Annotated in this window: 55 protein-coding genes (1 of these 55 only partly in view); 34 read left to right on the forward strand and 21 right to left on the reverse strand. The window is 73.6% G+C overall.

Annotated elements, in window-relative coordinates; genetic code table 11:
- Window positions 1-108 precede the first annotated feature (108 nt).
- The 3 genes from C5N14_RS23570 to C5N14_RS23580 form a co-directional block, all read right to left on the reverse strand.
- The gene (locus C5N14_RS23570; protein WP_117670742.1) at window positions 109-1,302 is read right to left on the reverse strand and encodes a helix-turn-helix transcriptional regulator; all 1,194 of its coding nucleotides are present in this window, start codon (window positions 1,300-1,302) and stop codon (window positions 109-111) included.
- A gap of 328 nt (window positions 1,303-1,630) precedes the next feature.
- On the reverse strand, window positions 1,631-2,587 hold the full coding sequence (locus C5N14_RS23575; protein ID WP_117670744.1) for a hypothetical protein: 957 nt from the start codon (window positions 2,585-2,587) through the stop codon (window positions 1,631-1,633).
- A gap of 11 nt (window positions 2,588-2,598) precedes the next feature.
- The gene (locus C5N14_RS23580; RefSeq protein WP_117670746.1) at window positions 2,599-3,282 is read right to left on the reverse strand and encodes a hypothetical protein; all 684 of its coding nucleotides are present in this window, start codon (window positions 3,280-3,282) and stop codon (window positions 2,599-2,601) included.
- Between the two features lie 339 nt (window positions 3,283-3,621).
- On the opposite strand from C5N14_RS23580, the gene C5N14_RS23585 reads away from it, so the two are divergent.
- From C5N14_RS23585 to C5N14_RS23620, 8 genes are all read left to right on the forward strand, one after another.
- The gene (locus C5N14_RS23585) at window positions 3,622-5,112 is read left to right on the forward strand and encodes a catalase (protein WP_117670748.1); all 1,491 of its coding nucleotides are present in this window, start codon (window positions 3,622-3,624) and stop codon (window positions 5,110-5,112) included.
- A 239-nt stretch (window positions 5,113-5,351) separates the two neighbouring features.
- Window positions 5,352-7,691, forward strand: a complete 2,340-nt coding sequence (locus C5N14_RS23590; RefSeq protein WP_117670750.1) for a nitrate- and nitrite sensing domain-containing protein — start codon at window positions 5,352-5,354, stop codon at window positions 7,689-7,691.
- Window positions 7,691-8,113 (forward strand): roadblock/LC7 domain-containing protein, encoded by a 423-nt coding sequence (locus C5N14_RS23595; RefSeq protein ID WP_117670752.1) that lies wholly within the window; start codon window positions 7,691-7,693, stop codon window positions 8,111-8,113. Before C5N14_RS23590 ends, C5N14_RS23595 begins: the two co-directional genes overlap by 1 nt.
- Window positions 8,103-8,489, forward strand: a complete 387-nt coding sequence (locus C5N14_RS23600) for a DUF742 domain-containing protein (protein ID WP_117670754.1) — start codon at window positions 8,103-8,105, stop codon at window positions 8,487-8,489. The genes C5N14_RS23595 and C5N14_RS23600 overlap by 11 nt, the downstream gene beginning before the upstream one ends.
- Window positions 8,470-9,072, forward strand: a complete 603-nt coding sequence (locus C5N14_RS23605; RefSeq protein WP_117670756.1) for an ATP/GTP-binding protein — start codon at window positions 8,470-8,472, stop codon at window positions 9,070-9,072. The genes C5N14_RS23600 and C5N14_RS23605 overlap by 20 nt, the downstream gene beginning before the upstream one ends.
- 168 nt (window positions 9,073-9,240) lie before the next feature.
- Complete coding sequence (locus C5N14_RS23610) at window positions 9,241-10,278, forward strand: lactonase family protein (RefSeq protein WP_117670758.1); 1,038 nt, start codon at window positions 9,241-9,243, stop codon at window positions 10,276-10,278.
- A gap of 188 nt (window positions 10,279-10,466) precedes the next feature.
- On the forward strand, window positions 10,467-12,212 hold the full coding sequence (locus C5N14_RS23615; protein WP_117670966.1) for a substrate-binding domain-containing protein: 1,746 nt from the start codon (window positions 10,467-10,469) through the stop codon (window positions 12,210-12,212).
- 219 nt (window positions 12,213-12,431) lie between these two features.
- On the forward strand, window positions 12,432-13,916 hold the full coding sequence (locus C5N14_RS23620; RefSeq protein ID WP_117670760.1) for a sugar transferase: 1,485 nt from the start codon (window positions 12,432-12,434) through the stop codon (window positions 13,914-13,916).
- Window positions 13,917-13,991: 75 nt separating this feature from the next.
- Here the strand turns inward: C5N14_RS23620 and C5N14_RS23625 are convergent, their stop codons facing one another.
- Window positions 13,992-15,122 carry a PP2C family protein-serine/threonine phosphatase gene (locus C5N14_RS23625; RefSeq protein ID WP_117670762.1) on the reverse strand — a complete coding sequence of 377 codons (1,131 nt, stop codon included), beginning with the start codon at window positions 15,120-15,122 and terminating at the stop codon, window positions 13,992-13,994.
- A 99-nt stretch (window positions 15,123-15,221) separates the two neighbouring features.
- Here C5N14_RS23625 and C5N14_RS23630 point away from each other — a divergent pair, with 99 nt between their 5' ends.
- Window positions 15,222-15,854 carry a MarR family winged helix-turn-helix transcriptional regulator gene (locus C5N14_RS23630; protein ID WP_117670763.1) on the forward strand — a complete coding sequence of 211 codons (633 nt, stop codon included), beginning with the start codon at window positions 15,222-15,224 and terminating at the stop codon, window positions 15,852-15,854.
- A gap of 42 nt (window positions 15,855-15,896) precedes the next feature.
- Here the strand turns inward: C5N14_RS23630 and C5N14_RS23635 are convergent, their stop codons facing one another.
- Window positions 15,897-17,135 carry an ROK family transcriptional regulator gene (locus C5N14_RS23635; RefSeq protein WP_243639977.1) on the reverse strand — a complete coding sequence of 413 codons (1,239 nt, stop codon included), beginning with the start codon at window positions 17,133-17,135 and terminating at the stop codon, window positions 15,897-15,899.
- A gap of 67 nt (window positions 17,136-17,202) precedes the next feature.
- Here C5N14_RS23635 and xylA point away from each other — a divergent pair, with 67 nt between their 5' ends.
- The 3 genes from xylA to C5N14_RS23650 all read left to right on the forward strand — a co-directional run bounded on the left by xylA (window position 17,203) and on the right by C5N14_RS23650 (window position 21,363).
- On the forward strand, window positions 17,203-18,390 hold the full coding sequence (xylA, locus tag C5N14_RS23640; RefSeq protein WP_117670767.1) for a xylose isomerase: 1,188 nt from the start codon (window positions 17,203-17,205) through the stop codon (window positions 18,388-18,390).
- A gap of 10 nt (window positions 18,391-18,400) precedes the next feature.
- Window positions 18,401-19,858, forward strand: coding sequence for a xylulokinase (gene xylB, locus C5N14_RS23645; protein ID WP_117670769.1), 1,458 nt, complete (start codon window positions 18,401-18,403; stop codon window positions 19,856-19,858).
- Between the two features lie 89 nt (window positions 19,859-19,947).
- Complete coding sequence (locus C5N14_RS23650; protein WP_165878207.1) at window positions 19,948-21,363, forward strand: MFS transporter; 1,416 nt, start codon at window positions 19,948-19,950, stop codon at window positions 21,361-21,363.
- Between the two features lie 252 nt (window positions 21,364-21,615).
- Here C5N14_RS23650 and C5N14_RS23655 read toward each other — a convergent pair whose 3' ends face one another.
- The 5 genes from C5N14_RS23655 to C5N14_RS23675 all read right to left on the reverse strand — a co-directional run bounded on the left by C5N14_RS23655 (window position 21,616) and on the right by C5N14_RS23675 (window position 27,959).
- Window positions 21,616-23,292 (reverse strand): glycoside hydrolase family 13 protein, encoded by a 1,677-nt coding sequence (locus C5N14_RS23655; protein WP_117670970.1) that lies wholly within the window; start codon window positions 23,290-23,292, stop codon window positions 21,616-21,618.
- A 96-nt stretch (window positions 23,293-23,388) separates the two neighbouring features.
- Window positions 23,389-24,462 (reverse strand): LacI family DNA-binding transcriptional regulator, encoded by a 1,074-nt coding sequence (locus tag C5N14_RS23660; RefSeq protein WP_117670771.1) that lies wholly within the window; start codon window positions 24,460-24,462, stop codon window positions 23,389-23,391.
- 63 nt (window positions 24,463-24,525) lie between these two features.
- Window positions 24,526-25,491, reverse strand: a complete 966-nt coding sequence (locus C5N14_RS23665; RefSeq protein WP_117670773.1) for a carbohydrate ABC transporter permease — start codon at window positions 25,489-25,491, stop codon at window positions 24,526-24,528.
- Window position 25,492: 1 nt separating this feature from the next.
- Complete coding sequence (locus C5N14_RS23670) at window positions 25,493-26,542, reverse strand: carbohydrate ABC transporter permease (RefSeq protein ID WP_117670774.1); 1,050 nt, start codon at window positions 26,540-26,542, stop codon at window positions 25,493-25,495.
- Window positions 26,543-26,612: 70 nt separating this feature from the next.
- Complete coding sequence (locus C5N14_RS23675) at window positions 26,613-27,959, reverse strand: ABC transporter substrate-binding protein (protein WP_117670776.1); 1,347 nt, start codon at window positions 27,957-27,959, stop codon at window positions 26,613-26,615.
- A 260-nt stretch (window positions 27,960-28,219) separates the two neighbouring features.
- Between C5N14_RS23675 and C5N14_RS23680 the strand changes: the two genes are divergently transcribed.
- Complete coding sequence (locus tag C5N14_RS23680) at window positions 28,220-28,993, forward strand: M23 family metallopeptidase (RefSeq protein ID WP_117670778.1); 774 nt, start codon at window positions 28,220-28,222, stop codon at window positions 28,991-28,993.
- Between the two features lie 168 nt (window positions 28,994-29,161).
- Here C5N14_RS23680 and C5N14_RS32355 read toward each other — a convergent pair whose 3' ends face one another.
- Genes C5N14_RS32355 through C5N14_RS23695 form a run of 4 tightly spaced genes read right to left on the reverse strand, consistent with a single transcriptional unit; the run spans window position 29,162 to window position 31,179 of the window.
- Window positions 29,162-29,305: a GPGG-motif small membrane protein gene (locus tag C5N14_RS32355; protein ID WP_018786997.1), complete on the reverse strand. Its 144-nt coding sequence runs from the start codon at window positions 29,303-29,305 to the stop codon at window positions 29,162-29,164.
- Window positions 29,296-30,069 (reverse strand): metallophosphoesterase, encoded by a 774-nt coding sequence (locus C5N14_RS23685; protein ID WP_117670780.1) that lies wholly within the window; start codon window positions 30,067-30,069, stop codon window positions 29,296-29,298. Before C5N14_RS23685 ends, C5N14_RS32355 begins: the two co-directional genes overlap by 10 nt.
- A gap of 13 nt (window positions 30,070-30,082) precedes the next feature.
- On the reverse strand, window positions 30,083-30,379 hold the full coding sequence (locus C5N14_RS23690; protein ID WP_117670782.1) for a hypothetical protein: 297 nt from the start codon (window positions 30,377-30,379) through the stop codon (window positions 30,083-30,085).
- Complete coding sequence (locus tag C5N14_RS23695; RefSeq protein WP_323136156.1) at window positions 30,376-31,179, reverse strand: nucleotidyltransferase family protein; 804 nt, start codon at window positions 31,177-31,179, stop codon at window positions 30,376-30,378. Before C5N14_RS23695 ends, C5N14_RS23690 begins: the two co-directional genes overlap by 4 nt.
- On the opposite strand from C5N14_RS23695, the gene C5N14_RS23700 reads away from it, so the two are divergent.
- The 4 genes from C5N14_RS23700 to C5N14_RS23715 all read left to right on the forward strand — a co-directional run bounded on the left by C5N14_RS23700 (window position 31,115) and on the right by C5N14_RS23715 (window position 35,438).
- The gene (locus tag C5N14_RS23700) at window positions 31,115-31,864 is read left to right on the forward strand and encodes a dTMP kinase (protein ID WP_243639978.1); all 750 of its coding nucleotides are present in this window, start codon (window positions 31,115-31,117) and stop codon (window positions 31,862-31,864) included. The genes C5N14_RS23695 and C5N14_RS23700 overlap by 65 nt on opposite strands.
- A gap of 268 nt (window positions 31,865-32,132) precedes the next feature.
- Complete coding sequence (locus tag C5N14_RS23705) at window positions 32,133-33,047, forward strand: MurR/RpiR family transcriptional regulator (protein WP_117670786.1); 915 nt, start codon at window positions 32,133-32,135, stop codon at window positions 33,045-33,047.
- Complete coding sequence (locus C5N14_RS23710) at window positions 33,044-33,997, forward strand: N-acetylmuramic acid 6-phosphate etherase (protein WP_117670788.1); 954 nt, start codon at window positions 33,044-33,046, stop codon at window positions 33,995-33,997. Before C5N14_RS23705 ends, C5N14_RS23710 begins: the two co-directional genes overlap by 4 nt.
- A gap of 451 nt (window positions 33,998-34,448) precedes the next feature.
- Window positions 34,449-35,438 carry an RNA polymerase sigma factor RpoD/SigA gene (locus C5N14_RS23715; protein WP_207892852.1) on the forward strand — a complete coding sequence of 330 codons (990 nt, stop codon included), beginning with the start codon at window positions 34,449-34,451 and terminating at the stop codon, window positions 35,436-35,438.
- 74 nt (window positions 35,439-35,512) lie between these two features.
- On the opposite strand, the gene C5N14_RS23720 is transcribed toward C5N14_RS23715, so the two are convergent.
- Window positions 35,513-36,502 carry a C40 family peptidase gene (locus C5N14_RS23720; RefSeq protein ID WP_117670792.1) on the reverse strand — a complete coding sequence of 330 codons (990 nt, stop codon included), beginning with the start codon at window positions 36,500-36,502 and terminating at the stop codon, window positions 35,513-35,515.
- 488 nt (window positions 36,503-36,990) lie between these two features.
- Between C5N14_RS23720 and C5N14_RS23725 the strand changes: the two genes are divergently transcribed.
- Window positions 36,991-37,521, forward strand: coding sequence for a DUF6232 family protein (locus C5N14_RS23725; RefSeq protein ID WP_117670794.1), 531 nt, complete (start codon window positions 36,991-36,993; stop codon window positions 37,519-37,521).
- Window positions 37,522-37,537: 16 nt separating this feature from the next.
- Here the strand turns inward: C5N14_RS23725 and C5N14_RS23730 are convergent, their stop codons facing one another.
- Window positions 37,538-37,864: a DUF3817 domain-containing protein gene (locus C5N14_RS23730; protein WP_117670796.1), complete on the reverse strand. Its 327-nt coding sequence runs from the start codon at window positions 37,862-37,864 to the stop codon at window positions 37,538-37,540.
- Window positions 37,865-37,914: 50 nt separating this feature from the next.
- Window positions 37,915-38,379: a hypothetical protein gene (locus C5N14_RS23735; protein ID WP_117670972.1), complete on the reverse strand. Its 465-nt coding sequence runs from the start codon at window positions 38,377-38,379 to the stop codon at window positions 37,915-37,917.
- A gap of 121 nt (window positions 38,380-38,500) precedes the next feature.
- Here C5N14_RS23735 and C5N14_RS23740 point away from each other — a divergent pair, with 121 nt between their 5' ends.
- The 3 genes from C5N14_RS23740 to C5N14_RS23750 are packed head-to-tail and all read left to right on the forward strand — an operon-like array spanning window position 38,501 to window position 39,741.
- Window positions 38,501-38,812: a DUF6158 family protein gene (locus C5N14_RS23740; protein ID WP_117670798.1), complete on the forward strand. Its 312-nt coding sequence runs from the start codon at window positions 38,501-38,503 to the stop codon at window positions 38,810-38,812.
- Window positions 38,812-39,147 carry a hypothetical protein gene (locus tag C5N14_RS23745; RefSeq protein ID WP_117670800.1) on the forward strand — a complete coding sequence of 112 codons (336 nt, stop codon included), beginning with the start codon at window positions 38,812-38,814 and terminating at the stop codon, window positions 39,145-39,147. The genes C5N14_RS23740 and C5N14_RS23745 overlap by 1 nt, the downstream gene beginning before the upstream one ends.
- Window positions 39,148-39,201: 54 nt before the next feature.
- Window positions 39,202-39,741 (forward strand): DUF1360 domain-containing protein, encoded by a 540-nt coding sequence (locus C5N14_RS23750; RefSeq protein WP_117670802.1) that lies wholly within the window; start codon window positions 39,202-39,204, stop codon window positions 39,739-39,741.
- 50 nt (window positions 39,742-39,791) lie between these two features.
- On the opposite strand, the gene C5N14_RS23755 is transcribed toward C5N14_RS23750, so the two are convergent.
- The 3 genes from C5N14_RS23755 to C5N14_RS23765 all read right to left on the reverse strand — a co-directional run bounded on the left by C5N14_RS23755 (window position 39,792) and on the right by C5N14_RS23765 (window position 41,811).
- Window positions 39,792-39,992 carry a hypothetical protein gene (locus C5N14_RS23755; RefSeq protein WP_117670804.1) on the reverse strand — a complete coding sequence of 67 codons (201 nt, stop codon included), beginning with the start codon at window positions 39,990-39,992 and terminating at the stop codon, window positions 39,792-39,794.
- Window positions 39,993-40,096: 104 nt separating this feature from the next.
- Window positions 40,097-40,393, reverse strand: a complete 297-nt coding sequence (locus C5N14_RS23760) for a hypothetical protein (RefSeq protein ID WP_371685895.1) — start codon at window positions 40,391-40,393, stop codon at window positions 40,097-40,099.
- A 323-nt stretch (window positions 40,394-40,716) separates the two neighbouring features.
- Window positions 40,717-41,811: a 3-deoxy-7-phosphoheptulonate synthase gene (locus C5N14_RS23765; protein ID WP_117670806.1), complete on the reverse strand. Its 1,095-nt coding sequence runs from the start codon at window positions 41,809-41,811 to the stop codon at window positions 40,717-40,719.
- A 314-nt stretch (window positions 41,812-42,125) separates the two neighbouring features.
- Here C5N14_RS23765 and C5N14_RS23770 point away from each other — a divergent pair, with 314 nt between their 5' ends.
- The 12 genes from C5N14_RS23770 (at window position 42,126) to C5N14_RS23830 (ending at window position 54,327) form a co-directional block, all read left to right on the forward strand.
- Entirely contained in the window at window positions 42,126-43,280 is a 1,155-nt protein-coding gene (locus tag C5N14_RS23770; protein ID WP_117670808.1) for an alkaline phosphatase PhoX, read from the forward strand.
- A gap of 26 nt (window positions 43,281-43,306) precedes the next feature.
- Window positions 43,307-43,522, forward strand: a complete 216-nt coding sequence (locus tag C5N14_RS23775) for a hypothetical protein (protein ID WP_117670810.1) — start codon at window positions 43,307-43,309, stop codon at window positions 43,520-43,522.
- A 120-nt stretch (window positions 43,523-43,642) separates the two neighbouring features.
- Entirely contained in the window at window positions 43,643-44,935 is a 1,293-nt protein-coding gene (locus C5N14_RS23780; protein ID WP_117670811.1) for a pitrilysin family protein, read from the forward strand.
- A gap of 85 nt (window positions 44,936-45,020) precedes the next feature.
- Window positions 45,021-46,367, forward strand: coding sequence for a pitrilysin family protein (locus tag C5N14_RS23785; RefSeq protein WP_117670813.1), 1,347 nt, complete (start codon window positions 45,021-45,023; stop codon window positions 46,365-46,367).
- 279 nt (window positions 46,368-46,646) lie between these two features.
- Window positions 46,647-47,672 (forward strand): aspartate-semialdehyde dehydrogenase, encoded by a 1,026-nt coding sequence (locus C5N14_RS23790; protein ID WP_117670815.1) that lies wholly within the window; start codon window positions 46,647-46,649, stop codon window positions 47,670-47,672.
- A gap of 92 nt (window positions 47,673-47,764) precedes the next feature.
- Complete coding sequence (locus C5N14_RS23795) at window positions 47,765-48,205, forward strand: PPOX class F420-dependent oxidoreductase (RefSeq protein WP_117670817.1); 441 nt, start codon at window positions 47,765-47,767, stop codon at window positions 48,203-48,205.
- Window positions 48,206-48,633: 428 nt separating this feature from the next.
- Complete coding sequence (locus tag C5N14_RS23805; protein ID WP_117670821.1) at window positions 48,634-49,050, forward strand: CBS domain-containing protein; 417 nt, start codon at window positions 48,634-48,636, stop codon at window positions 49,048-49,050.
- Window positions 49,051-49,213: 163 nt separating this feature from the next.
- Window positions 49,214-49,585: an SCP2 sterol-binding domain-containing protein gene (locus C5N14_RS23810; protein ID WP_117670823.1), complete on the forward strand. Its 372-nt coding sequence runs from the start codon at window positions 49,214-49,216 to the stop codon at window positions 49,583-49,585.
- Window positions 49,585-51,645 carry a glycogen debranching N-terminal domain-containing protein gene (locus C5N14_RS23815; RefSeq protein ID WP_117670825.1) on the forward strand — a complete coding sequence of 687 codons (2,061 nt, stop codon included), beginning with the start codon at window positions 49,585-49,587 and terminating at the stop codon, window positions 51,643-51,645. Before C5N14_RS23810 ends, C5N14_RS23815 begins: the two co-directional genes overlap by 1 nt.
- A 267-nt stretch (window positions 51,646-51,912) precedes the next feature.
- Complete coding sequence (locus tag C5N14_RS23820) at window positions 51,913-52,662, forward strand: 1-acyl-sn-glycerol-3-phosphate acyltransferase (RefSeq protein ID WP_117670827.1); 750 nt, start codon at window positions 51,913-51,915, stop codon at window positions 52,660-52,662.
- A gap of 85 nt (window positions 52,663-52,747) precedes the next feature.
- Entirely contained in the window at window positions 52,748-53,380 is a 633-nt protein-coding gene (locus C5N14_RS23825) for a cysteine hydrolase family protein (protein ID WP_117670829.1), read from the forward strand.
- Between the two features lie 5 nt (window positions 53,381-53,385).
- Window positions 53,386-54,327, forward strand: coding sequence for a GlxA family transcriptional regulator (locus C5N14_RS23830; protein ID WP_117670831.1), 942 nt, complete (start codon window positions 53,386-53,388; stop codon window positions 54,325-54,327).
- 126 nt (window positions 54,328-54,453) lie between these two features.
- Here the strand turns inward: C5N14_RS23830 and C5N14_RS23835 are convergent, their stop codons facing one another.
- Window positions 54,454-54,786, reverse strand: a complete 333-nt coding sequence (locus tag C5N14_RS23835) for a hypothetical protein (protein ID WP_128763650.1) — start codon at window positions 54,784-54,786, stop codon at window positions 54,454-54,456.
- Window positions 54,787-54,878: 92 nt separating this feature from the next.
- Here C5N14_RS23835 and C5N14_RS23840 point away from each other — a divergent pair, with 92 nt between their 5' ends.
- Window positions 54,879-55,707, forward strand: the 5' portion of a protein-coding gene (locus tag C5N14_RS23840) for a hypothetical protein (RefSeq protein WP_128763651.1). Its footprint extends 290 nt past the window's final position; only the first 829 of its 1,119 coding nucleotides appear in the window; it begins with the start codon at window positions 54,879-54,881; its stop codon lies off the right edge, out of view.

Raw genomic sequence — 55,707 nt, forward strand, 5'->3', positions numbered from 1 at the left:
TTCGTGGCAGAACCGGTACTGACAGCTACCTGCCGATCACGCCCGTAACCGCACGTTACGAGCGTTGAGCAGGCATGACGGTGATGGTTTGTACCTCTGCGACTACTATCAGTTGATACCCATTGCGAGCGCCAGCTCTCGGGCGTCCTCACCGGTCGTACCGCGCCGGCCCGCCAGTTCCAGCGTGGCTGCTCGCGCGAAGGGGTTGTACTGGACGGTGTCCACGCTCTCGCGGAGGCCTCGCCCGAGCAGGTGCACGGCGGCGATCTCCTCGCGACGCGCCAGATGTGCCCGGGCCGCATCGATCAGAGCCGCAGCGCGACGGGTCCGGGATGGCAGCGCCGGGTAGTCGATTGTGGCCGCACGGCGGATGGCCTCGCCCGGCCGGCACAGGTCCGACTCCATCGTTGCTGCGGAAACCGCGCATACGGTCTCTCCGAACATCAACCAGGGATGTACGTAGCCACTGCCGAGTCGCCTGGTGGCCCCCTCGGCGAGGTCCCAAGCCCGCCACGCCTGTCCAGCCCGGCCGGCTTTGCTGTGCCCGAGTGCCACTCCCAGGTGCAGTTGCCCCCAGCGGGCAAGCGGGTCAACGCCAGCGTCGGAGTCGAGGACGGCCAGCGCCTCCATCAGTACCTGCTCCGCCTCCTCGATCATGTTCGACGAGCGGTATACGTGTGCGTAGTACCAAGCGGCAGCGGCGATGGCGCCCGGGTCGTCAGCTTCCTGCGCGGCGGCCATGGCACGGTCGGCTGCCAGCCACACCAACTCGGGGTGCGGCTGGTGGGCAAGGTACAACTGGGCAAGGTGGTAGGCGCGGGCCAACTCGACCAGGGCGTGTCGCCGCTCGACACCCTCCAGTCGCCAGGCGCTACGGCGCGCATCGTTGAGCAGGCCGGGTAGCACCCCGGCAATGGCGGTCCGCTCCGTGGAGGATCCATGCCAGATGCGCCACGCCTGGTCAACCAGGCTGGTCAACGTCTCTACCGGGGTCGGAACGCCGGCCGGGACGGCGGAGCGCTGCATGACAACAGCGATCCGACTGATGTCAGGGTGCCCGGCCTTCGTGACCGAAGCGACCGGAAGAGACTGTTCGCCGGTCAGATCGGCCAGGTCGGAGATACCGAGCACTTCGGCGAGACGAAGCAGCATCGGCAGCCGAGGGACGAGCAGACGGCCCGCTTCCAGTGCCTTCACCCACTCGCCGCTGCGCCCGACGAGTCCGCCGAGGACTGCTCTCGTCTTGCCGGCTCGCTCGCGGTGGGCACGTAGACGTGCGCCAAACGTCTCGGCATCGCTCATGGCGTCGCTCCCCAGGTGGCGGGCTCGGTGGCGGCACCGCCGGCTGTACCGGGTGGGCCACCACTTCGGACGGTACACCGACCGGGTACGTCGCGGTTACGTAGAGCGTTCGCAAAAGACCTTCTGGTACGGCTGCTGTCGGCGTCGCCACCGATCGCACGGTCAACCGGCTCACATCACGCGGCAGGGTGAGTGGCGCATCCCACTCGGCCCGGCAGTCTCCGCAGCCGTCATCGTGATCGAAACCTGGACGGCGGTTCCCGGGATGTGCCGCACGCCCCGGCCGTCAGTGGCCGGGGCGTGCGGATAGCTAGCGTCGGAAGGGCGGTCAGCGGCCGAGCACCCGGTCCAGGAAGTCGCGGTACCGGCGTACCGCGATCCGAAGCTGCTCGGTGTCGTCGCCGGTCTGCTGCCAGTCGCCAAGCTTGTTCTTCTGCTCGGCGAGCGCGGCGGCGAGCGCCTTGATGGCCTCCTCCACCAGCGACTGGGCCTGCCCGGCGGCGGCCTTCGGGTCGTCGACGAAGCGGAGCTGGACGTCGCGCCAGCGGTCCCGGAAGGCCTGGGCGGCGTCCGGCTCGAAGAGGTCGGTGGCGTCCCCGTGCACCGCGCCGCCCGTCGGCCGGGCCGTGGCCGCGCCGAGGGCGGTGTCCGGGGCGGCGGCGTCCGGGTCGGTCATGCCCGGCTCAGGCCGGCCGTACCCGGCAGCGCCGGCGACTACCGCGTCCTCGCGGCTGCGGGCCGCCTCGGCCGCCGCCCAGCGGTCCCGGTCGTGCAGCCGGTCCCCGGCGGTCGGGTCGGCCCGCTCGGCGTCGAACGCGTCGGTGCGCCCCGGCGCGCCGTCGCCCGGTTGGGCGGTGTCCTCGCCACGTGGGTCCCGTTTGTCGGCCGGCCGGCCGCTGGCCATGGCCGAGGCCGCCACCGCGTCGCCCACCGTGGTCGCCCCGAACGCGCTCGGTAGGGGCGCCGGCTCGTGGAACTCGGGCGCCCCGTCGGAGTCGGCGTCCCGCACGTCGTACGGGCGGGTGTCGTCCAGGTCGTCGGCGTCGCGGCGGCGCTCGCCCCGCCGGGCCGTCCCGTGCCCGCCGTCCCGTTCCCCGGCCACCGCCGGGTCGTCGAAGGTGCCCCGGTCGTCCAGCACGTCCTCGGGCAGGTCGACCCGGCCGTCGGCGTCGCGGTCCCGGTGGTGGCCGGCCTCGGTGGGCCGGTCGCCCGGGGGCGGGACCGGCACCGGCGCGGACCGGACGGCCTCCGGGTGGTCGCTGCTGGCCTGCTGCTCCTGGCGCATCGTGGCTCTCCTCAACGGCTCGTGACGTCGTGCGGACGGTCGGCGGGCCCGGCGTCCGGCTGATGGTCGGGCCCGGCGTCCGGCCGATGGTCGGGCCCGGCGTCCGGCCGGTGCTCGGGCGTGGCGTCCGGTCGGCGCTGCTCCGGTGCCCGGACGCCCACCGGGTCCTCGCCGAGCAGGTCGGCGAAGAGTGCCCGGTAGTGGACGACGGCCTGCCGCAGCTCCTCGGTGCCCGCCTCGCCGCGCTCGTTGCGCAGCCGGATCTCGTGCGCGTCCCGGTAGTGCGACAGCGTCCGGGCGTGCTCGACCGACAGGTGGGCCACCTGGTCGGAGAACTCCCCGGACGGGTATCCACGCTCGGCGACGAGCCGGCCGACCAGCTCGTCCGCGTCACTCACCGTCTCGGTGGGGGAGTCGACGAAGCGGATCTGGAGCTCCTCCCACGCGGCGGCGTAGCGGGCCCGGGACTCGGGGGTGAGCGGGGTGAGGGTCAGCTCGGCGTGCCGGCGCTCCCGGTCCCGCAGCTCCCGCTCGGCGGCCGAGCGGCTGTCCCGCTCCGTGACCATCCGGTCGTACTCGGGGCCGAACCGGGACCGCAGCGCGCGGCGGCGGGCGGCCTGCCGGCCGACCACGACCAGCGCCGCGACGACCACCAGCACGACGAGAACTGTGACGACTACCTGCGTGGGCGACATGGCTCCTCCTTCGTACCCCCGGTATTCCCTCAGGCCACTGATCGCCAATCCCGATCCGAGGGAATTTCCTGGGTGGTCCCGGGTACGGGCTGCGGCACGGGCGGTTCCGGCCCCGCTCCGCCCCGGCGTCCGGTTCCCGGCGGCCCGCAATGACCCGGCGCACAGAACCGACCCCGACCCAAAACTTGACTCGTTCCAGAAAACGGGCCAGGGTGGGTGATGCCGGTCGAGTCCGACGTCGAACGCCTCCGGGGCGGCCGGGCTGCGGGTCACGCAGCCCCGCCTCGCGGTGACTCGCGGCGACGCGCTGCCGGCAGCGACAGATTCCGGAGGAGAGCGATGAGCGACCCGCAGGCGAGCAAGCCGACCCTCACCACCCGTCAGGGTCACCCCGTGCACAACAACCAGCAGCAGCGGACGGTCGGCTCGCGCGGCCCGGCGACGCTGGAGAACTACCACTTCCTGGAGAAGATCAGCCACTTCGACCGGGAGCGCATCCCGGAGCGGGTGGTGCACGCCCGCGGCTTCGTCGCGCACGGCGAGTTCGAGGCGTACGGGACGATCGGCGACGAGCCGGCGTCGACCTACACGCGGGCCAAGCTGTTCCAGACCAGGGGAAAGAAGACCCCGGTCTCCATCCGCTTCTCCACCGTCATCGGCGGTCGGGACTCCTCGGAGGCGGCGCGCGACCCGCGCGGCTTCGCGGTGAAGTTCCGCACCGAGGACGGCAACTGGGACCTGGTCGGCAACAACCTGCCGGTCTTCTTCATCCGGGACGCGATCAAGTTCCCGGACGTGATCCACTCGCTGAAGCCGGACCCGGTGACGTTCCGCCAGGAGCCGAACCGGATCTTCGACTTCATGTCGAACACGCCCGAGTCGATGCACATGCTGACCTGGCTGTTCAGCCCCCGGGGCATCCCGGCCAACTACCGCACCCAGGACGGCTTCGGGGTGAACACCTACCGGATGGTCAACGCCGCCGGTGCGGGCGTGCTGGTCAAGTACCACTGGAAGTCGCGGCAGGGCGTCGAGTCGCTGACCGAGGAGCAGGCAGCGGCGATCCAGGCCACCGAGCTGGGCCACGCCTCGAAGGACCTCTACGAGGCGATCGAGCGCGGCGAGTACCCGCAGTGGGAGCTCAACGTCCAGATCATGAGCGACGACGAGCACCCGGAGCTGGACTTCGACCCGCTCGACGACACCAAGACCTGGCCGGAGGACGCCTTCCCGCTGCGCCCGGTCGGGGTGATGACGCTCAACCGCAACGTCACCAACTTCCACAACGAGAACGAGCAGATCGCCTTCGGCACCGGCGTGCTGGTCGACGGCCTGGACTTCTCCGACGACAAGATGCTGATCGGCCGGACATTCTCCTACTCGGACACCCAGCGCTACCGGGTCGGCCCGAACTATCTCCAGCTCCCGGTCAACGCGCCGCGCAAGGACGTCCAGGTCAGCACCAACCAGGACGGTGGCCAGATGTCGTACGGGGTGGACAACCGGGGCGGCAGCCCGCACATCAACTTCGAGCCGTCCTCCGTTGCCGGCCTCCGGGAGGCCGACGAGTCGTACCGGGAGTACCGCCCGTTCGTCTCCGGCCAGCTCATGCGGGCCCCGATCGAGCGGCAGAACAACTACGCCCAGGCCGGCGAGCGGTTCCGTACCATGCCCAGGTGGGAGCGCGACGACCTGGTGCAGAACATGATCACGCTGCTGGGCCAGTGCGAGAAGCACATCCAGGAGAAGATGGTGTGGCACTTCGACCAGTGCGACGAGGAGTACGGCCGCCGGGTCGCCGAGGGTCTCGGCATCTCCGGCGAAGCCTGATCCAACCCGCCTGACCGGCACGCGCGAGCGCCCCGCCCCCGAAACCGGGCGGGGCGCTCGCGCGTCGTCCACAGCGGAGCGTGCCGGGGTGAGCGCGCGGGGCGTCAGGCCCGGTATCGCAACGGCCGGCGATTACGTATCCTGCCCAAGGCGCCCGTGCCGGTGCCCCGGTGCCACGGCGGGCGAAGCCCGCGCCGGCGCCGGCGCCACCCGCTGCCACACCTTCCGGGCGAGGTCTGATGAACACCCGCGACTGGCCGATCCGCTCGAAGTTGACTGCGCTGGTCATCGCGCCGGTGAGCGCGCTGCTGGCGCTCTGGATCTTCGCGACCACCCTCACCTTCGGCCCGGCCCTGGACCTGCTCTCCGCCCGCACCCTCCTGTACGACCTCGGCCGGCCGGGCGAGACGGTCGTCGCCGAGCTGCAACGGGAGCGCCGGCTCAGCGTGGTGCAGCTCGCCGGCGACGGCGCGCTGCCGGCGCTGGCCGAACAGCGGCGGCGCACCGACGTCGCGGTCGCCGAGCTGCGCACCCGGGTCTCCGGCGAACGGCTGCGCGACGCTGCCGACGACCTGCTCGACGCCCGCGTCGACCGGCTGCTCGGCGCGCTGGACGCGCTGCCCGCCGGCCGGGGCTTCATCGACCGCCGCGAGGTCGACCGGACCGGCGCGATCGGGCTCTACAGCGGCATGGTGGGCGCGGCGTTCCAGGCGTTCTCGGCGATGGCCACGCTGCCCGCCGACGACCTCAACCGGCAGGTCCTGGCGCTGACCGCGCTCGGCCGCTCCCGGGAGCTGCTCGGGCAGGCCGACGCGCTGCTCGCCGGGGTGCTGGTCACCGGGCGCTTCGCCGAGGGCGAGCACGCCCAACTCGTGCAGACCATCGGCAACCAGCGGTTCCTGGTCGAGTCGGCGGTGGCCGACCTGCCGGCCGACGACCGGGCCGCGTACCAGCGGCTGGCCGAGAGCGACGACTTCGCCCGGCTGCGGGCCCTCCAGGACACCCTGGTCCGGGCCGATCCCGTCCGGGCGCCCGCCGTGGACGTCCGGGCCTGGCAGGCCAGCCAGGACGCCGTCCAGCGGCGCCTGCGCGACTTCGAGCTGACCCAGGCCGACGGGCTGGCCGAGCGGACGGTCCCGGTGGCGGTCGGCATCCTCGTCCGCCTCGGGGCCGCCGGTGTGCTCGGGCTCGCCGCCGTGGTGGTGTCGGTGGTGGTGTCCCTGCGGGTGGGCCGGTCGCTGGCGCAGCGGCTCTCCGGGGTGCGTACCGCCGCGCTGGAGATGGCCGAGCACCGGCTGCCGGACGTGGTGACCCGGCTGCGCCGCGGCGAGGACGTGGACGTGGCCCGGGAGGCGCCGTCGCTGGAGTACGGCCGCGACGAGATCGGCCAGGTCGGCCACGCCTTCAACGAGGTGGGCCGCACGGCCGTGCGCGCCGCCGTCGACGAGGTCAGCCTGCGCCGGGGGCTCAACGAGGTCTTCCTCAACATCGCCCGGCGCAGCCAGGGCCTGGTGCACCGGCAGCTCGCCCTGCTGGACCGGATGGAGCGCCGCGTCGAGGACCCGGACGAGCTGGCCGAGCTGTTCCGGGTGGACCATCTGGCCACCCGGCTGCGCCGGCACGCCGAGGACCTGGTCATCCTGGCCGGCGCCGCCCCCGGCCGGGGCTGGCGCAACCCGGTTGCGATGGTCGACCTGGTCCGGGGCGCGATCTCCGAGGTCGAGTCGTACGACCGGGTCGACATCGCCGACATGCAGCCCGCCGCCACGGTGGGCCGGGCGGTCGGCGACATCATCCACCTGCTCGCCGAACTCATGGAGAACGCCACCGCGTTCTCCCCGCCGGGCACCCGCGTCGCGGTACGCGGGCAGAGCCTGCCCAACGGGTACGCGCTGGAGATCACCGACCAGGGGCTGGGCATGTCCGCCCCGGCGATGGAGGAGGCCAACGAGCGGCTGTCGACGCCGCCGGAGTTCGACCCGGCCGACAGCGCCCGGCTCGGGCTGTTCGTGGTGGCCCGGCTCGCCGCCCGGCACGGGGTCCGGGTGCAGCTTCGCCGGGCCGCCCAGGGCGGGGTCACCGCCGTGGTGCTGATCCCGCCGGACCTGGTGACCACCGAGCCGCCGCCCGGGCCGTCCGCCACCATGCGGGACGGCTCGGCCGACGACCAGCGGATGGCCAAGGTGACCCGGCTCAGCACCCTGCCCCGGACGCGCTCGCCCCGGATCACCCGGGAGCGGGTGGACGCCCCGACCGCCGTGGTGCCGCTGGTCCCCAGCCGCGCCGTGCCGGCCGACCCGTCCGGCGAGGGCGACGGCCTGCCCCGGCGGGTGCGCCGGCGTGGTCCCGCCGCCCGCCCCCGGCCGACCGCCCAGGACGCCCCGGCCCCGCGCGCCCCGGAGGAGGCCCGCCGGCTGATGTCCGCCCTCCAGTCCGGCACCGCCCGGGGCCGCCGCGACGCCGCCGCCGGCGGCGCTCCCGTACCGCCCCCCACCACCACCGCCGCCGGTAGGCCACCGGATCCGGACGCCCCGGCGGCGCTTCCACAACCCCCGACCGCAACTGAGAGGGACGTCTAGTGGTGCACACGACGAAGTCGAACGTCGATCTCGACTGGTTGCTCGACGAGCTGGTGGAACGGGTACCGGCCGCCCGCCAGGCGGTGGTGCTGTCGGCGGACGGGCTGCTGCTCGGCGCCTCGGCCGACTCCGACCGCAGCGACGCCGAGCACCTCTGCGCCCTGGCCTCCGGCTTCTCCAGCCTCGCCAAGGGCGCCAGCCGGCACCTCGACGCCGGGGGAGTCCGGCAGACCGTGGTGGAGATGGAGTCGGCGTACCTCTTCGTCACCGCCGCCGGTCAGGGCGCGTGCCTGGCGGTGGTCGCCGAGGCCGACGCGGACATCGGCCTGGTGGCGTACGAGATGGCGATGCTGGTGACCCGGGTCGGCGAGAACCTGACCGCGCCGGCCCGGACCGGGTTGGGTACCGCCGATGCGGGCTGAGTCCCCCGGGCCGCAGCACGAGTGGCTGGACGCCGACGCCGGGCCGGTGATCCGCCCGTACACCCTGACCGGGGGCCGGGTCCGGCCGACGGTCGGTCTCGACCTGGTCGCGTTCGTGCTCGCCGACCGGGCCGTCGACCCCGCCGCCCACCCGCGACTGCACCCGGAGCACCGGCGCCTGGTCGAGCTGGCCCGCCGCCCGGTGCCGGTCGCCGAGCTCGCCGCCGAGCTGGACCTCGCGGTCGGCGTGGTCCGGGTGCTGGTCGGCGACCTGCTCGCCCGCGGTCTGGTCTCCGTGCACGGGCCGGCCGGCACCGCGTTCCTACCCGACGACAACATCCTCAAGGCGGTGGTCAGTGGACTCCGTGCGCTATGACCGTGACGGATCCGGGGTGCGGATCCCGCTGGCCCTGAAGATCCTGGTCGCCGGTGGCTTCGGCGCCGGCAAGACGACGCTGGTGAGCGCGTTGAGCGAGGTCCGGCCGTTGCAGACCGAGGAGGTCCTGACCGGGGCCGGGATCGGCGTCGACGACCTCTCCGGCGTGGAGGGGAAGTCGACCACCACGGTGGCGATGGACTTCGGCCGGATCACCATCAACGAGGACCTCCAGGTCTACCTCTTCGGCACGCCCGGTCAGGACCGGTTCTGGTTTCTCTGGGACGAACTGGCCTTCGGGGCCCTCGGCGCGGTGGTGCTCGCCGACACCCGCCGGCTGGCCGACTGCTTCCCGTCGATCGACTACTTCGAGCAGCGGGGCATCCCGTTCGTGGTCGGGGTCAACTGCTTCGACGACGGCCGGCGGTTCGGCCTGGACTCCGTACGCCAGGCCCTGGACCTGGACCCGCAGGTGCCGTTGGTGTTCTGCGACGCCCGGGACCGACAGTCCGGCAAGCTGGTGCTGATCTCCCTGGTCGAGCACGTCGCCCGGCAGCGCGGCGAGCCGGTGCCGGTGGCCTGAGCCGGCCCCGGCCCCACCCGCCCGGGCCCCGGCGCGGTTCGCGGTCCGGCGCGGTCCGGGGCGGTCCGGGGCGATTCGCGGGATTGAGGCGGGAATGAGGGCTGACGCGGTGGGTCGCGGGGAAAGCTCTGGTGGGATCGACACAGGCAGCGGCGGAAGGCGGATCGGGTGACCGGGCAGCAGACGATCGTCCACCTCGGGGGCTACACGGCGGCCAGCGGCGGCCGGGGCGACGGGATCGTCGCCGCCCGGCGGGACCCGGGGACCGGCGCGTTGACCCCGCTCGGCACCGTCGCGGTCACCCCGTCGCCGTCCTTCCTCGTCCGGCATCCGGTCCTGCCGGTGCTCTACGCCGTGAACGAGCTGGCCGAGGGGAAGGTCAGCGCGTTCCGCACCGGCCCGGACGGCGAACTGACCCCGCTGGGCGTGCGGGGCACCGGCGGCGCGGAGCCCTGTCACCTGGCGGTCACCCCCGACGGCGGGCACCTGGTCGTCGCCAACTACGGCGGCGGCAGCGTCGCCGTCCTCCCGCTCGACCCGCAGGGCGTCCCGGGCGAGCGCAGCGACCTGGTGGTGCACTCCGGGCACGGACCGGACCCGCAGCGCCAGGAGAAGGCGCACTGCCACATGGTGTCCCCCGCGCCGGACGCCGGGCCGCTGCTCGCCGTCGACCTCGGCACCGACTCCGTCTACCGGTACGACCTCGACGCCGCCACCGGCCGGCTGGTGCCCCGGGCCCCTCGGGTGCACACGGGGGCGGGCACGGGCCCCCGGCACCTGGCCCGGCACCCCGACGGCCGGCGCTGCTGGCTGGCGGGGGAGCTGGACGGCACGGTGACGGCGTACGAGCTGACCCCGGACGGGGCGTTGCACCAGCGTGGCCGGGTGGACGCCAGCAGCCGCGCCGGCCACGTCCAGCCCTCCGAGATCACGGTGGGCGCGGACGGCCGCTTCCTCTACGTCGGCAACCGGGGCGTCGGCACGGTGTCGGTCTTCGCGCTGGCGGGGGAGCTGCCCGAGCTGGTCGCCGAGGTGGAGACCGGCGGGGAGTGGCCCCGGCACTTCGCGCTGGCCGGCGGGTACCTCTACGTCGCCGACGAGCGCGCCGACATGGTCCGGGTGCTCCGGGTGGACCCGGAGTCGGGGGTGCCGACGCCGGTCGGCGAGCCCGTCCTGGCGCCCAGCCCGACCTGCGTCCTGCCCTGACCGGGCGACCGGCAGGCGCCGCGCTCCGTCCCTGTTCAGGGGCGGTCCGGCGACAGCCGGAAACGGATCGGTGACGCAGTGTCGTGAAGCGGCCGTTGGCTGTGTATGCTGCGTAACTTTCGCCCGAACGGACGTGGCAGTGCCCGCAGCGGGTACGCAAGATGGTGACCGTGTCGGGCCGCCATCGCATGCGTTCAAGTCTCCCCGGAGCAGGTGCTGTCGCCTCGGCGACCGCGCTGGTCGTCGTCGTGGCGGGCGCCTGGTTCGGGTACCGCCAACTGGTGCAGCCGGCATGCTCGGGGCAGATCCAGCTCACCGTGGCGGCGTCCCCCGAGCTGGCGCCCGCGGTGCAGGCCGCGGCGGCCGGGTGGGTGGCCGACGGCGCGGCGGTCGGTGGCACCTGCATCGCGGTCGACGTGTCCGCGGCCGAGTCGGTGGACGTCGCCGCGGCCGTGGCCAGCAAGCACGGCGTGCAGCTCTCCGGGGTGGGCCAGGCCAGCGGCACCGCCGTCACCCCGGACGTGTGGGTGCCGGACTCCTCGACCTGGCTGCTGCGGCTGAAGGCCGCCGGGGCCACCGCGTTCGCCCCGGGCAACGGCCGTTCCATCGCCCGCAGCCCGATCGTGGTGGCGGTGCCCGAGCCGGTGGCCTCCTCCCGGCTCGGCTGGCCGGAGAAGAAGCTGACCTGGTCCGACCTGTTGCGGCAGGTGAGCAGCAGCAAGCCGCTGCGCGCCGGGATCGTGGAGCCGACCCAGGACGCGGCCGGCCTGTCCGGGCTGCTGTCGCTGACCACGGCGGCCAGCGCCGCCGGCGGCGACGCCGCGCAGGAGGCGACCACCGGCGCGCTGCGGGCGCTGGCCACCGGCCGGTCCGCGTTGCGCGAGGACCTGCTCGCCCGGTTCCCGCGCTCCTCCGACCCGACGGCGATCGCCAGCGGCCTCGGCGCCGCGGTGCTGTCGGAGGAGGACGTGATGGCGTACAACGAGCGGAAGCCGCCGATCCCGCTGGCGGCGCTCTACCTCGAACCGTCGCCGATGCCGCTGAACTACCCGTACGCGGTGCTGCCCGGCGTCGAGCCGGCGAAACAGTCCGCCGCCCGGCTCCTGTTCGAGGTGCTCACCACCCCCGGCTTCCGTGACCGGCTGGCCGAGCGGTCGCTGCGTGGGCCGGACGGCAACTGGGGGGAGGGCTTCACGGCGCCGCGGGGCGCGTCGAGTTCGGCCGGCGGCGCGGGCGGCGCACCCGCGCCGGGCGGCAACGGGGCCGGCGGCCTCGACCCGATGGCGGTAGAGCGCGCCGTCTCCAGCTGGTCGATCGCCACCCAGTCCGGCCGGATGCTGTGTGTCATCGACGTCTCCGGTTCGATGAAGCAGCCGGTGCCCAGCGCCAACAACGCCACCCGGGCGCAGGTCACCGTGGCGGCGGCCAGCCGGGGCCTGAACCTGTTCGACGACTCCTGGTCGATCGGGCTGTGGACCTTCTCCACCAGGCTGGTGGGTGCCCGGGACTACCGGGAGCTGGTGCCGATCAACCCGCTGTCGAGCAACCGCGCCCGGCTGGGGCAGGGGCTGGCCACGATCCGGCCCTCGAACGGCGACACCGGCCTGTACGACACGACGCTGGCGGCGTACCAGGCGGTCCAGGACGACTGGGAGCCGGGCCGGGTCAACTCGGTCGTGCTGTTCACCGACGGCAAGAACGAGGACGACGACGGCATCTCCCAGCAGAAGCTGCTCGCCGAGCTGAAGCGGATCGCCGACCCCGAGCGGCCGGTCCAGGTCGTCATCATCGGCATCGGCGCCGACGTCAGCAAGGCCGAGCTGGAGTCGATCACCAAGGTCACCGGTGGGGGGAGCTTCGTCACCGAGGACCCGACCAAGATCGGTGACATCTTCCTCAAGGCGATCGCGCTGCGCCCGAACGCTCCACGCTGAGTCACCGATCAGCGCAGGTCGGACCGCCGCGCCGGTGAAACCCGGTGCGGCGGAACGTATTCCCGGGAATGGGCCGCCGAAGCAAATGACGGCAATACGTCCGAGGCGATCGGTGGCCATGGTTTTCAGGCAAGATGTCGAGGTGCTCCGGCGGCGCCGGTCCCGTGGGAAGGACCGACCGCCGACCGGGGCCGGCCTCAGCAGAATTGGGGAGGGCCGGTGACATCGGCGACGCTGTTGACCCCCACCAGTACGCCGTCGCGTCCTGGTGACGGCCGGGCCAGGCCGGTGGCCCGCGTCGACGAGCGGGCGTACGTCCGCATGCTCGTGGTGCTGGACACCGCCGTGCTGGCCGTCGCCGTGCTGATCGGCTACGTCACCCGCTTCGGCGGCGAGGAGCCGGTGGGCTCGAAGATCCCGTACGTCGTGGTCGCGCCCGCGCTCGTGCTCACCTGGCTGGTCTCGCTCAAGGTGCTGCGCTGCTACGACGACCGGGTGCTGGGCTACGGCGCCGACGAGTACCGCCGGGTGGGCACCGCCAGCCTGCGGCTCGCCGGGGGCACCGCGATCGCGGGCTACATCGCCGACGTCGGCGTCTCCCGGGGCTTCCTGGCCATCTCGTTCGCGGTGGGCATGGTGGGCCTGGAGGTGGCCCGGTTCGCCGCCCGCAAGCGGCTGCACCGGGCCCGGTCCCGGGGCCGGGGCTGGTCGCGCAAGGTCCTGGTGGTCGGCGACACCGCGCACGTGCTGGAGCTGGTGCACCAGCTCCGCCGGGAGCCGTACGCCGGCTACCACGTGGTCGGCGCCTGCATCCCGGACGCGCTGCTGGCGCCGGTGCCGCAGCGGCTCGGCGACGTCCCGGTGGTCGGCTCGTTCCGGGGCATCCCGCAGGCGGTCGCCGCGATCGGCGCCGACACCGTGGCGGTCACCGCCTCCGGCGAGCTGACCGCGACCCGGCTGCGGCGGCTCGGCTGGCAGCTGGAGGGGACCGGGGTGGACCTGGTCGTCGCGCCCGCGCTGACCGACGTGGCGGGCCCCCGCATCCACACCCGGCCGGTCGCCGGCCTGCCCCTGATCCACGTCGAGGCCCCCGAGTTCCGGGGGGCCCGCAAGCTGGTCAAGGGCTTCGTCGACCGGTCCGCCGCCACCGTGGCGGTGGCGCTGCTCCTGCCGCTGCTGGCGGTGATCGCGCTGGCCGTCAAGCTCGACAGCCGGGGACCGGTGCTGTTCCGGCAGACCCGGGTCGGCCAGGGCGGCCGGGAGTTCGGGGTGTTCAAGTTCCGCACCATGGTGGTCAACGCCGACGCCCTGCTCGCCGAGCTGGCCACCCGCAACGAGACCGACGGCCTGATGTTCAAGATGCGCGACGACCCCCGGGTGACCCGGGTCGGCCGGGTGCTGCGCAAGTGGTCGCTGGACGAGCTGCCCCAGTTGGCGAACGTGCTGCTCGGCCAGATGAGCCTGGTCGGCCCGCGCCCGCCGCTGCCCTCCGAGGTGGCCCGCTACGACGGCGACGTGGCCCGGCGGCTGCTGGTCAAGCCCGGCATGACCGGCCTCTGGCAGGTCAGCGGCCGGTCCGACCTGAGCTGGGAGGACGGCATCCGGCTGGACCTCTACTACGTGGAGAACTGGTCGCTGGCCGCCGACCTGACCATCCTGTGGAAGACCTTCGGCGCGGTCATGCGCAGCCGGGGCGCCTACTGACCACTCCGGCGTGGTGCGGCCGGGGCGCCACCGGCCCCGGCGTTGGCAGCCATCCCGCCCCGGCCGTGGCCCCGGTCACGGCTGTGGGCCGGTCCAGTCGAGGCAGACCACCACCGCGTCGTCGACGAGGTCGCCGGCGACGAACGCCCGCAGGTCGCCGAGCAGCGACCGGACCGCGTCCAGCGGCTCCATCGGGCCGGTCCGGCGCAGGAACCGGTCCAGCGCCGTCTCGCCGTACCGGACGTTCTGACCGGTCGCCTCGACCACGCCGTCGCTGAGGACGAAGAGCCGGTCCCCGCGGCGCAGCGTGAACTGCTGCTCCCGGTAGTCGGTCCCGTCGAACATGCCCAGCGGGAACTGTGCCTCCACTGGCTGCTCGACCACCTCGCCGTCGCGCAGCAGCACCAGCCGGGGCGAGCCGGCGTCGACCACCGTCATCGACCCGCTGGCCAGGTCCAGCTCCAGCAGCAACGTCGAGACGTGCTGCTCGCCCCGGTGCAGGGCGTACACCGCCTGGTCGGCCAGCGCCGCCTGGTCGGCCAGGCAGAGCCCGGCCCGCCGGGCGTTGCGCAGGGCGTGGGTGGCCAGCGCGGTCAGCACCGACGCGGTGACCCCCTCACCCATCCCGTTGATCGTCGACAGCCACAGCTGGTGCCCGTCGTCGGACCAGTCGAAGCTGTCACCGCGCACCGCGTACGCCGGTTCGAGCTGCCCGGCCAGGCTGAACGAGGGCCGGATCCGGCTCCGTCCGGGCAACAGCTCCCACTGCATCTCGGCGGCCAGGGTGAGCCGGCGGGTGCGGCGGGCGGCCCGGTACACGTCGGTGCCGTCGTTCACCGCCACCAGTTCGTGGCCGAGGGCGGTGGCGATGCCGAGCAGCTCGTCGAGGGCGGCCCGGTCCTCGGGGACCGGGGTGACCCGAAGCACGCCGCGCCGTTCGCCCCGCATGCTCACCGGGAGGTACCCGGTCCGGCCGGCCAGGGCCGGCTCCTGGTGGTCGAAGCACCGCCAGGCCGGGTGGCCCGGCTCGGTCACCGGCTCACCTTCCGTGAGCGGAAGCAGCGCCGAGAGCCGGTAGTCGACCTGGAGCAGTTCGACGTCCGTGATCCCGTACGACCGTTCAAGGTCCACGGCGAGTCGGTCGACCAGCAGGTCGGCCGGTGCCCCGGTCAGCGTCCGGCGGGCCCGGTCTTCCGCACCGCTCATCGTCTGTCCTCTGTTCGGAGGGGCCGGCGACCAGGGACGCCGGGTAGTCTCGTGCCCACCATGTCCGAAGAACACGGTCCACGCGGACCAGAAGCGAGTATGGCCGCCGCCCTCGACGCGGCTGCCGGCACCCTGCTCACGGTCTTCGAGGCGGCGCGTGAGCGGACCACCAGCCGACTCTCGGGGGCGCAACTGCGCGCGGTGATGGTGGTCGAGCAGCACGACGGGATCAACCTGCGCCGGCTGGCGACGCTGCTCGACATGTTGCTCTCCTCGGCCAGCCGGCTCTGCGACCGGCTGGTGGCCGCAGGCATGCTGGAGCGCGAGCCCGGCCGGTCCGACCGCCGGGAGATCTCCCTGCACCTCACCGCGGAGGCCGAGCGGCTCCTCGCCGAGCTGCGGGCCGACCGCCGGCAGCGGCTGGCCGCGATCCTGGCCGGGATGACCCCCGAGGGGCGGCAGGCGCTGCTCGCCGGCCTGCAGGAGTTCGACGAGGTGGCCCGGCACCGGCATCCGCCGGAGCCGCCGGCTGCGGAGTCGCCCGCCGAGACCCGGTCCGGGGAGCTGACGACGGAGACCGGCCCGGCTGACTGGCCGCAGGGCGAGCCGCGGGCCGGCTGGTCGAGCGGGAACCGGCCCGGCGGCGGTGTGCCGCGCGGCCGGGCGACCGACGCGGCCCCTTGCGGGTGGCCCGGCGACGCCGCCCCGGGCGGCTGGTCGCGCACGGCCTGACCGCGGCAGGGGCCAACGGTCGCCCGTCGGCAGCGGGCGGGGTCAGCCGGTGCGGTTCAGCCACCCGACGGGGTCGGCGACGATCCGCCGGACGACGGAGCCGGCCGCGCCGACCACGGCGGCCTCCGGGCCGAGCGCGGAGGGACGCACGGTCACCGGCGACCAGCCGGCGGTGAGCACCCGCCGGGACACCTCGGCCAGCACCGGTGGCCGCAGCCAGGGCGTGAGCAGGGCGTATCCGCCGCCGAGGACCACGGTGTCCAGGTCCAGCAGGTTCACCACGCCGGCCACCGCGATCCCGAGCGCCTGCCCCGCCTCGGCCAGGGCCGCCCGGGCGGCGGGGTGGTCGGCGGACGCGAGGTCGGCCAGCCGGGCCGCGGCGGTGTCGGCCGGCAGGTTCGTCCGGTCCAGCCCGGCGGCGGCGAGGACGGCCTCCTGACCGGCGTACCGTTCGAGGCAGCCCCGGCCGCCGCACCGGCAGGGCCGGCCCTCCGGCTGGACGGGGATGTGACCGATCTCGCCGCTCCAGCCGCGGACGCCCCGGAAGAGGGCGCCGTCGAGGACGATCCCGGCGCCGATGCCGACCTCGCCGGAGACGTGCAGGAAGCTGACCGGACCGTCGGGGTCGGCGTGCAGCTCGCCCAGCGCGGCCAGGTTGGCCTCGTTCTCCACCACCAGTGGCGGAATGCCGGGGACCGGATCGACCAGCGGCGGGTGGCCGGAGAGCAGCTCGGGGACGGGCACGTCCCGCCAACCGAGGTTCGGGGCGAGCCGGACCAGGCCGGCCGCGTCGACCAGCCCGGGCACCGCGAGGGCGGCCCCGGCCAGGGTGAGCCCCTGCCGCTCGGCGTCGACCCGGGCGACGGCGGCCAGCTCGGCGAGCCGGGCCAGCGCGTCGGCGGGGGAGACGGGGCGCAGGTCGGCCCGGCGCACGGTGTGGTGCCGGACCTCGCCGGCCAGGTCGACCACGCAGGCGGCCAGGTAGTCGACGTTGATCTCCAGGCCCAGCCCGGCCGGGCCGTTGCCGGCCAGTACCAGGCCCCGGGCCGGGCGCCCGGCGCCGGTGCGGGGGGCCGGCTCCGACTCGCCCACCAGCCGGCCGGCGACGAGGTCGTCGACCACGGCCGAGACGGTGGCCCGGGTCAGGCCGGTCACGGCGGCCACGTCGGCCCGCGACGGTGGGCGGGGCGCGGCGGCGATCCGGCCGAGCACCACGGCGAGGTTCAACTCGCGCAGGCTGCCCTGGCGGACCGCCCCGGCAGGAGCGGCGGGACGGGTCACCCCTTGACACTGCCACACGCCCGCCAAATAATTCAACCACTGAACAAATAGCTATCGGAGGTCTGCCATGGCGCCCCGTCCCACCCCCGCCGACAAGTTCTCCTTCGGCCTCTGGACGGTGGGCTGGCAGGCCCGCGACCCGTTCGGCGACGCCACCCGCCCGGAGCTGGACGCCGTCGAGGCGGTGCACAAGCTCGCCGAGCTGGGTGCGTACGGGATCACCTTCCACGACGACGACCTGATCCCCTTCGGCGCGGACGCCGCCACCCGCGACGGCCGCATCAGCCGGTTCCGCACGGCGCTCGACGAGACCGGACTGGTCGTCCCGATGGTCACCACCAACCTCTTCACCCACCCGGTGTTCAAGGACGGCGGCTTCACCAGCAACGACCGCGACGTGCGGCGGTACGCGCTACGCAAGGTGCTGCGCAACGTCGACCTCGCCGCCGAGCTGGGCGCCCGCACCTTCGTCATGTGGGGCGGCCGGGAGGGCGCCGAGTACGACCTGGCCAAGGACATCCGTTCCGCGCTGGACCGCTACCGCGAGGCTGTCGACGTGCTCTGCCAGTACGTCGTCGACCGGGGATACGACCTGCGCTTCGCCATCGAGCCGAAGCCGAACGAGCCGCGCGGCGACATCCTGCTGCCGACCATCGGGCACGCGCTGGCGTTCATCTCCACCCTGGCCCGCCCGGACCTGGTCGGCCTCAACCCCGAGGTCGGCCACGAGCAGATGGCCGGGCTGAACTACGCCCACGGCATCGCCCAGGCGCTCTGGCAGGGCAAGCTGTTCCACCTCGACCTCAACGGCCAGCGCGGCATCAAGTACGACCAGGACCTGGTCTTCGGCCACGGCGACCTGCTCAACGCGTTCGCCCTGGTCGACCTGCTGGAGCACGGCGGCCCGGACGGCGGGCCGGCCTACGACGGCCCCCGGCACTTCGACTACAAGCCCTCCCGCACCGAGGACTTCACCGGGGTGTGGGCCTCGGCTGAGGCGAACATGCGTACCTACCTGCTGCTCAAGGAGCGGGCCGTGGCGTTCCGGGCCGACCCGGAGGTGGCCGAGGCGTTGGCCGCCAGCCGGGTCACCGAACTGGCCGCCCCGACCCTCGCCCCCGGCGAGGGCTACGCCGACCTGCTCGCCGACCGCGCCGCGTTCGAGGAGTTCGACGTGGACGCCGCCGCCGCGAAGGGCTTCGGCTTCGTCCGGCTGAACCAGCTCGCCGTCGAGCACCTGCTCGGCGCCCGCTGAGGCCGCCGCCATGCCCCTGGTCGCCGGGTTCGACTCGTCCACCCAGTCCTGCAAGCTGGTGATCCGCGACGCGGAGACCGGTGCGCTGGTCCGCGAGGGCCGCGCCCGGCACCCCGACGGCACCGAGGTCGACCCCGCGGCCTGGTGGCAGGCCCTGGGTACGGCGGTCGAGGCGGCCGGCGGGCTGGCCGACGTGGCCGCGGTCTCGGTCGCCGGTCAGCAGCACGGCATGGTCTGCCTCGACGAGGCGGGCCGGGTGGTGCGGCCCGCGCTGCTGTGGAACGACACCCGGTCGGCCGGGGCCGCCGCCGAGCTGATCGAGGAGGCCGGCGGTGGCGAGGCCGGCCGCCGGTTCTGGGCCGACGCGGTGGGGCTGGTCCCGGTGGCCAGCTTCACCGCCACCAAGCTGCGCTGGCTGGCCCGGCACGAGCCGGCCAACGCCGACCGGGTGACCGCCGTCTGCCTGCCGCACGACTGGCTGACCTGGCGGCTGGCCGGCGCGCCGGGCCTGGCCGCCCTGCGCACCGACCGCAGTGACGCCAGCGGCACCGGCTACTGGTCCCCGGCCACCGGCCGGTACCGCCCCGACCTGCTGGAGCGCGCCTTCGGCCGCCGGCTGACGGTCCCCGTCGTGCTCGGCCCGACCGAGGCCGCCGGCACCCTGGACCCGGCAGCCCTGGCCGGCCTGCCGTCCGGGGCCGGCCCGGCCACCGGCGAAGCGCCGCTCGGACCGGGGGCCGGGGACAACGCCGCCGCCGCGCTCGGCGTCGGCGCCCGCCCCGGCGACGTGGTCGTCTCCATCGGCACCTCCGGCACCGTGTTCAGCGTCGCCGACGCCCCGGCCGCCGACCCCAGCGGCGCCGTCGCCGGGTTCGCCGACGCCACCGGCCGGTACCTGCCGCTGGTCTGCACGCTCAACGCGGCCCGGGTGCTCGACGCCGCCGCCGGCCTGCTCCGGGTCGGCCTGGACGAGCTGTCCGACCTGGCGCTGTCCGCGCCGGCCGGCGCGGACGGGCTGGTCATGGTGCCCTACCTGGAGGGGGAGCGGACTCCGGACCGGCCGTCGGCCACCGGCGCGGTGCACGGGCTGACCCTGCGCACCTCGACCCCCGCCCACCTGGCCCGGGCGGCGGTCGAGGGGATGCTCTGCGCGCTCGCCGACGGCCTCGACGCGCTGGTCGCCCAGGGCGCCCGGGTCGACCGGGTGATCCTGGTCGGCGGCGGAGCCCGGTCGGCGGCGGTGCGCCGGATCGCGCCGCAGGTCTTCGGCCGGCCGGTCGTCGTCCCGCCACCCGGGGAGTACGTCGCCGACGGTTCGGCCCGCCAGGCGGCCTGGCTCGCCCTGGGCGGCGACGCCCCGCCCGACTGGTCCCCGGCCGGCGCCGAGGAGCACTCCGCCGCGCCCGTCCCCGCCGTCCGCGAGCGCTACGCCGCCGCCCGTGACCGGGTGCTCGACCGCCCCGCCTGATCCGCCCGAGCCGATCCACGGGGAGGCCGCCGCCACCGCGCACCGGGCGGCGGTTTCCCCTTGATCGGCCGACGGGGCATGCTGGGGCGGTGAGCGGTCGGGTGGTGCGGCGACGGGGCGGCGGGGCGGCGCACCGGACGTACAGCGTCCTGGTGTTCGTGCTGCTCGCCTCGCTGGACAACGTGGCGATCGGCCTCGTCCCGCCGCTGTACGGGCCGATCTCGGGGGCGCTCGGCGTGTCCCAGCGGCTGCTCGGGCTGGTCACCGCAGTCAGCTTCCTGGTCAGCGCGGTCGCCGCCGTCGGCTGGGCGTACGTCGGCGACCGGACCGACCGCAAGCCGCTGCTGATGGTCGGCACCCTGATCTGGGCGGCCGGCACCGGCGGCAGCGCGCTGGCCCAGAACTACCCGGCGTTCCTGGCGGCCCAACTCGTCGCGGCGGTCGGCCTCGGCGCGGTCGGCTCGGTCGGCTTCTCCGTGGTGACCGACCTGATCTCGCCGCGCCGACGCGGGCTGGTGATGAGCTTCTGGGGACTGTCCCAGGGCGTCGGCACCCTGGCCGGGACGCTCGCCGGCGGGCTGCTCGGCGCCACCGACTGGCGGCGGCCGTTCTGGCTGCTCACCGTCGTCGGGCTGGCCGCGACCTGCGCGTACCTGTTCACGTACGACATCCGGCGCGGGCAGAGCGAGCCGGAGTTGGCCGAGGCGCTCGCCGCCGGCGCGGAGTACGACTACCGGATCACCCGGGCCGACCTGCCCCGCATCCTGGCCCGCCGGACCAACCGATGGCTGGTCCTACAGGGGCTGACCGCGCAGGCCGCGTTCGGGTCGCTGGTCTGGCTGCCCGTGCTGTTCGCCCAGCGGGCCGAGGCCCAGGGTTACTCGGCGGCCACCGCCGTGGTGGTGGGCAGCGTCTTCGCCACCCTGTTCCAGCTCGGCGGGGTGCTGTCCATCGTCGGGGGCCTCGTCGGCGACGCGCTCCAGCGGCGTACCCCCCGGGGCCGGGCCATGGTCGCGGCCGTCGGCGTCCTCGCCGCCCTGCCGTTCTACCTGGTGCTGTTCTTCGTGCCGATCCGCATCGACGTGCCCGACGGCGGCAGCGCCGGGGCGGTGGTCGGCGCGGTGCTGGCCAGCGTCGTCACCGAGCCGACCGTCGGGCTGAGCCTGCTCACCGCCGTCGTCGCGCTGGCGCTCACCTCGGCGAACTCGCCGAACTGGTTCGCCCTGATCGCCGACGTCAACCCGCCCGAGCACCGGGGCACGGTCTACAGTCTCGGCAACCTGGTCAACGGGGTCGGCCGGGCGGCCGGCAACGGCCTGGTCGGGGTGGCCTTCCACGGGCTGCGGGCGGCCTTCCCGCCGCCGCTGAACTACGCCGTGGGGCTGGCCGCGTTCCAACTCTTCTTCATCCCGACCGGGATCATGTACTGGCTCGCCTCCCGCACCTCGCCCCGGGACATCGACGCCGTCCGTGACCTGCTGCACACCCGCGCCGAACGCCTGTAGCGCCCGGTCCCCGGCGGGCGGTGGACCGCTGCGGCCTCGGTCTGGGACGTCGTGAGCCCTGTGGAGCTGATGTCGCAGACGACTCACGCCGCCGCCCCGGAGCACCGACCGGGAAGCGTGGCGGCGGGCCGACGGCTGGCGGGCGGCTCCGCCCGCTGAGTCGTTCACGACATCAGCTCCACAGGCCGCGCATGCCAGTACCCCGGCCCCGAGGCTGCCCACCCGACCCAGGTGTCTGACCAGGTGTCCTGATCAGGCGGCGCGGAACCAGACCGTCACGTCGGTCGGCACCGCGCCGTCGTCGTCCAGTGGGGCGCTGGCGTGCAGCACCTCGGCGCCGGCCGGCAGCGTCGCCGCCGCGTCGCCGAAGTTCGTCAGCACGCTCACCCCGCCGTTGCGGAAGGCCAGCACCTCGTCGCCCGAGGACAGCCAGAACAGGGTGCCCCGGCCCAGCCCGTGCTCGCGGCGCAGCCGCAGTGCGGTCCGGTACAACTCGTACGTCGAGCCGGGCACCCCGCGCTGCCGGTCCAGGGCGTACTCGGCCCACAGCGGCGGCTGCGGCAGCCAGCTCGCGTCGGTCGGCCCGAAGCCGTACGACGGGGCGTCTGCCTCCCACGGGATCGGCACCCGGCAGCCGTCGCGGCCCCGCTCGGTGTGCCCGCTGCGCTCCCAGGTCGGGTCCTGCCGGGCCTCGTCGGGCAGCGTCATGTGCTCCGGCAGCCCCAGCTCCTCGCCCTGGAACAGGTACGCGGAGCCGGGCAGGGCCAGCATCAGCAGGCTGGCCGCACGGGCCCGGCGCAGGCCCAGCGCGGCGTCCGGCTGCGGGTCGCCGATGCCGATGCCGTTCGGCTTGGGGGTGCCGACGGGCAGGCCGAGCCGGGAGGCGTGCCGCACGACGTCGTGGTTGGACAGCACCCAGGTGGTGGGGGCGCCCACCTTGTCGGTTGCCTCCAGCGAGCGGGTGACCACGGCGTACTGGGCGGGGGCGGTCCAGGCGGCGAGCAGGTACTCGAAGTTGAACGCCTGGTGCATCTCGTCGGGCCGCACGTACCGGGCCAGCCGCTCGGCCGGCTCCACCCACGCCTCGGCGACCAGGATCCGCCCCCCGGGGTACTCGTCGAGCAGGCGCCGCCAGTCCCGGTAGATCTCGTGCACGCCGTCCTGGTCCCACATCGGCGGGCGCGGCTTGTCGACCTCGTTGCCGGACAGGATCTCCTGCGGCTCCCGCCAGTCCGCCAGGTCGGCCTGCTTGACCAGCCCGTGCGCCACGTCGACCCGGAAGCCGTCCACCCCACGGTCCAGCCAGAACCGCAGCACGTCCAGGAACTCGGCGTGAACCTCCGGGTTGTCCCAGTTGAGGTCGGGCTGGCCCGGGTCGAACAGGTGCAGGTACCACTGGCCGGGGCGGCCGTCCGGCCCGGCGACCCGGGTCCAGGCAGGGCCGCCGAACACGCTGCGCCAGTCGTTCGGCGGCTGGTCACCGTCGGGGCCGAGGCCGTCGCGGAAGACGTACCGGGCGCGCTCCGGGCTGCCGGGCGCGGCGGGCAGGGCCGCCTGGAACCAGCGGTGCGCCGACGAGGTGTGGTTGGGCACCAGGTCGACGATCACCCGCAGGCCACGGGCGTGGGCCTCGGCGATCAGCCGGTCGGCGTCGGCGAGCCGGCCGAAGAGCGGGTCCACGTCCCGGTAGTCGGCCACGTCGTAGCCGGCGTCCGCCTGGGGCGAGGGGTAGAACGGCGACAGCCAGATCGCGTCCACCCCCAGCTCCGTCAGGTGGTCGAGGCGGGCGGTGATGCCCGGCAGGTCGCCGATCCCGTCGCCGTCCGAGTCGGCGAACGAGCGCGGGTAGATCTGGTAGATGGCGGCCTCGGTCCACCAACCGGTGGCCGGGCCGGCGGACGGTGCCTGCTGGGTCGCGTTGGTGTTCAGGGCCTTCTCCCGTATGTCGATGCCGTCGCCGGTCATGTTCCCGCCCGGTCATGTTCCCGCCCGGTCAATTCCCGCTCGGCGGGCGGGCGAATCCGTTCAGTCTGCCCGGGGCGGGCCGGTCGAATCCCGCACGACGAGTCGAGTGGGCAGGATCACCGGCCCGGACGCGGGGTCGCCCGGCTGCGGGCCGTGCGGGCCCGGCACGACCCGGCGGGCCGGCGCGGGCAGGGCCCGGCCGCCGAGCGGGTCGAGCAGGATGCGGGCAGCCAGCCGGCCCTGCTCCGCCGCCGGCTGGACCATCGTGGACAGTCCGAGCACCCCGGACAGGTCGTGGTTGTCGATGCCGATGATGCTGACGTCCTGCGGCACCCGCAGCCCGGCGTCGCGCAGTGCGCTGATCGCGCCCATCGCCATCTCGTCGCAGGCGGCGAAGATCGCCGTCGGCGGTTCGCCCCGGGCGAGCAATTCGGCGGTGGCCAGGTTGCCGCCGTCGACGGTGAACTGCGACTCGATGTCCAGGCTCGGGTCGGGGTCGATGCCGGCGGCCCGCAGCGCCTCGTGGTAGCCCCGGCGGCGGTCCAGGTGGGTGGTGAAGGCCAGCTCGTCGTCGGGGTCGCCGGAGATGTGGGCGATCCGGCGGTGGCCCAGGTCGAGCAGGTGCTGGGTGGCGGTCCGCGCCGCGGCCACGTCGTCGATGCGTACGCAGGGCCAGCCGGGCACCTCGCTGCCGGAGCTGATGGTCACCCCGGGCAGGCCCAGTGCGGCCAGTGCGGCCAGCTCGGCCGGGCGCAGCGGGGTGGCGACCAGCATGACCGCGTCCACCCGCTTGTGCAGGTTCGCGGTGCGCAGCACCCGCTGCCGGGTGCGTTCCCGGCCGCCCAGGTTGTAGAGCAGCAGGTCGTAGCCGGCCTGTTGCAGGGTCTCCTCGACGGCCTCGACCACGGTGCCGAAGAACCAGCGGGTGATCCGGGGGACCACCACCGCGACGGTGGCGGTCCGGCCGCCGGCCAGCCGCGACGCGTTCGGTGAGACCGCGTACTGGAGCTTTTCGGCGGCGGCGAGCACTCGGCGGCGGGTGGCCGCGGAGACGGTCGGGAGGCCGCGCAGCGCGCGGGAGACGGTGGCGGTGGAGACACCGGCCAGCCGGGCGACATCATCGATCTTCGTCACGGTTACCCCGCTCTGGTGCCCCGACCGCCGCCGCCCGGTGACGGGCGGCGGCGGTCGTCCGGGTCAGCCCTTGACGCTGCCGGCGAGCAGGCCACGCACGAAGTATCGCTGGAGCGACAGGAACACGATCAGCGGTACGACCATCGAGACGAACGCGCCGGCGGTCAACCGCTGCCACTCGTTGCCCCGGGTGCCGGCCATCTCGGCCAGCCGGACGGTGAGCGGTGCGGTCTCGTTGCTGCCCCCGGCGAAGATCAGCGCGACCAGCAGGTCGTTCCAGACCCAGAGGAACTGGAAGATGCCGAAGGCCGCGATGGCCGGGGTGATCAGCGGCAGGACGATGGTGCGGAAGATCTTGGGGTGGGTGGCCCCGTCGACCCGGGCCGCCTCCATCAGATCCTTGGGTAGCTGCGAGATGAAGTTGTGCAGCAGGAAGACGGCGAACGGGAGCGCGAAACAGGTGTGCGCGAACCACACCTGCGCGAACTTCTGCTCGTCGACCAGGTCCCAGGCGGGCATGATGGTGATCCCGCCCAGGCTGACCCCGGTGGAGAAGAACTTCAGCAGCGGCACCAGGGCCATCTGTAGCGGGACGATCTGCAACGCGAAGATCGCGATGTACATCCAGTCCCGGCCCTTGAAGTTGATCCAGGCCAGCGCGTACGCGGCGAGCGACGCGAACGCGAGCGGGAACAGCACCGACGGGATGGTGATCGCCAGCGAGTTGATGAAGTAGCCGGCGAGCTGCCCGGACGACGACGAGCCGCCGAACAGCACCTCCTGGTAGTTGTCCAGGGTGAACTGCGGGTCGCTGAAGAACGTCCACCAGCCGGTGGACTTGATCTGGTCCTCCGGGCGGACCGAGGAGACGAGCAGCCCGAAGGTCGGGATCGTCCAGAGCACCGCGATGACGATCGAGATCAGGGTCGCGATGCGGGTGTTCAACCGCTTGCGCACCCGACCGGCGGTCGTGGAGGTCTTCCCGGTGGCCTGGGCCCCGGCGGGGAGCGTGGGCGTTGCGGTGGTCATCTCAGCCCTCCCGCTGCTGACGCAGGTTGCGGATCTGGTAGATCACGAGCGGGATCACCAGGACGAACAGGAAGACCGCCAGCGCCGAGCCCTGCCCGTTCTGGCCGTACCGGAACGCCTGGTTGTACATCTCGTTCGCGATGACGCTGGTGTCGTAGTTGCCGTTGGTGGCGGTCCGGACGATGTCGAAGACCTTGAGCGTGGCGATCGACAGCGTCACCACCACGACGATCAGCGCCGGGCGGATGCTCGGCATGGTGATCTGCCAGAACATCTGCCACGGGGTGACCCCGTCCAGCCGGGCGGCCTCGACGATGTCGGCCGGGATGGCCTTGATCGCGGCGGAGAGCACCACCATGGCGAAACCGGCCTGGATCCAGACCATGATCACGATCAGCAGCAGGGTGTTCAGCGGCGAGTCCAGCAGCCACTGCTTCGGCTCGCCGCCGAAGCTCGCCACGATCTGGTTGAGCAGACCGATCTGCTCCTGCCCGTCGCCGCGGTAGGCGTAGACGAACTTCCAGATGATCGCGGCACCGACGAACGAGATCGCCATCGGCATGAAGATCAGCGACTTGGCCACCGACTCGAACCGGGCCTTGTCCACCATCACGGCGTAGAGCAGCCCGAACGCGGTGGCCACGAGCGGCACCAGCAGCACCCAGACGAGCGTGTTGATCAGCACCCGGACGATCGAGTCCTCGGAGAACATCCAGGTGTAGTTGCGCAGGCCCACCCAGTTCTGGCTGCCGCCGTCCATGAACGACAGCAGCGTGGTGCGGATGGCCGGGACGACCAGGCCGATCAGGAGCAGCAGTACCGCAGGCAGCAGGAAGAAGAACGCGAACATGCCCTCGCGCTGCTTCGGGCGCCGGGGCAGCGGAGCCCCGCTCGCCGAGGCGGCGACCAGCTGCGCCTCGCGGCGTCGGGCGAACCAGGACGGCACGGCGTCGAGGAGCACCAGCAGGCCCCCGACGACCGCGACGAACGCGATCAGCCCGTACATCAGCATGAGGAGCTTCGGCTGCTCTTCGGCGAAGTCGAACTCCATCAACCCTCCTTAGGGTCTCGGCTCGGGCGGTGGGCCGGCCCGCTCACGCGGACCGGCCCACCGCCGGGGATCACTTCGGCCAGCTACTCTCGATGCCCTTGAGTACCGTGGCGGTGTCCTTGCCGTTGATCCACTCGACCATGCCCTTCCAGAAGGTCCCGGCGCCGACGGCGGCCGGCATCAGGTCGGACCCGTCGAAGCGGAAGACGGTCTTCTGGTCCTGGAGGATCTGGACGGACAGCTTGTCGACCGGGTTCGGCACGTTGGCCAGTTCGAGCTTGTTGTTGGCCGACACCCAGTCACCGATCTTGGCGCGGCTGTTCGCGTACTCGCCGGAGGCCAGGTAGGTCTGCACCGCCTGGACCTCGGGGCGGTCGGCGAAGGCAGCGACGAACTCGCCGCCGCCGAGGACCGGCTTGCCCTTGGCCGGGTCGATCGCCGGGAAGTAGAACGCGAAGACGTCGCCGTCCTCGGCGACCTTGGTGCCCTTGGGCCACTGGTTGGCGTAGAAGGACGCCTGCCGGTGCAGGGCGCACTTGCCGGTGGTGATCGGGGTGCCCGCCTCCTGGAAGGAGGTGGTGGCGATGCTCTTCACGCCGCCGAAGCCGCCGTTGACGTACTTCTCGTTCTTGAGGATGGTGCCGGCCTTGTCGAGGGCCTCGGCGACCTTCGGGTCGTTGAACGGGATGCCGTGGGTGGTCCACTGGTCGTAGACCTCGGGGGTCTGCGTCCGCAGCATCATGTCTTCGATCCAGTCGGTGGCCGGCCAGCCGGTGGCGTCACCGGACTCGATGCCGGCGCACCACGGCTTGGTGCCGCTCGTCGCGATCTGGTCGCTGAGCTTGGTCAGCTCGTCCCAGGTGGTGGGGACGGTCCAACCCTTCTCCTTGAACGTCTTCGGCGAGTACCACACGAAGGACTTGACGTTCGAGCCGAGCGGGGCGCCGTAGAACTGGCTGTTCACGGTGCTGTACTTCAGCCAGTCGGCCGAGTAGTTCTGCTCGGCCATCGCCTTGGTGTCGGCGCCGGCCGGCTTGAGCTTGCCGGAGTCGGCGAACCGCTTGAGCAGACCGGGCTGCGGGATGAACGCCAGGTCCGGCGCGTTGCCGCCGTCGACCCGGACGCCGAGCTGGGCCTCGAACTCGCCGCTGCCCTCGTGGTCGATCTTGATGCCGGTGCAGTCCTCGAACTGCTTCCAGGACTGCTCCAGGCGGTCGGCCTCGATGTCCCGGATCGACGAGTAGATCGTGACCTTCTTGCCGTCCTGGCCGGAGTACTTCTCGTATGCCGCGCACTCAGCGGAGCCCGCGTTGCCGCTCTTCTTGTCGTTGCCGGTGCCACAGGCAGTGACGCTGAGCGCCAGCCCCAGTACGCCGGCGACCGCGAGAGCCTGGCGTGGTCTGGCAGAGACCGCCATGCCGTTCTCCTTCCTTGCCGGCGCGGTCGTGCTCGACGCGGCGCCGGTCCGATGGGCGTCACCACATGTAAGCGCTTGCATAGAAGTGAGTCCAGCCCCATCCGGACACGGACGAGTAACAATCCCGAAACCAGCTCACCCCTAGTGGGCGCGCTCCCACCGATAGGGGTTTCGGGCTGCGTGACGGCCCTTTCCGTGCGTGGAGGTTTCTGTCACGCTGAAGGCAATCGATTGAAGGATGTCAACATTGGAGGTGCTAGATGCGTAAGCGGTGGTTCAGCCTCGCGGCGGCCGGCGTGCTGGTCGCGGCGACCCTCGTGCCGGCGGCCCCGGCCATGGCCGCGCCGACCTTCAAGGTGCCGTTCCCCTGTGGTCAGTCCTGGTCCGGCCAGACCCGGTCCGACCACAGCCCGGCCTACGCGGTCGACTTCAACCGCACCGACGACCTCGGCGACGCGGTGGTGGCCAGCGCTCCCGGCACCGTCGACCGGGTGACCGACCTCGGCGGCACCAGCTACGGCAAGTACGTCCGGATCGACCACGGCGGCGGATACACCACCTACTACGCCCACCTCAACGGCTTCAACGTCTCGGTCGGCCAGAGCGTCGGCTACGGCAAGGTGATCGGCTGGGTGGGCAGCACCGGCGGCTCCACCGGGCCGCACCTGCACTACGAGCAGCGGCTCAACGGCAACGACATCCAGGTCCGGTTCAACGGCACGCTGGCGCTGTACTGGGGCACGAAGACCTACACCAGCAACAACAACTGCTCCTCGGGCACCGGCTCCGGCACGGTGAACACCGCCGGCAGTCCGCTGACCGTCCGCTCCGGCCCGGGCACCGGCTACAGCTCGGTCGGCACCGTCGCCGACGGGGCGAAGGTGACGATCCAGTGCCAGACCAGCGGCACCACGGTCACCGGCACGTACGGCACCAGCTCGATCTGGGACCGGATCGGCAGCGGCCGGTTCATCGCCGACGCCTACGTCTACACCGGCTACGACGGCTACATCCCGAACGTCCCGCGCTGCTGAGGCGCGAAAGTCGGTAAGGGCCCCTCTGCCACGCCCTACCTGGCACAGGGGCCCTTCGCCGGACGGCAGGACGCCGGGGTCGCCCTGCCCGGAGGGCTCCTGTCTGGGAGGACGGAACTCCGGTCACGACGACCCCGGCGGGTCGGCGGTGGATACGGAAGTCAGGGGTCAACTGAAGATGCTGACACCACCCGGGCCGACCAACAGCCCGACCACGATGAGGACGATGCCCCACAGGATCTGCCGGCGGAATAGCGCCAGGATGCCGGCGACCACGAGAACGACTGCGAGAATCCAGAGAATCAGCTCCATGACTGCCGAATACCCGAGTGGCCGATCCGGGAAACCTGGCCAGCATCCAGATGATCTCCCACGTGGAAGATGCTGTAGGCCTGCTTGATCACCGGGTGGGCGACGTTTCGGACCCGGACCCCGCCCGGGGTGGTGCCCCGCTCGCTGCCGGCGTGCGCGTGCCCGTGCAGGGCCAGCGCGGTCGGCGCCGAGTCGATGGCCTGCCCGAGCTGGTACGACCCGAGGAACGGGTAGATCTCCAGCGGCTCGCCGGCCAGGGTGTCCGGCACGGGGGAGTAGTGGGTGAGCGCGACCAGCAGGTCGCAGTCCAGCCCCCGCAGCGCCGCGCCCAGCGCCTCCGCGCTCTCGTTCGTGGTCCGGACGAACGACTTCATCTCCGGCTCGCCGAAGTCACTGGCGCACCGGCCGGCGAAGCCGCCGCCGAAGCCCTTCACCCCGGCCACGCCGAGCCGCCCCGCGGCGAACTCCAGCACCATCCCCTCGCCCTCCAGCACCCGGATGCCCACGTCCTGGAGCACCTTGACCACCTGCGGCACCTGGTCGCACTGGTGGTCGTGGTTGCCGAGCACCGTCACCACCGGCACCCCCAGCCCGCCGAACTCGCGGGCCACGCAGCGCGCCTCGGCCTCGGTGCCGTGCCGGGTCAGGTCACCGGCGAGCAGCAGCACGTCGGCGCAGTCGGGCAGTTCGTCCAGGGCGGGCCGGAACCGGCCCACCACGTCCTCGTCCACGTGCACATCGCCCACGGCGGCGATCCGGATCACCTCTCGACCTCCCTCACGGCAACTCCTCGACTTCCGTGGGCGCCTGCGCGCGGATCACCCCGATGTCGCTGGTGACCGGCACGTCGGGGAAGCGCTCGGCCACCCGGCGCAGGATCTCCTCCCGCCGGTGCGGGCTCTCCACCTCGCCGTAGAGCATCAGCCCCCGCTCCCGGAGGACCACGGTGATTCCCTGCTCGGCGACGGCCGGGTCCTCGGCGAGCAGCCGCTGGATCTCGGCCTCCACGTACTCGTCGGGCGGGCCGGCGGCGACGGCGGGCGTCCCGGTGGCGCGGTCGCGGTGCGTGCTCACACGATCTCCTTCTCCTCGGTGGCGCCGGAGTACGGCACCACGTCCAGCCGGTCGAGCAGCACCAGGAACGCCTCGGCGTACGGGGAGTGCTGCGTCTCCTTGCGTACCCGTTCCCAGTCGATCTGTTCCCTCAGCGACCGGGCCAGCGGCAGCGCCCGGGCGAAGTCGCAGTAGTGCTGGGAGAAGCTGAGCAGCTTGTGCACCATCAGTTGGCTCGCCGACAGCACCGGCATGTGGATCGCGTCCACCGGCCGAACGATCGTGTCGGCGAAGGTCTCCCCGGTGACCGGGGTCTCGATCGGCCGGTGGATCAGGTCCACCATCCGGCCGGCGTCGTAGACCTTCACCAACCAGTCCTCGGGCGGGCGCTCGGCGGTGAAGCCCGCCTCGACGAGGGCCTCCAGGGCCCGGTCGACGTCCTGCCCGCGGATCAGGAAGTCGACGTCGTGGTCGCTGGAGTGCCCGCCGTGGGCGTACACCGCGAAGCTTCCGCCGAGGGCGAACGGGATCTCGGACTGCTTGAGCACGGCGGCGACCTTCTTCAGCGTGTGCACCAGGGTCTCGTCCCCGCGCTCGGCCATCTGGCTCTCCCGTCGGTCGTGAGGTGGACAGGCGGATTCGATTTGCGTACCCGGCACAGAGGTCGCCCACACCTGAGCCCGGCCCGACGGGGTGGCAACCGGATGTGAACGGACAAACCGCCAAGGTGAGCGCGGGTCCGATAATCTGGGCAGGGTGGCCAGATCACTGCGGGAGCGGCGCGGCAAGGCCCGACTGCGCGCCGTCGCCCTGATCGGCATCGACGGTTCGGGCAAGACCACTCAGGCCCACCACCTCGCCGAGGCGCTGACCGCCGCCGGACGCCCGGCGACCTACCACCGCAACGCCGGCGGGCGCCGCTGGCTCGGCCGCCTCGCCCACCGGCTCGGCCGCCCGGACGCCGAGCGGCTGGTCGGCCGGCGCGGCCTGCTCGCCGTCGAGTCCGTGCTGCGGTGGCTGGCGATCGCGGCGGCGCTGCTGAGCTGCGTGGCCACCGGCCGCACGGCGGTGATGGACCGCTACTCGGCCTGCCAGTACGCCAGCATCCGGGCGCACGGCGGGCAGCGCTGGGAGCGGTTGGCCCGCGCCGGGTACCGGGTGTTCCCGCCGCCGCAGGTCACCTTCCTGCTCGCCGTCGACCCGGCCGAGGCGTACCGGCGGATCGAGCGGCGCGGCACCGACCACGAGACCATGGGCTGGCTGACCGCCGCGGACACCGCGTACCGGACGTTGCCGGAGTTCCCGACCTTCGTGGTGGTCGACGCCGGTCGCCCGCCGGAGGAGGTGTCCCGGCAGATCCAGGCCCACCTCGCCGCCTGGCTGCCGGCCGAGCGGCCTGCGAAGGTCGGGGAGCCCGCACCGGCGGGCCCGGCGGTCGGGCCGGGCCGGGCCGACGCGGCCGACCAGGGGGTGGGCCGGCGGCTGGCGGCCCAGGCCCGCCCGTAGACCGACGCGCTCGCGCCGCTGGTGGCCGGCACCGTGTTGCGGCTCACCCCGGGCAGACACGCCGGCCGCCCCGGGGTCCGGCCCGCCGGCCCGTCCGGACGGCGGGACGCCGGCCCCGTCCGGCACGGCGGCCGGGCCTGCCGGGGGAGGTGCCGGACGCTGCGGAAATGGCAGTCTTTCGGCAACACTGATGAACGTCCGGAGTACTTTTTTCCCGATACGCGGGGACATGGTTGACGCTCACGCCTCATGAAAGTAAGTTTCATCCGTGGCGAAGAGTCCGAAGATTTCTGCGAGTCACGAGCCGGGTGGACTGATCGTCCATATCAGCGGCCTGCTCCCCTCGCTGTCGCCCGCCGAGCAGCGGGTGGCCCGGCTGGTGGTCGCCGATCCGGCGGACGCCGCCCGGCGCACCATCACCGACCTCGCCACCGCCGCCGAGACATCCGAGGCGACCGTGATCCGGTTCTGCCGCTCGGTGGGCATGGACGGCTATCCGCAGTTGCGGATCCGGCTCGCCGCCGAGGCGGCCCGCCGGGTCGAGCCTCCGGACGCCCGGGTGGTCGGCGGTGACATCCCGCCCGGCGCCGACCTGGCCCAGATCATCGCCACCATCGCGTTCAACGACGCGCGGGCCGTCGAGGAGACGGCCGAGCAGCTCGACCCGGCCGTCTGCGAGCAGGTCGTCGAGGCGATCGTGGGTGCCAGCCGGATCGAGGTCTACGGGGCGGGCGCCAGCGGCTTCGTCGCCTCCGACTTCCAGCAGAAGCTGCACCGCATCGGCCGGACGGCGTTCTCCTTCCCCGACGTGCACACCGCGCTCACCTCGGCCGCCCTGCTCGGCAAGGGCGACGTCGCGGTGGGCATCTCGCACACCGGCACCACCGCGGACGTGATCGAGGTGCTGGAGCAGGCCCGGTCCCGGGGCGCGGCGACGGTCGCGCTGACCAACTTCCCCCGCTCGCCGATCACCGACGTCGCCGACTTCGTGCTCACCACGGCGGCCCGGGAGACCACCTACCGCTCCGGCGCGATGGCCAGCCGGCTGGCGCAGCTCACCGTGGTCGACTGCCTCTTCGTGGGCGTGGCCGCCCGGAACCGGGCGCGGACCCGCAAGGCGCTGGAGGTCACCGCCGCGGCGGTGCAGACCCACCGGGTCGGGTCCGCGCGGAGGCGGGGGTGACCGCCGGTCGGGTCGAGCCCGACGAGGCGGCCCCGGCCCCGGCCCGCCCGGTGGTCCGGGTGGGCGCGCCGACCGAGCGGCGCAACCCGCTCAGCGTGGACCTCGACCTGATGTCCACCCGGGACGTGCTCACCGTGATCAACGACGCCGACCGCCGGGTGCCGGCCGCCGTCGCGGCGGTCCTCGACGAGATCGCCACCACCGTCGACCTCGCGGTCACCGCGCTGCGCGGCGGATACCGGGTGCACTACTTCGGCGCCGGCACCTCCGGTCGGCTCGGCGTGCTCGACGCCGCCGAACTGGCCCCCACCTTCAACTCGCCCCGGCACTGGTTCTGCGCCCATCTCGCCGGCGGCCCCGACGCGATCTGGCGGGCCGTCGAGGACGCCGAGGACGACCACCGGGGCGGGGCGGCCGAGGCCGCGGACTGCGTCGGTGCCGGTGACCTGGTCGTCGGGCTGGCCGCCAGCGGGCGCACCCCGTACGTTCTCGGGGCGCTCGCCGCGTCCCGGGCGCAGGGGGCGGCGACCGTGCTGCTCTGCGCCAACCCGGAGGCGGAGGCCGCCTCGTCGGTCGACGTCTTCATCGGCGTGGACTCCGGCCCGGAGGTGGTGACCGGGTCGACCCGGATGAAGGCGGGCACCGCGCAGAAGCTGGTGCTCAACACGTTCTCCACGGCCGTGATGGTCCGGCTGGGACGGGTCTACTCGAACCTCATGATCGACATGGTGGCCACCAACGCCAAGCTGCGCGGCCGGATGATCTCGATCCTGGTGGAGGCCACCGGCGGCGCCGAGGAGGCCTGCCGGCGGGCCCTGCACGAGGCCGACGGCGACCTGAAGACCGCCCTGGTGTCGCTGGTCTCCGGGGCCGAGGTGTCCGCCGCCCGGGCCGCCCTGGCCCGCTCCGCCCACCAGGTGCGCGGCGCCCTCGCCCTGCTCGCCTCCTGAGCTGCGGCTGCGCCGCCGGGCCGCGTCCCGGTGACGATGGTCACGATCCGGCCGGGGTGGGACTTCACACCCGCCCCGGATTGTTCAACCGGGGCGAGGGTATTCCGTGTCCGTGAATGAACCGACCGGTCCGCCGCCGCGTATCAGTCGGTGACCAGGATCGCAGCGTGGTGGTGACCCGGGTCGCTGCGCGCCCGGGGCCGACAGTGGTGCCATGCCTACGGGTGGCGGCGTCCGTCGATCCGCCGACCCCGTCCGTGGCGCCAACGGCGAGCCGCCCGACGGGGTGCTGACAGCAAACATGGACCGGGCTCTCAGCTACCACTCAGGCATTCGTGACACTTTCGACTCACGACATGGAATCCCCGACGCGTCTCGACTGTTGTGCAGGTGTCAGGTCAGCACCGGTGGGCACAGCGGAAGTTACGGGGGAGGGCTGATGGACGTGGGGATGGCAAGGAACCGGGCAACCGGCGCGAGCGAGGGGACCGTGGGCAACGTGGACAAGAACATCGGCATGCGAACCGACGAGGTGGCCGAGGAGCGCGACCTGGTCGGAGTCTACCTTCACGAGATCTCCCGGACGCCACTGCTGGACGCCGCCACGGAGGTCGATCTCTCCAAGGCGATCGAGGGCGGCCTCTACGCCGAGCACCTGCTCGACACCGACCGCGTTCCCGCCGGTGTCGACCGGGACGACCTGGAGCGCGTGGTCGCCGAGGGGGAGCGGGCGAAGGATCTCTTCATCCGCGCCAACCTGCGGCTGGTCGTCTCCATCGCCCGGCGCTACGTACGCTCGGGCATGCCCATGCTCGACCTGATCCAGGAGGGCAACACCGGCCTGGTCCGGGCGGTCGAGAAGTTCGACTACGAGCGGGGCTTCAAGTTCTCCACCTACGCGACCTGGTGGATCCGCCAGGCGATCAGCCGGGCCATCGCCCAGCAGGAGCGCACCGTGCGGCTGCCGGTGCACCTGGTCGAGGACGTCAACCGGATGCGCAACGTGGCCCGGCAGCTCACCCGCGAGCTGGGCAGCGACCCGGAGCCGGAGCAGATCGCCGCGTCCCTCGGCGTCACCGTCGAGCGGGTCAACGAGCTGGTCCGCTGGTCGCAGGACACCGTGTCGCTGGACACCCCGGTCGGCGACGACGGCGACACCAACCTCGGCGACCTGGTCGCCGACAGCGACGCCCCGTCGCCGGAGGACATCGTCCTCACCGGGCTGGAGCGGCAGCGCATCGAGGGTCTGCTCAACCACCTCGACGACCGGTCGGCCGGCATCATGCGGGCCCGCTACGGCCTGGAGGACGGGCGGGAGCACTCGCTGACCGAGGTCGCCTCGCGCTTCTCGCTCTCCCGGGAGCGGATCCGGCAGTTGGAGATCCAGGCCCTGGGCCGGCTGCGCGAGCTGGCCCGGGCGGAGGGGTTGCAGGCCGCCTGACCTGGTAACAATGACGGCGAACGGCCGGCGTCCGATAGGGGGACGCCGGCCGTTCGCCGTTCGTGTCGGGGCCGTCAGCGGACCCGGCCGTACCCGTAGGGCCTCATCAGGTCGACGTCCCGCTTCTCCACGTTGCGGCCGAAGGTGGGCGCGTGGATCACCTGGCCCCCGCCGACGTAGAGCGCGACGTGCCCGAGGCTGTTGTAGAAGACCAGGTCGCCCGGGCGCAGTTCGCTGCGGCTGATGTGGCTGACCACGCCCCACTGCATCCTCGTGTTGTGCGGCAGCGACTTGCCGGCCGCCCGCCAGGCGGCGGAGGTGAGGCCGGAGCAGTCGTACCCGTTCGGGCCGTCGGCGGCCCAGACGTAGGGCTTGCCGAGGGCGCCGTACGCGTACCGGACCGCGGTGCCCGCCCGGCCGGAGACGGCGGGTGCCTGCTCGCCGGAACTCCCGCCCGACTTCGGCTTCGTCCTCGGCGCCGGCGGCTCGGTGGCCCGCCCGTACGCCTGACGGCGCAGCTCGTAGAGCTCGGCGAGGTCCTTTTCGATCTTCTTCTTGCCGGCGGCGAGCTGCTTGGCCTGTGCGGCCTGCTTCGCCAGCGTCGCGTCGAGCCGGGCCTTCTGGTCGAGCAGCCGGCGCTGGCTCTCGGTGAAGCCGGTGATCCGCTGCTGGCGCTGCCGGGTGAGCTGGTCGAGGGTGTCCAGCCGGTCCAGCAGGTTGCTCGGCCCGCCCGCGCTCAGCAGCGCGTTGGCGGTGTCCAGCCGGCCCGTCTTGTACGCGGTGACGGCGATCTCGCCGACGTCCGCCCGGCTCTGTGCGGCCTGCGCCTCCAACGGCCCGATCCGGGCCGTCAGCCTCGCCGCGGCGGCCTTGTTCGCCTTGATGTCCTCGGTGAGCTTGTTGTAGGACTCGACGACCCGTTCCAGCTCGGTCGAGGACTTCTCGATCCGCTGCGTCAGCTCGGCGGGTGACGGCTCGGCCCGAGCCGGCGACGCCGGGGCGATCAGCACGGCCGCGAGGCCGGCCGCCGCCAGTGCGCGCAGCGAATTCCTGAGGGACGACAAGAGCGGAGGGCTCCTCTCCCACCAGTCGCCGCGCGTCGCGGACGCCACGGCGAGCCGGCCCGGGGCTGTCCGGTTGGACGGCTGTCGACCGGTCCGGCCCGCACAACCTAACCCGGGACGGGAGTTACCCGCAGGTGAAGCAGGGGCGAAAGTGGCGAAACGACCCGGGTGTGTCGCGAGATACAATCACGTTCGGTGACTTGTGGGCCGCGCTCCGGCGCAGCCGGTGGGGTCGGATGCGCCGAACGGGCGTTCCGTGGCTTTCGTCGTTCTGGGCGGATGACGCCGGACGCGAGGGGTAATAGCCGGATAAGCCGGAATTGGTGGCCTCTTGCCGGCGCGGTGGGGATCGCGGGACCGCGCCGCGGACCGGAAAACCGGGCTTGGGCTGGCCCGACGGTCAGAGAATGGAGCGGAGCCGGGAATCCCGTAGGCGTCGACCGGCGCCGCGGGGACCGCTCCCGGCCCCTCAGCCGTGGGAGACAGCCGTGATCCGAGATGGCTCCGCCACCCGCCAGCGCCGGTCACCGAGGGTGACCCCCGCGCCCCCTGCCCTGCTCTACGCCCAGCCCGGGATCGTCGTGACGGCGGACCGGTTCACCGTCGGCCGCAGCAGCTTCGCGATCGCCGAGTTGACCCACCTGCACACCACCCGGGGCCCGCACGACCGGCTCGCCGTCCGGGCCGTGGCGGTGACCGCCGTCATGATCGCCGGGGTGGGGCTGGTGCTCGGCTTCACCGGCGGCCTGCAACGGCTGACCGCCGGGGCGTACCTGGCCCTCGGGACGGTGGCCCTGCTGCCCGTGCTGCTCGCGCTGGCCGGCGACCGCTGGCGTCCGCCGCCGTACGAGCTGTGGGGCTGGCACCGGGGCGTCGAGGTGCTGCTGTTCAGCAGCGACGACCAGCGGCAGTTCGGGCAGGTCAGCCGCGCCGTGCACCGGGCCCGCGAGGGCGTGCGGTACGGCGGCTGGGGCGCCGCGCCGGCCACCGCCGAGGAGTTCTGGCGCCCGGACCGCTGACCCGGCCGGGTCAGCCTCAGCCGGCGACCGGCTCCGGGGTGCGGGTGGGCTGGGGGGCCACCCAGTGGCTCACCCGCCGCTCGGCGTAGAAGGACACGAAGGGCACCGTGCCGGCGAGCATCACCAGCAGCATCCGCTTCAGCGGCCAGTCCGCCCGGCGGGACAGGTCGAACGTCGCCGCCAGGTAGAGCATGTAGAGCCAGCCGTGCGCGGTCCCGACGACCGCGACCACCGTCGGCTCGTCGAACCCGTATTTCAGCGGCATGCCGATCAGGACCAGCACGGCCAGCGCCACGCCCACGATCCAGGCGATCGCGCGGTACCGGGTAAGGGCTCCGCCCACCTTCGTCCGTCCTTCCGAACCGGCCTCGGCCGGGTAGTCGCGTACCGGCGTCAGCCGGGATAGTCACCGGGCCGGGCGCCCGGATTGGCGTTCAACCAGGCCAGGTAGCGGTTGTACGCGGCCAGGTCGGCGTCCTCGGGCCCGCCGGTCGGCGTCGCCGCCACCCGGGCGACCCGCACGGGTCGGCGTACCCCCGTCGGGGCGCCGGACGACGGGGCCGCGCCGGCCGGGGCCGCCGGGCCCGGGGCCGCGCCGGCCGGGACGTCGCCGCCCGCCTGCTCGCCGGCCGTCGGTGGCCCGTCGGCGGCGGAGCGCAGGGTGTGTCGCAGTTCACGCCACCAGACGAAGACGACGAACGCCGCGAAGACCGGCCACTCGATGGCGTAGCCCCAGCTGATGGAGTTGCCGTCGGCGGCCCGGGTGATCTGCCACCAGCCCAGCCCGAGAAAGCCGACGACCAGCACGACCATGGCCACGTGGCGGGCGATCCACGCCGGTGTCCAGAGCCGCTTCATGGGTTCGAGGGTACCGGGAGCCGGGGCGTTCTCCGACGCGGCGTCGTAGTCCGGGGGTTTGGTGGTGGCCGGTGTGGGCATCCGTCTAGACGCCAGCCCAGACGAGACGAGGGGGGCGACGATGACCGAATCAGTGCGGCAGCCCGGCGGCCCGGTCGAAGCCAGCCCGGAGCAGCGGCTGCCCGAGTGGGACGGCGACCACGTCCACGACATGTCCGCCGACGGCGAGCTGGGGATCGACCCCGCCGAACTCGCCGACGAGGACCTGATCCGCGAGATGCACAGCCTGCACCGCACCCGGCTCGACACGCTGCGGCACGCGGCGGACTCGGCGCTCGCGAACCACCTGCGCCGTACGGCGGAACTGGAGACCGAGTACCTGGCCCGGCACCCGGGACGCGAGGTCGACCCGGCCCGGTTGCGGGACGAGTGATGGGGGCGCACGCGGAGCGCGGCATGTCCGCGCCGCCCGAGGTGGTGTTCAGCACGGCGACCGACCCGGACCGGGCCGCCGCGTGGCTGCCCCAGCCGCTGCGGTCCGACGGCGCGAGCCGCCCCGACGTCAGCACCGGGCCGCTGCGGGCCCGGTGGGCCAGCGCCTCCGCCCCCGAGTGGTCGGCCGAGATCCGGGTGGAGCCCGCGGACGCCGGGGGCGCCCTGGTCCGGCTGGACCTGGCCGGGGCGTCCGGCCAGGCGGATCCGGGGCTGGCCGACGAGACACTGGCCAACCTCGCCCGCGAGGTGGCCGACAACCTGACCGCCGGCTGAGCCGGTCGCCGGACCCGCCGCCGGCGGCCCGCGCACAGAACGAGGAGACCGGGTTTGAGCGACAGCAGCCTGAGGCAGAAGGTGGCGCGGCTGCGCCAGGCGTACGCGCCGCACGAGCACCGCCCGCTCGGCGGCTACCTGGTGGCGATGGGCACCTACGCGGGGGTGACCGCGATGCTCGCCGCACTGGTCAGGGCGACCGGCCGGCCGGTGCCGGAGCGGCCCAGCCCGGCCGACGTGCTGCTGCTCTCCGTCGCCACCCACAAGCTGAGCCGGCTGCTGTCGAAGGACGCGGTGACCAGCCCGCTGCGCGCCCCGTTCACCCGGTACGACCGCCCGATCGGCTCCGGCGAGGTGATGGAGCAGGTCCGGGACTCGGGCAGCCCCACCCGGCACGCCATCGGGGAGCTGCTGAGCTGCCCGTTCTGCCTGGCGGTCTGGGTGGCCACCGGGCTGACCGGCGGCCTGGTGCTGGCCCCCCGGCTGACCCGGCTGGTGGCCACCGCGCTGACCGCGGTGGCGGCCTCCGACTTCCTCCAGATGGGCTACGCCGTCGCCCAGCAGGCCGCCGAGGGCGGTCACGACAAGGACTGAACCGGGTACGGGGGAGGGGTCGGGGCCGCCCGGCCGCTCCCCGTCCGGCGTCAGCGCTGCATGCCGGACCAGCCGTGCGGCGACTCCGGCTCGCGCTCCTCATCGTCCTCGTCGCCGGTGATGATGTCCCGGTCGACGGCGGTGCGGTCGTGCTCGTCGGCGAAGTCCGGTTCGGGGGTGCTGTCCCTGCCCTCCGGCGGCTGGCCGAGCGCCGGGACGTGCGCCTCCCGCTGCTCCTCGCGATCGGTCATCCTCGCTGTCCTCTCCGTGGTCGTGCGGGACCGGTGCGTCGGCCGGGCCGGGTGGTGGCGTCGTGCCGCTGCGGGGCCGGCTCGTGCCGCCCGGATCCGAGGCGTCAGGCGGGCGACCCGCCCAGCAGGTCGGCGGCCTCGTCCACCGCGTACTCGCCCTCGGGCAGGGCGGCGATCCGGGTGAGCAGCGCCGCGGCCAGCTCGGCGGCGACGGCCCGGCGGTAGATGTCCGCCTGGCTGATCCGCTCCTGGCCGTGGTAGATCTCGTCGAGCAGTTCGTCGAGCGGCCGGGTGTCCGGCTCGGTGTCGCCGGCCGGCTCGGTGTCGGCGGGCAGATCGGTGTCGGCGGCCAGCTCGGCGTCGTCCACGGGTGCGTCCGTCACGGATGGGTCGTCGGTCACGACGGTCGGCTACCCGAGCCGGAAACGGTCAAACGTCACCCGGCCCGACTAGGCCCCCGGCTCGGCCGGGTGTGGTGACGGCCGTCACATTCGGGGCCCGGAACACCAACCGGGCCCCGCCGGTTGTGGGGTGTGTCGGTGTGCCCAGTGTCCCCGGGCCTCACCTGAATTGCCTTCGCGGAACACCGTCCGGCTGGAGCCGCGTCGCGCCACGCGCCGAGAGGCGACCTGCACACCGACACCCAGTGGTGCCCCCGACCTCCGGCCGGGGGCACCACTGCCTTCCCCCTCCCCGCGGAGCCGGCGGTGGGTGGGGATGGGGTTTAGGCCGGGGTGGTGAGGGGGGCCGTGGTGGTGCGGCGGGTGCGGACGGCGGCGGCGAGGGTGGCGAGGACCTCTTCCGTGGTGTCCCAGCCGAGGCAGGCGTCGGTGACGGAGCGGCCGTACTCCAGCTCGCGGGTGGGGTCGAGGTCCTGCCGGCCGGGGAGCAGGAAGCTCTCCAGCATGATGCCGACGATGCCCCGCTGGCCGGCGGAGAGCTGGTCCGCGACGTCGGCGGCGACCAGCGGCTGGCGGCGGTGGTCCTTGCCGCTGTTGGCGTGGCTCGCGTCGACCACCACCCGCTCCGGGAGGCCGGCCGCGCGGAGCAGGTCCAGCGCCCCGGCCACCGAGGCGGCGTCGTAGTTCGGGCCGTCGTTGCCGCCGCGCAGCACGAGGTGGCCGTCGGCGTTGCCCCGGGTGTGCATGATCGCCGGGGTGCCGGAGACGTCGATGCCGGGGAAGACGTGCGGGACGCCGGCCGCCCGGATGGCGTCCACGGCGGTGCCGATGCTGCCGTCGGGGCGGTTCTTCATGCCGATCGGCATGGACAGGCCGGAGGCGAGCTGCCGGTGCACCTGGCTCTCCACCGTGCGGGCGCCGATCGCCCCCCAGGCCACCGTGTCGGCGATGTACTGCGGGGTGATCGGGTCGAGGAACTCGCAGCCCACCGGCAGGCCCAGCCGCAGCACGTCCAGCAGCAGCGCGCGGGCGGTGCGCAGGCCGGTGTTCACGTCGCCCGAGCCGTCCAGCCCGGGGTCGTTGATCAGGCCCTTCCAGCCGACCGTGGAGCGCGGCTTCTCGAAGTACACCCGCATCACGATCAGCAGGTCGTCGGCGAGCCGGTCCGCAGTCTCCCGCAGCCTGGCCGCGTAGTCGAGGGCGGCGGCCGGGTCGTGCACCGAGCACGGTCCGACCACCACCAGCAGCCGGTCGTCGGCCCGGTCGAGCACCCGGCCGACCGCGCGCCGGCCGTCGAGCACGGCCTCGGTGAGCGGGGCGTCCAGCGGCAGGTGGTGGTGCAGCAGGGCCGGGGTGGTCAACGGCACGACGCGATCGATCCGCTGGTCGATGACGCGATGGCTGTCCGGGGTGGTCACGGTGGGGTTCCTTCCGCCGACCGTGCCCCGGGGCCGGCGCCCGAGGTCGAGCCGGCTGCTCGTACGCAAAAGGGCAGGAACCCGTGTCCCTGCCCGGCCGGCTCGAAGAGGAGTGACGTCAGATCATGGTGAAGTCACCGGCTCCTCCAGCCGGCTGCCTAAACCATCGATACCACCGCGTCACGGCGACCAGCGTACCCGACGCGGCGGGAGAGACTCATCCGACCGTCGGCAAAGCCTCGCCTGGCGTTCACCTCCATCGATGGAATGGTCGGTAGCCTCGACGGCACCACGCCATCTCCGGGGAGGTTCGAATGGACCGTCGTACGCTGCTGCGCGCCACCGTCGTGAACGGGGCCGCCGCCTTCGCCGGCAGCCTGTGGTCCTCCGCCGCGCTGGCCGCCCCGGCCCAGCCCGGGGTAGGTCCGTACGGGCCGCTGGGCGCCGCCGACGCCAACGGCCTCCAGCTCCCCGCCGGGTTCACCGGCCGGGTGGTCGCCCGGTCCCGGCAGGCGGTCGCCGGCACGTCGTACACCTGGCACGACGCGCCCGACGGCGGGGCCTGTTTCCCGGCCGGAACCGGGTGGATCTACGTCTCGAACTCCGAGATCACCCCCGGCGGCGGTGCGTCTGCGGTGCGGTTCGACGCCGACGGGACCATCGCCTCGGCGTACCGGATCCTGTCCGGGACCAACCAGAACTGCGCGGGGGGCGCCACCCCGTGGGGGACCTGGCTGTCCTGCGAGGAGGTCAGCCGCGGGTTCGTCTACGAGACGTACCCGCAGGGCGGGACGGCGGCGGTGCGGCGAGCGGCGCTGGGCCGGTTCAAGCACGAGGCGGCGGCGGCCGACCCGGTCCGCCGGGTGATCTACCTGACCGAGGACGAGACGACCGGCTGCTTCTACCGGTTCCGGCCGACCGTCTGGGGCGACCTGTCCGCCGGCACCCTGGAGGTGCTGGTCGGCGGGACCGCCACCAGCGGCCCGGTGAGCTGGGCGCCGGTGCCCGACCCGGACGGCTCGCCGACGACCACCCGGCAGCAGGTGTCCGGGGCGAAGAGGTTGGACGGCGGCGAAGGCTGCTGGTACGCCGACGGGACCTGCTGGTTCACCACCAAGGGCGACAACCGGGTCTGGGCGTACGACGCGGTCGGCCAGCGGATCGACCTGGCGTACGACGACTCGCTGGTGACCGGCGGCACCGCCCCGCTTACCGGGGTGGACAACATCACCGGCACCCGCTCGGGCGACCTGTACGTGGCCGAGGACGGCGGCAACATGGAGATCAACATGATCACGCCGGACGGGATCGTCACCCCGTTCCTGCGGATCACCGGCCAGGGGTCCTCGGAGATCACCGGGCCGGCGTTCTCCCCGGACGGCACCCGGCTCTACTTCTCCTCCCAGCGCGGCACCTCCGGCTCGTCCTCCGGCGGGATCACCTACGAGGTGCGTGGCCCGTTCCGCTGAGCGGCGCACGGGGTACAGAGGCCGGCATGACGAATGCCCACAGCGACCAGGCCCGGATCGAGTCCCGGGCCCACCTGCTGCCCGAGGAGGCCGCCGCCGGCAGCGACGACCCACGGGCCCAGGCCGCCGCCATCCTCACCGAGTCGGACCTGCGGGAGCAGGACCAGAGCGCCGCCCCCGACACGGTGCCGGAGCAACGCACCTCGGAGGAGACCGTGACCCCGATCGAACCCCCCGACTGAGCCGACCCGGCGCGGCGGCCCGTCCGCGCTCCCGCCGCACCCGGCCGGGGCGACGACGCGTCGCCGCGCCGACCACGCGCGGGTCACCTCTCCGTCCCCGCGATCGGATAGCGTCGGGCCATGCCCGACAGCGGTTACCCCTGGCCGATCGAAACGACCCGACTGGACAACGGCCTGCGCGTGGTGGTGAGCGAGGACCGCACCGCCCCCGCGGTCGCCGTCAACCTCTGGTACGACGTGGGCTCCCGGCACGAGCCGGACGGGCAGACCGGGTTCGCCCACCTCTTCGAGCACCTGATGTTCGAGGGCTCGGTGAACGTGGCGAAGACCGAGCACATGAAGCTCGTCCAGGGCGCCGGCGGCTCCCTGAACGCCACCACCAACCCGGACCGGACGAACTACTTCGAGACGGTCCCGGCCGAGCACCTGGAGCTGGCGCTCTGGCTGGAGGCCGACCGGATGGGCGGCCTGGTGCCGGCGCTGACCCGGGAGACGCTGGACAACCAGCGGGACGTGGTCAAGAACGAGCGCCGCCAGCGCTACGAGAACGTGCCGTACGGCGACGCGTGGCTGCGGCTGCTGCCGCTGCTCTACCCGCCGGGGCACCCGTACCACCACGCGACGATCGGGTCGATGGCCGACCTGAACGCCGCCGACCTGGCCACCTTCCAGGACTTCCACCGCACCTACTACGCGCCGAACAACGCGGTGCTGACCGTGGTCGGGGACGCCACCGCGGCCGAGGTGTTCGCGCTGGCCGACAAGTACTTCGGCGCCCTCCCGGCCCGGGAGTCGATCCCGGCCGCGCCGGACGGCCGGCACGTGCCGGCCGGCGGCGGGCCGGTGACGGAGACCGTCCGGGGCGCCGTGCCCGCGCCCCGCGTCTTCGTCGCGCACCGCACCCACGCCTTCGGCACCCCCGGGTACGACGTGCTCACCGTCCTCGCCACCGTGCTGGGCAGCGGCCGGGGCAGCCGGCTCTACCAGCGCCTCGCCGACGGCGAGCGGATCGCCCAGCCCGACCTGGTCGGCGCGTACGGGGTGGACCTGGCGCACGCCCCCGCCCCGCTGATCGCCACCGCCACCGCCCGGCCCGGGGTGGGCGGCGAGCGGCTGGCCGCCGGGGTGGCCGAGGTGGTCGACGAGCTGGCCACCGTGCCGGTCACCGCCGCCGAGTTGGACCGGGCCAAGGCGCTGCTGAGCACCGGATGGTGGCGGCAGATGTCCACGGTCGACGGACGCGCCGACGTCCTCGGGCGGTACGCCACCCAGTTCGGCGACCCGGCCGTCGCCGCCGAGCGGCTGCCCGCCTGGCTCGCGGTGACCGCCGACCAGATCGCCGCGCTCGCCGCCGAGGTGCTGCGCGCCGAGGACCGGGTGACCCTGGCATACCTGCCCGAGGAGAGCGCGTGAGCGCGACGAGCGAGCGGCGCCGCCCGGTGGTCCGCCACGATCCGCTGCCCGCCGGCCCCGCAGTCGTGAACGGAAGGAAGTCCCGATGAGCCTGATCGCCGACCGTCCCGGGCCGGGGCTGGCCCGGCCGTACCGGTTCCCGCAGGTGGTGCGCCGTGGGGTGGCCGGCGGCCAGGTCGTCGCCGCGCACCTGCCCGGGCAGAACCTGGCGGTGGCGCTGCTGCTGCTCGACGCCGGCGCCGGCCGGGAGCCGGTCGGCCGGGAGGGGCTCGGCGCGGTGCTGGCCAAGGCCCTGGAGGAGGGCACCACGCAGCGGGACGCCACCACGTACGCGCTGGCCGTGGAGGGGCTCGGCACCGAGCTGGTGACCGGGCTGGACTGGGACTCGTTCCAGGTCAGCGTCCAGGTGCCGGTGGACCGGCTGCCCGCCGCCGTGGAGCTGCTCGCCGAGGCCGTCCGGACGCCCCGACTGGACCCGGACGACGTGCGGCGGGTCCGCGACGACGAGGCGACGGCGCTGCGGATGGACTGGGCGAACCCGGGCCCCCGGGCCGAGGCGGCGCTGCGGGCCGACCTGTTCGGCGCGGAGAACCGGTGGGGCCGGCCGATGTACGGCGACCCGGACTCGGTGGCCGGCCTGGACGTCGAGGACGTCACCGTCTTCCACTCCGAGTGGTTCCTCCGCCCCGGCACCCTGATCGTCGCCGGCGACCTGGAGCGCCTCGACCTGGACGCGCTCGGCGCGGCGGCGTTCGCCGGCACCGGCGGCGGCCCGGTCACTTCGGGCGGCCCGATCGACGTGTCGCTGCGCGCCGGGCGGCGGATCATCCTGGTCGACCGGCCCGGGTCGGTGCAGTCCACGCTGCGGCTGGGCCACCCGTCGCCGCACCGGGCGCACCCCGACCACGTGCCGTCGCTGCTGGCCGGCACGGTGCTCGGCGGGGCGTTCACCTCCCGGCTCAACCACCTGATCCGCGAGGTGCGCGGCTACACGTACGGCATCCGGGGCGAGTTCGCCTCGTCCCGCCGGTTCGGCCGGTTCGCGGTCAGCTCGGGCGTGCAGACGGCGGTGACCGCGCCGGCGCTGGTGGAGGCGGTCGGCGAGATCAGCCGTACCCAGGCCGGTGGGGTGACCTCCGACGAGCTGGCCGTGGCCCGGTCCTGGCGGGCCGGCCAGCTCTCGGTCGAGTTGCAGAGCCCCCGGGCGATCGCGTCGGCGCTGACCACCCTGGTCGTGCACGACCTGCCGGACGACTACCACGCCCGGCTGCGCGAGTCGCTGCTCGCCGCCGACGTCGACCAGGTCTCGGCCGCCGCCGCGACCCACCTGCACCCGGAGTCGCTCACCCTGGTGGTGGAGGGCGACGCCGCGCTGATCCGCGACGACCTCGCCGCCACCGACCTCGGCGAGATCGTCGACCCGCCCCGCTGACCCCACCCACGGCGGCCCGCCGACCGGCCCGCGCGGCGAAGGGAGATGTGATTCCCGTCGCGCGGGCCGTGGTGGCTGCCGGGCCGGCGGCGCCGGGGGTGCGGCGGATGTTGCGGCCCGGCGGCCGGGTCGCCTGCGATCTTCCGGGCGACGCCCCACGCCGGGGTCGTCGTTGCGGCTGCCGGGGTTGGTCGGGGTGGGTCGGATCACGGCCGGGACGGGGCCGGGCGGTGGGAAAGCGTTCCCGGCCGGGGCGTCGACCTGGGTAGCCTCGCGGGCATGAGGATCGGCATTGTGGGGGCCACCGGCCAGGTCGGTGGCGTGATGCGGCAGGTGCTGGCGGAGCGCGAGTTCCCGGCGGAGCAGGTGCGGCTGTTCGCCTCCGCCCGGTCGGCGGGGCGCGCCCTGCCGTGGCGGGGCGGCGAGGTGACCGTCGAGGACGCGGCCAGCGCCGACTACTCCGGGCTGGACGTCGTGCTCTTCTCCGCCGGAAAGGGCACCGCGAAGGAGTTGGCCCCCCGGGTCGCCGAGACCGGCGCGGTCGTGATCGACAACTCGTCGGCGTTCCGGACGGACCCGGACGTGCCGCTGGTGGTCGCCGAGGTCAACCCGCACGCCGCGGCGAACCGCCCGAAGGGCATCATCGCCAACCCGAACTGCACCACGATGGCCGCGATGCCGGTGCTGCGCCCGCTGCACGCCGAGGCGGAGCTGGTCGCTCTGGTCGTCTCGACGTACCAGGCGGTCTCCGGCGCCGGCCTGGCCGGCGTGGCCGAGCTGGAGGAACAGGTCCGCAAGGTGGCCGAGCAGGCCGCGGGGCTGGCCTTCGACGGCGGGGCCGTGGAGTTCCCGGCGCCCCGGGCCTTCGCCCGGCCCATCGCGTTCAACGTGCTCCCGCTCGCCGGCTCGATCGTCGACGACGGCTCCGAGGAGACCGACGAGGAGCAGAAGCTGCGCAACGAGAGCCGCAAGATCCTGGAGATCCCCGGGTTGAAGGTCTCCGGCACCTGCGTCCGGGTCCCGGTCTTCACCGGCCACTCGCTCCAGATCAACGCCCGGTTCGCCCGGCCGATCACCCCGCAGCGGGCCCGCGAGCTGCTCGACGGCGCGCCCGGGGTGGCCCTGTCCGACGTGCCGACCCCGCTGCTCGCCGCCGGCCAGGACCCGACGTACGTGGGTCGGATCCGCGCCGACGAGACGGTGGAGCACGGGTTGGCCCTGTTCTGCTCCAACGACAACCTGCGCAAGGGCGCCGCGCTGAACGCGGTGCAGCTCGCCGAGCTGGTCGCCGCCGAGGGCCGCTGACCCCGCTCCCGCCGGCCGGGTCGTCGCATCGGCCGGCCGGCGGGCCGCGCGTCGGGTTGGATGGACCCAGGTACGACGACCTGGAGGCTGCCGTGGCGGACGAGACGACCCGGCGCGCCCTCACCGAGCTCATCGCGGGCCGGTGGCTGGGCGTGCTGGCGACCATCAAGCGGGACGGGCGCCCGCAGTTGTCGAACGTGGTCTACTCCTTCGACCGGGGGGCCGGGCTGATCCGGGTCTCGGTCACCGACGGGCGGGCCAAGACCGCCAACCTGCGCCGGGACCCCCGCGCCAGCTTCCACGTCAGCAGCGACGACGGCTGGGCGTACGCGGTGGCCGAGGCGCGGGCCGAGCTGACCCCGGTGGCGCGGCGGGCGGACGACGCGACGGTGGAGGAGCTGATCGGGCTCTACCGGGCCGTGCAGGGCGAGCATCCCGACTGGGACGACTTCCGGGCCGCGATGGTCGCCGAGGGGCGGCTGGTGCTGCGCCTGCACGTCGAGCGGGTCTACGGCATGCCACCGCGCGGCTGAGCCCCCTCCCCCCTCCCCCCGCCCCTCGCCGGGTCCGCCGAGACGCACCGGCTCCCGCCCGACGCATCCGAGGCGCGGTCGCCGGACCGGCGGCTCCGGGCGGCGGGCCAGTTGGGTCGCTGCGACAGCGGGTTTCCGCGACTCCTGCACACCGTCCCGGCCAGCCGGCCGAGGACGGGGACGGGGGAGCCGATGGACAGCGACCGGGACCGGCCGGGGACCGCGCTGGTCGGCTGGCTGGTCTCGGTGCCGGTGGCGCTCTGGTCTTCCTGCTGCTGCCGCTGTTCTACGGCCTGTCCAGCAACGGCTTCCACGACCTGCGCCGGCGGGCCCGGCGGCACAGGCGGCGGTGACCGGACCGGCCGGTCCGCGTTACCCCTCGGGGCGGGCGGGTAGACCGCGGGTGCCGACACCGAGAGGGGAGCACCATGACAACGGTCGGAGAGTTCATGACGACCCGGTTGGTGACGATGGACGGCAACGAGACGCTCACCACCGCGGCGCGGGAGATGCGCGACAGCGCCATCGGCGACGTGGTGGTGACCAACGGCGCCGACGTGGTCGGCATCGTCACGGACCGGGACATCACGGTCCGGGGTGTCGCCGAGCAGATGGACCCGAGTTCGACCCGGCTCAACCAGATCGCCAGCCGGGACGTGGTCACGGTGAGCCAGTACGACGACGCGGTGGCCGCCGCCGACCTGATGCGCACCTACGCCGTACGCCGGCTGCCGGTGATCGACGACGGGCGGCTGGTCGGTTTGATCTCGATTGGTGACCTCGCGGTCGAGCGCGAGCCGCAGTCGGTGCTGGCGGACATCAGCGCCGACGAGCCCAACAACTGACCGTCCGCCGCGGCGTGCCGGCCCCCGCCACCCGGGGGCCGGCGTCGCGTCGTCCCGGCCTCGGCCGCCCACCCGCCTCACCCGATCCGGGCGAGGTTGACCGCGCACCGGACGGGGACCCTCCTGCGACGTCGAACGCGGATCGACGGGAGGAGAGGGCCCGATGCTGGACGCGACCACCACGTTCTTCGAGAACCTGGACCGGCGGGGTTACGAGCCACTGCTGACCAAGGTCTCCGGAACCCTGCGCTTCGACCTGCACGAGGGTCCGCAGACCAGACACTGGCTGCTGGTGATCGACCGGGGGCGGCTCCAGGTGAGCCAGGAGGACCGGGAGGCCGACACGGTGATCGGGACCAGCCCCGCGCTGTTCGAGGACCTCGCCGCCGGCCGGGAGCACGGCCTGGCGGCGCTGCTGCGTGGTGACATGACGGTGACCGGTGACGCCCGGCTGGTGGTGCAGGTGGAGCGGATCTTCCCCGGCCCGTCGGACAGCCGGGGGCCGCGTCGGCTCTTCCACCAGGAGGTGCGCTGATGGCGCAGGCCAACACGGTCCGGATCCTCGACGGCAACACCTTCGTGGTGTCGGAGGACACCGGCGACATCGAGGCGACGCCCACCGAGCCGACCGGGCTGTTCTCCATCGACACCCGGTTCCTGTCCCGCTGGGTGCTGACGGTCAACGGCGAGCGGCTGAACTCGCTCTCCTACGACGACCTCCAGTACTACGAGGCGCGGTTCTTCCTGGTGCCGGGGATGGCGACGCACTACATCGACGCCAAGCTGTCGATCATCCGCGAGCGGACGGTCGGCGGCAGCTTCCACGAGCAGCTGACCATCCTGAACCACGACGAGAAGGCCGTCGACCTGGAGATCAGGATGGACGCCGGCGCCGACTTCGCCGACCTGTTCCAGGTCAAGGACGAGATCCTGAACAAGAAGGGCGAGACCTACGCCGAGGCCGAGCCGGACCGGCTGCGGCTGGGCTACCGGCGGGGCAACTTCCGGCGGGAAACGGTGATCTCCTCGTCGCAGACCGCCCGGTACGACCGCAACGGCTTCGCGTACAGCGTCCACCTGGAGCCGAACGAGCAGTGGAACGCGGACATCGAGGTGCAGACGTTCGCGCTCGGGCCGGGCGGCCGGGACCTGCGGATGGGGCTGCTGGCGCACAGCGGCGAGCGGCTGGCCCTCCAGCACGACCTGGAGGAGTGGATCGCCGCCGCGCCGAGGGTGAACTCCGAGTGCGAGCACCTGTCCCGCACGTACCGGCGGAGCCTGGTCGACCTGGCCGCGCTGCGCTTCTCGCCGCTGTCGCTCGGCGGGCAGACGCTGCCCGCGGCCGGACTGCCCTGGTTCATGACCATGTTCGGCCGGGACAGCATCCTGACCTGCCTACAGGTCATGCCGTTCGCCCCGGAGATGTCCCGGACCACGCTGCGCATCCTGGCCTCGTTGCAGGGCACCCGGTTCGACGACTTCCGGGACGAGGACCCGGGGCGGATCCTGCACGAGATGCGCTACGGCGAGACGGCCGCGTTCGAGGAGCAGCCGCACTCGCCGTACTACGGCTCGGTGGACGCGACGCCGCTGTTCCTGGTGCTGCTCGACGAGTACGAGCGGTGGAGCGGAGACGTGGCGCTGGTCCGGGAGCTGGAGCAGGAGTGCCGGGCCGCGCTGAGGTGGATCGACGACTACGCCGACCTGGTCGGCAACGGCTACATCTGGTACGAGCGGCGCAACACCGACACCGGCCTGGAGAACCAGTGCTGGAAGGACTCCTGGGACTCCATCTCGTACCGGGACGGGCGGTTGCCGGGGTTCCCCCGGGCCACCTGCGAGGTGCAGGGGTACGCGTACGACGCGAAGGTCCGGGCCGCCCGGATGGCGCGCGAGTTCTGGGGAGACCCGGCGTTCGCCGAGCGGTTGGACCGGGAGGCGGCGCAGCTCAAGGAGCGGTTCAACCGCGACTGGTGGGTGGACGACGGGCAGTACTTCGCCCTCGCCCTGGACTCGGACGGCCGGCAGGTGGACGTGCTCAGCTCGAACATCGGTCACCTGCTGTGGAGCGGCATCGTCGACCAGGACCGGGCCGAGAAGATCGCCGGGCACCTGATCGGGCCGCGACTGTTCTCCGGCTGGGGGGTGCGGACGCTGGCCGAGGGCGAGGTCAGGTACAACCCGATCGGCTACCACAACGGCACGATCTGGCCGTTCGACAACTCGTTCATCGCCTGGGGGCTGCGTCGGTACGGCTTCGCGGAGGAGGCCGCGACCATCGCCGACGGCATCCTCGCCGCCGCCTCCTACTTCGACGGGCGGCTGCCCGAGGCGTTCGGCGGGTACCAGCGCGAGCTGACCAAGTTCCCGGTGGAGTACCCGACGGCGTGCAGCCCGCAGGCCTGGTCGACCGGTGCCCCGATGCTGTTGCTGCGCACCATGCTGGGTATCGAGCCGCACGAGGGGCACCTTTCGGTCGAGCCGCGACTGCCGGTCGGCATGGGGCGGATCGAGGTGCTGGACATCCCGGGCCGCTGGGGCCGGGTCGACGCCTTCGCCCGCGGCCGGCTGGACCTGCACAAGCTCGCCACCTGACCGGCCGGCCCCCGATCCGCTCCCCGCGGGCCGGGGGCCGGCCGACCACGTGACATCCGGTGTCGAGTGGCTCGACGACGCGTTGCGCCGCGCCATGGTCGCCTCGCCCCGACCTCCACGCCGTCTGCCCGGGAGTTGGTCGCCCCGCTGCTCGCCGTCGCCCACCGAGGACAGGCCCGCGCAGCGGTCCCTCGCCGGCCCGGCGTCCACGCTGCGGCGCGGCGCGGGGCCCTTCGTGCCCCGCCGTCAGCAGGGTAAAGTCGCCGAATGCCGGAACTCGTGTACCCGCCCGTGATCACCGCCGCCAAGACGATGTTCCGGGTTCTCGACCTGCGCCTGAAGGTGGAGGGCAGCCACCACGTGCCGCGCACCGGCGGCGCGGTCTTGGCCAGCAACCACGTGAGCTACCTGGACTTCATCTTCTGCGGGTTCGGCGCGCACCCGTCCCGCCGGCTGGTCCGGTTCATGGCCAAGCACGAGGTGTTCGCGCACAAGATCTCCGGCCCGCTGATGCGCGGCATGAAGCACATCCCGGTGAACCGGCGGGCCGGCGCCGCCTCGTACAATGCGGCGGTGGACGCGCTGCGCGGCGGCGAGGTGGTGGGCGTCTTCCCGGAGGCCACCATCAGCCGGTCGTTCACCGTCAAGGATCTCAAGAACGGGGCGGCCCGGATGGCGCAGGACGCCGGCGTGCCGCTGCTGCCGGTCGCGCTCTGGGGCACCCAGCGGCTCTGGACGAAGGGCCGTCCGCGCACCCTCACCCGCCGGCACACCCCGGTCACCATCCTCGTCGGCGAGCCGATCGACCCGGCCGCCTTCCCGGACGCGAACGAGATGAGCGCCGAGCTGAAGGCCCGGCTGACCGCCCTGGTCGACCGGGCCCAGCGGGAGTACCCGGACTCGCCGGCCGGCCCCGACGACGCCTGGTGGCAGCCGGCGCACCTCGGCGGCACCGCGCCGACCCCGGAGGAGGCCGCCGCGCTGGACCGGCCCGCCCGGCGTACCCCGGCAGCCTGACGCGGCGCCGGGCTGGCCGGATCGTTCCGGGGTGGGGCGCGATGGTGCCTGCCATCGCGCCGCCCGCCCGGCGAGGATTGCCCGCATGACGAGATCCGCACTGCTCATCATCGACGTCCAGGAGTCCTTCCGGCAGCGCCCGATCTGGGCGTACGCCTCGCGGCCCGACATCGTCGGCCAGGTCACCCGGCTGGTCGACGCCGCCCGGTCCCGGCGCGATCTGGTCGTCTGGGTGCTGCACGCCGAGCCCGGCACCGGCACCGTCTTCGACCCGGCGTCCGGTCACGTCCGGCTGATCGACGGCCTCTGCCCGGCGGACGGGGAGCCGACGCTGGTCAAGACCGCCCACAACGCCTTCACCACCACCAACCTCCAGCAGTTGCTCACCCTCGCCGGGATCGTCGACCTGGCGGTCTGCGGCATCCGCACCGAGCAGTGCGTGGAGACGACCGCCCGGATCGGCTGCGACCTCGGCTACCGGATGACGTTCGTGACCGACGCGACCGTCACCTTCCCCACCCCGCACCGGGACCTGCCGGCGACCGCCACCCTGGCGGAGATCCTCGCCGACCCGCGCACCCTTCCGGTCGAGGAGATGGTCACCCGGACCGAGTACGCCCTCGCCGGCCGCTTCGCCACGATCCGCACCGTCGCCGAGCTGACCGGTGACGAGGCGGGGCAGCAGTCCGGGGCCGTCCTGGCCGACGCCCGGGGCTGACGCCGGTGGCCCGGGTCGTCTTCCTGCTCGTGCCGCAGTTGCACCTGCTGGACCTGGCCGGCCCGGCCCAGGTCTTCTCCACCGCCGCCGACCTCGGGTTCGACTACCGGCTGCACTACGTCGCCGAGCGGCCCGAGGTGCCGACCGTGCAGGGCGTATCGCTGCGGGCCGGCGTCGGGTGGCCGGAGCTGGACCGGGAGGATCTGCTGGTCGTACCCGGGTGGCGGGTGCGCGCCCACGGCCCGCCGGGGCCGGTCGATCCGGCGGGGCTGCGCTGGCTGGCCGGCCACCACGCGGCCGGCGGCACCGTCGCCAGCGTCTGCGCCGGCGCGTACGCGCTCGGCCGGGCCGGCCTGCTCGACGGCCGGCGCTGCACCACCCACCACGAGGTGCAGGACGACCTGGCCCGCCGGTTCCCGGCGGCCCGGGTGGTCCGCGACGTGCTGTACGTGGTGGACGACCGGGTGGTCACCTCCGCCGGCATCGCCAGCGGCATCGACGTGGCGCTGCACCTGGTGGCGACCCGGCACGGGCCGTCCGCCGCCGCCCGGATCGCCCGCTCCCTGGTGGTGTACGCCCGGCGCAACGGCGACGAGCAGCAGGCCAGCGCGATGATGCGGCACCGGTCGCACCTGTCCGACGCGGTGCACCGGGCGCAGGACCTGATCGACGCCCGGTACCCGGACAAGCTGCCGCTGGCCGACCTGGCCGCCGCCGGAGGTGTCGCCGAGCGCACCCTGACCCGGCTGTTCCGGCAGGCCACCGGGCTGACCCCGCTCGGCTACCAGCAGTTGCTGCGGGTGGAACGCGCCGAACACCTGATCGGCCACGGCGCCACCGTCGAGGCCGCCGCCCACGCGGTCGGCTTCGGCGACGCCCGGATGCTGCGCCGGCTCCGCGCCCGCGGCCGGCCGGACGAGAGTCAGGCGGCACCGAGTCGGGGGTGACCGTGCCGCCCCGGCCTCCCGCCGGGCGGTCTCCGCCGCACGTCCAACCCTCACTGGCGTCCAGCCCCTGCCGCGCGTCCAGCCCCTGCCGCCGGTCAGCGCCCGTTGCCCAGCCCTTGTCGCCGGTCAGTCGGGGTGGCCGGCGACCCGCTCCGCGTGGTGCGCCACCGTCGCGCCGAAGATGCCGTCCAGCCGGCCGCACGAGCGGCACACCAGGTCCCGGTCCACCGGCCCGCCGCAGCCCCCGCAACGACCCACGTCGTCCGGGTCGGTCCACCGGCCCAGCGCCTCGCTCAGCGCCCGGGCCGACCGGTCGGTCAGCCGGAAGGAGCCGCGTAGCCGGCCCACCCGCAGGTCGACCGTCGCGACGGGCTCGGCGGCGGGATCGTCGTAGGGAGCGATCCGGGCGAGGAACCGTTCCAGCGCCTCGATCGGGTCGGCCGGCGGCTGAATCGTCACCCGGACACCGTAGCGCCACGCCCCGGCCGGGCAGGGGCGCACGCCTCGGTGCGCCGTCTCCCGGCGTGCGGCGCTGTTCTAACCTCGCGACCATGTGGAACGTCAGGGGTGGACGACGTCGGTCGGTGGACCTGGTCGCGCAGGCTCGCGCCGAGGCCGGGCGCCGCCACGCCGACGAGGCCACGCACCCGGCCGCCCCGGCCCGCCGGTCGGAACGCAGCGGCCTGCTGTTCGGGCTGATCGTGCTCGGCATCGTCGGCTTCTTCGTCGTGCAGGGGGTCTTCGGCGACGAGGGCCGGGCCTGGCTCCAGGAGAACGCCTGCGCGGTCACCGGCTGCACCGGTCCCGGCATGGCGACGGCGGGCTGGCTGCTGATCGCGCTGCCCCTCCTGTACGTGGTTACCGTCGGGGCATGCTGGTCCCGGCTGCCCGGCCGGGCCCGGCCGGTCGTGATCCTGGTCGGGGCGCCCCTGGTCATGTCCGGCCTCCTCTTCGTGCCCGGCCGGCGCATCGACCTGGACGAACTCGTCGACGGCCCCGGGCAGTACGCGACGGCCACCGGCATCACCTGGGCCGGGGCCGGCGTCGGGCTGTTCGTGCTCGCCCTCCTCGTCGTCCCGGTGCTGGCGAAGAACCGGAAGGTGTCCCTGCCGACCGCCTGGACGCCGCTCGTCGCCGCCGGGGCGTGCCTGGCGATGCTCGGCGTGGCGCTGGCCCGGGTCGACCCGGTCCCGGTCACGGCCGACCTGGCGTTCCCGGAGCGCACCTTCACCGTCGAGGGGGACACCCTGACCCGCACGTCGGCCGCTGACCAGCGGGGCTGCGCCGGGGTGCTGGAGGACGACCGTCCGCTGGACGGCTGTCTGCGTACCGTCAGGGGAAGCTGGACCACCGACGACAGCGACGCCGTGGTGCGGCTCG

Origin of the sequence: Micromonospora sp. MW-13, assembly GCF_003434305.1 — a bacterium.
Taxonomy (GTDB): domain Bacteria; phylum Actinomycetota; class Actinomycetes; order Mycobacteriales; family Micromonosporaceae; genus Micromonospora.

Excerpts from the sequence above, each read along its gene's own strand:
- C5N14_RS23570 (WP_117670742.1), bottom strand. The coding sequence starts at position 1,302 with ATGAGCGATGCCGAGACGTTTGGCGCACGTCTACGTGCCCACCGCGAG.
- C5N14_RS23575 (WP_117670744.1), bottom strand. The coding sequence starts at position 2,587 with ATGCGCCAGGAGCAGCAGGCCAGCAGCGACCACCCGGAGGCCGTCCGG.
- C5N14_RS23580 (WP_117670746.1), bottom strand. The coding sequence starts at position 3,282 with ATGTCGCCCACGCAGGTAGTCGTCACAGTTCTCGTCGTGCTGGTGGTC.
- C5N14_RS23585 (WP_117670748.1), top strand. The coding sequence starts at position 3,622 with ATGAGCGACCCGCAGGCGAGCAAGCCGACCCTCACCACCCGTCAGGGT.
- C5N14_RS23590 (WP_117670750.1), top strand. The coding sequence starts at position 5,352 with ATGAACACCCGCGACTGGCCGATCCGCTCGAAGTTGACTGCGCTGGTC.
- C5N14_RS23600 (WP_117670754.1), top strand. The coding sequence starts at position 8,103 with ATGCGGGCTGAGTCCCCCGGGCCGCAGCACGAGTGGCTGGACGCCGAC.
- C5N14_RS23615 (WP_117670966.1), top strand. The coding sequence starts at position 10,467 with ATGCGTTCAAGTCTCCCCGGAGCAGGTGCTGTCGCCTCGGCGACCGCG.
- C5N14_RS23625 (WP_117670762.1), bottom strand. The coding sequence starts at position 15,122 with ATGAGCGGTGCGGAAGACCGGGCCCGCCGGACGCTGACCGGGGCACCG.
- C5N14_RS23630 (WP_117670763.1), top strand. The coding sequence starts at position 15,222 with ATGGCCGCCGCCCTCGACGCGGCTGCCGGCACCCTGCTCACGGTCTTC.
- xylA (WP_117670767.1), top strand. The coding sequence starts at position 17,203 with ATGGCGCCCCGTCCCACCCCCGCCGACAAGTTCTCCTTCGGCCTCTGG.
- xylB (WP_117670769.1), top strand. The coding sequence starts at position 18,401 with ATGCCCCTGGTCGCCGGGTTCGACTCGTCCACCCAGTCCTGCAAGCTG.
- C5N14_RS23665 (WP_117670773.1), bottom strand. The coding sequence starts at position 25,491 with ATGACCACCGCAACGCCCACGCTCCCCGCCGGGGCCCAGGCCACCGGG.
- C5N14_RS23670 (WP_117670774.1), bottom strand. The coding sequence starts at position 26,542 with ATGGAGTTCGACTTCGCCGAAGAGCAGCCGAAGCTCCTCATGCTGATG.
- C5N14_RS23675 (WP_117670776.1), bottom strand. The coding sequence starts at position 27,959 with ATGGCGGTCTCTGCCAGACCACGCCAGGCTCTCGCGGTCGCCGGCGTA.
- C5N14_RS23680 (WP_117670778.1), top strand. The coding sequence starts at position 28,220 with ATGCGTAAGCGGTGGTTCAGCCTCGCGGCGGCCGGCGTGCTGGTCGCG.
- C5N14_RS32355 (WP_018786997.1), bottom strand. The coding sequence starts at position 29,305 with ATGGAGCTGATTCTCTGGATTCTCGCAGTCGTTCTCGTGGTCGCCGGC.
- C5N14_RS23695 (WP_323136156.1), bottom strand. The coding sequence starts at position 31,179 with ATGCCGATCAGGGCGACGGCGCGCAGTCGGGCCTTGCCGCGCCGCTCC.
- C5N14_RS23715 (WP_207892852.1), top strand. The coding sequence starts at position 34,449 with ATGGCAAGGAACCGGGCAACCGGCGCGAGCGAGGGGACCGTGGGCAAC.
- C5N14_RS23735 (WP_117670972.1), bottom strand. The coding sequence starts at position 38,379 with ATGAAGCGGCTCTGGACACCGGCGTGGATCGCCCGCCACGTGGCCATG.
- C5N14_RS23740 (WP_117670798.1), top strand. The coding sequence starts at position 38,501 with ATGACCGAATCAGTGCGGCAGCCCGGCGGCCCGGTCGAAGCCAGCCCG.
- C5N14_RS23745 (WP_117670800.1), top strand. The coding sequence starts at position 38,812 with ATGGGGGCGCACGCGGAGCGCGGCATGTCCGCGCCGCCCGAGGTGGTG.
- C5N14_RS23755 (WP_117670804.1), bottom strand. The coding sequence starts at position 39,992 with ATGACCGATCGCGAGGAGCAGCGGGAGGCGCACGTCCCGGCGCTCGGC.
- C5N14_RS23770 (WP_117670808.1), top strand. The coding sequence starts at position 42,126 with ATGGACCGTCGTACGCTGCTGCGCGCCACCGTCGTGAACGGGGCCGCC.
- C5N14_RS23775 (WP_117670810.1), top strand. The coding sequence starts at position 43,307 with ATGACGAATGCCCACAGCGACCAGGCCCGGATCGAGTCCCGGGCCCAC.
- C5N14_RS23780 (WP_117670811.1), top strand. The coding sequence starts at position 43,643 with ATGCCCGACAGCGGTTACCCCTGGCCGATCGAAACGACCCGACTGGAC.
- C5N14_RS23785 (WP_117670813.1), top strand. The coding sequence starts at position 45,021 with ATGAGCCTGATCGCCGACCGTCCCGGGCCGGGGCTGGCCCGGCCGTAC.
- C5N14_RS23790 (WP_117670815.1), top strand. The coding sequence starts at position 46,647 with ATGAGGATCGGCATTGTGGGGGCCACCGGCCAGGTCGGTGGCGTGATG.
- C5N14_RS23805 (WP_117670821.1), top strand. The coding sequence starts at position 48,634 with ATGACAACGGTCGGAGAGTTCATGACGACCCGGTTGGTGACGATGGAC.
- C5N14_RS23810 (WP_117670823.1), top strand. The coding sequence starts at position 49,214 with ATGCTGGACGCGACCACCACGTTCTTCGAGAACCTGGACCGGCGGGGT.
- C5N14_RS23815 (WP_117670825.1), top strand. The coding sequence starts at position 49,585 with ATGGCGCAGGCCAACACGGTCCGGATCCTCGACGGCAACACCTTCGTG.
- C5N14_RS23820 (WP_117670827.1), top strand. The coding sequence starts at position 51,913 with ATGCCGGAACTCGTGTACCCGCCCGTGATCACCGCCGCCAAGACGATG.
- C5N14_RS23825 (WP_117670829.1), top strand. The coding sequence starts at position 52,748 with ATGACGAGATCCGCACTGCTCATCATCGACGTCCAGGAGTCCTTCCGG.